This window comes from Streptomyces sp. NPDC006012, assembly GCF_042871185.1.
Classification (GTDB): domain Bacteria; phylum Actinomycetota; class Actinomycetes; order Streptomycetales; family Streptomycetaceae; genus Streptomyces.
Window position 1 is genome coordinate 21,028 of record NZ_JBIAIE010000009.1, and the last position, 57,051, is coordinate 78,078.

Below are 57,051 nucleotides of genomic sequence, written 5' to 3' on the forward strand. Positions count from 1 at the left end.
TTCCCGCCCGCCGGGTTGGCGTCCCGCACTTGCCCACGGGCAGCAGCTCCGACAGGGGCGCGGGGAACTGCGCGACCAGCCACACTCAAGCCGCACTCGCGCATGGCGATTTCCCGCCCGCCGGGTTGGCGTCCCGCACTTGCCCACGGGCAGCAGCTCCGACAGGGGCGCGGGGAACTGCGCGACCAGCCACACTCAAGCCGCATTCGCCCACGGCGATCACCCACCCGCCGGGATGGCACCTCGCACCCGCCCACGGCGACACCCCACCCGCCAGGATGGCGCCCGATCGGGATGGCACCCCACCGGAATGACACCAACGCCGGACGCGAAAATCCCCCTACTTCCGATAAATCGCCTCGATCTCATCGGAAAAGTCCTTCGCCACAACATTCCGCTTCAGCTTCAACGACGGAGTCAGATGCCCCGACTCCTCACTGAACTGCGCATCCAGCACCCGAAACTTCCGTACGGATTCCGCCTTCGACACCGCCGCGTTCCCGTCGTCCACCGCTTCCTGGATCGCCGCGAGCAGATCCGGGTCCTCGCGCAGCGACGCCACCGTGGACCCCGCCGCCTTGCCGTGGTCGCCGGCCCAGCGGCCCAGGAACTCCTCGTCGAGGGTGATCAGAGCGCCGACGAACGGCCGCCCGTCGCCCACCACCATGCACTCCGCGACCAGCGCATGCGCCCGGATACGGTCCTCGATCACGGCCGGGGCGACGTTCTTGCCGCCCGCGGTGACGATGATCTCCTTCTTGCGGCCGGTGATCCGGAGGTACCCGTCCTCGTCGAGGGTGCCGATGTCACCGGTGTGGAACCAGCCGTCGGCCAGCGCCTCCGCGGTCGCCGCCTCGTTGTTCCAGTACTCCTTGAAGAGGTGGTCGCCGTGCAGCAGCACCTCGCCGTCGTCCGCGATGCGGATCACGGAACCCGGCAGCGGCTGGCCGACCGTGCCGATCTTCTGCCGGTCCCAGGGATTGAACGCGGTCGCCGCGCACGACTCGGTCAGGCCGTAGCCCTCCAGCACCGTGAAGCCGATGCCGCGGAAGAAGTGGCCGAGGCGCTCGCCCAGCGGGGCGCCGCCGGAGATCGCGTACTCGCCGCGCCCGCCGAGCACCGCGCGCAGCTTGCCGTAGACCAGCTTGTCGAAGGTCCGGTGCTTGATCCGCAGCCCGAGGGACGGGCCGGACGGGGTGTCCAGCGCCTTGCTGTGGGCGATGGCGGTGTCCGCGGCCTTGTCGAAGATCTTCCGCTTGCCGTCCGCCTGCGCCTTGGCCCGCGCCGAGTTGTAGACCTTCTCGAAGACCCGCGGCACGCCCAGGATCAGCGTCGGGCGGAACGCGGCCAGTTCGTCGGTGAGGTTCTTGGTGTCGGGGACGTTGCCCAGCTTGATCGGCGCCATCATCGACGCGATCTGCACCAGCCGGCCGAAGACGTGCGCGATCGGCAGGAACAGCAGGACCGAGCACTCACCGGTGCGGAACAGCGGACGCAGCCGTTCGACGACGTTGCCGCACTCGGCGAAGAACGCCCGGTGGGTGAGCACACAGCCCTTGGGGCGGCCGGTGGTGCCGGAGGTGTAGACGATGGTCGCCACGTCGTCGGCCTTGGCGAGCGAGCTGCGCTCCTCCACCGTCGCGTCCGCCAGGTCCCGGCCGAGCCGGGCCAGCTCCGCCACGCCCCCGGCGTCGATCTGCCAGACGTGCCCGAGGCCGGGCAGCCGGTCGCGCACCGACTCGACGGCTGCGGCGTGGCCCTCCTGCTCCACGATGCAGGCGGTGGCGCCCGAGTCGGAGAGGATCCACTGCACCTGCTCGGGCGAGCTGGTCTCGTACACCGGCACGGTGACCGCGCCCGCGCTCCAGATGGCGAAGTCGAGGAGCGTCCACTCGTAGCGGGTGCGGGACATCAGGGCGACCCGGTCGCCGGGCTGGACGCCGGACGCGATGAGCCCCTTGGCGGCGGCGCGCACCTCGGCGAGGAACGCCTCGGCCGTCACGTCCTGCCAGGTGCCGTCCACCTTGCGGGCGATGACGGCGACCTCGGGATGTTGCGCGGCGTTTCTGCGGACGATGTCGGTCAGATTCCCGTCCGTGGGAACCTCGTACAGAGCCGGAAGGCTGAACTCGCGCAAGACTGCTGCTCCTCATAGGGCGCCGACGCCACGACGTGGGGGCGATGCGACGGTGCGGTCCAAGGCTCGGGCAGATGCTCCGGTGCCCGCCAGGAGCCCGTCGGCCCGTTGGTCGAGATCCAGAGCACGGCTGGGCTGCCCGGACGTTACCCGCCGGTATGGCTTCTTCGACAGGGGCCCGGCGAGATGTCTGCTGCGTCACACAGATCGGTGTTCCTTCGCGCACAGTAGTCCACCTGCTTACTGACTGCCCAGTAACCTCTGGCTCGGCCGTCACTGTTCACGTATGCCGCACAGGCATACCCTTGATCGCCATGGCACCCACACCCGCCGGCAACCGAAGAACCCGTGTGCACGTGGTCAGCGACGTGCACGGCAACGCCCGTGACCTGGCCCGGGCCGGCGAGGGCGCCGACGCCCTGATCTGCCTCGGCGACCTCGTCCTCTTCCTCGACTACGCCGACCACTCACGCGGGATCTTCCCCGACCTGTTCGGTGCGGACAACGCCGACCGCATCGTCGAACTGCGCACCGCCCGCCGCTTCGAGGAGGCGCGCGCCTTCGGGGCCCGGCTGTGGGCGGGCGTCGGCAGCGACCGGGGCGCCGCCATCGAGAAGGCGGTGCGCCGGCAGTACGCCGAGCTGTTCGCCGCCTTTCCCGCGCCGACGTACGCGACCTACGGCAATGTCGACATGCCGCCTCTGTGGCCGGAGTACGCCCGGCCCGGCACCACGGTCCTGGACGGCGAGCGGGTGGAGATCGGCGGCCGGGTCTTCGGCTTCGTCGGCGGCGGGCTGCGCACCCCGATGCGGACGCCGTACGAGATCGACGACGAGGAGTACGCGGCCAAGATCGAGGCGGTGGGCGAGGTCGACGTGCTGTGCACCCACATCCCGCCCGAGGTGCCGGAACTCGTCTACGACACGGTGGCCCGCAGGTTCGAGCGGGGCAGCCGGGCCCTGCTGGACGCGATCCGCCGCACCCGGCCCCGCTACAGCCTCTTCGGCCACGTCCACCAGCCGCTGGTCCGGCGGATGCGGATCGGCCCCACCGAATGCGTGAACGTCGGGCACTTCGCGGGCACCGGCAGGCCCTGGGCGCTCGAATGGTGAGGCACGCCCGGCCGGCGCGCAAGGCAGAGAGCGCCGTGGCCGCGCGCACGGTGCGGGCCGTTCGGACGGGGTGAGGCCGGTGCCCGGGCGCGCGGTAGCCTTCACGCTGCACACACGTGCGCACGACGACCTCTCTGTAACCGGTCTGCACCGGCCCCGCATCCGGAGGAGCCACGGCGATGGCGGAACACACCAGCTCAAGCATCACGATTGAGGCGGCACCCGCCGACGTCATGGGGGTGATCGCCGACTTCGCCCGCTATCCGGAGTGGACCGGTGAGGTCAAGGAGGCGGAGGTCCTCGGGACCGACGGCCGGGGCCGCGCCGAGCAGGTCCGCCTGGTCATGGACGCCGGGGCGATCAAGGACGACCAGACCCTCGCCTACACCTGGACCGGCGACCGGGAGGTCTCCTGGACCCTGGTGAAGTCCCAGATGCTCCGCGCCCTCGACGGCTCCTACCTGCTCGAACCGGCGGGCGCGGACGCCACCCAGGTCACCTACCGGCTGACCGTGGACGTCAAGATCCCCATGCTCGGCATGATCAAGCGCAAGGCGGAGAAGGTCATCATCGACCGTGCCCTCGCGGGACTGAAGAAGCGGGTCGAGTCGGGGGAGCAGTAGTCCGAAGCAGTCCGGGGACCAGAGGCCGGGGGAGCCGGGGGAAGCAGGGGCCGGGAGGAGCCGGCGGGAGACGCCGGCGACGGCGCAGCAGGCAGCGCCCGCAGCGCGCGCCGGACCCGCCCGCACGAGTAGCGTTCACTCTTATGCGCACCATCCTGATCACAGGTCCGGGCGGCTCGGGCCGTACGACCGTAGCCGCCGCCACCGCCCTGCGCGCCGCGGGCGACGGCACCCGGACCCTCGTCCTGAGCGCCGACCACGCGGACGCGCTCGGCGCCGCCCTGGGCACGCCGACGGGCCCCGAGCCGATCCGGACCGCGCACGGCCTCACCGCCTGGCGTCCCGACGCGGCAGCCGGGTTCCGCGACGACCTCACCGCCTTCCAGAGCCGCGCCACCGGAGTCCTCGACCTCCTCGGCGCCGCCCGCCTCGACCCGGAGGAGGTCACCCCCCTCCCCGGCACCGAGGAACTGTCCTTCCTGCGCGCCCTGCGCGACGCCGCCCTCTCCGACCGCTACGACCTGCTCGTCGTCGACCTCCCGCCCACCCCGCAGGCCCTCGCCCTGCTCGCGCTGCCCGAGGAACTGCGCCGCTATCTGCGCCGCCTGCTCCCGCCCGAGCGCCAGGCCGCCCGGGCCCTGCGCCCCGTGCTCGGCCGCCTCGCCGGCGTCCCGATGCCCGCCGAGTGGCTCTACGACACGGCAGCCCGCTGGGACGTCGAGCTGGCCGCCGTGGAAGCCGTCGTACGGGACCCGGCCACGACCGTACGGCTGGTCGCCGAACCGGGACCGGCCGGCACCGCCGCCGTGCCCGCCGCCGTCCTCGGCCTCGCCCTGCGCGGGCTGCGCACCGAGGCGGTGATCGCCAACCGGGTGCTGCCCGAGACCGGTCCGGAGACCTGGCCGGCCGGGCTGCTCGCCCAGCAGCGCAAGGCCCTCGCCGACTGGCGGGAGTCGTACGACGTCCGCCCGGTCGCCCACCTCGGCCGGGATCCGCACGGCACCGACGACCTCGCCGCGCTCGACGTGCCGGCCGGCGGCACGGCACCCGCTGCCGTCGAGTGGACCGTGGACGACCGGATCGCCGAGGACGGCGTGCTCGTCTGGCACATTCCGCTGCCCGGCGCGATACGCGAGGAACTCGACCTGGTCCGGCGCGGCGACGAACTCGTCGTCACCGCGGGCCCGTTCCGGCGGATCGTCGCCCTGCCGTCCGCCCTGCGCCGCTGCACCGTCGCCGGGGCCGCGCTGCGCGACGGCGAGCTGTGCATCCGGTTCGCCCCCGACCCGGACCTGTGGCCGCGCCGGAACTGACGCCGAGCGGTCGAGCGGCGGGATGGCCGAGCGCCGGGGCGGCGACGGTGCAGCGGGCGGGAACGGCCGGTCTTCGGGGCCGTCACCAGGGACCGGTGCGCTCACCGGTCGGGGCAGTGAACCACGCACGCCCATTCGGGTAACGTCGTAAAGACGAACCGCAGTCAGGAGTCCGCCATGAGCGATGAGCGCCCCACACCGGACGCCTCGGAGCCGCAGCAGGCCGACGAGGTACGGGCGACCGACGCCGACGCCTGGGCCACGGCCTGCGCCGAGGACCTCGCGGCGGAGAAGGCCCGCCGCCGCGCCCAGTACGGCCCGCCGCCGGGCTCGGCCGCCGAGGAACTGCGCAAATTCGTCGACACCGTCGCCGACCGGCTGTCCGGGTTCCAGCCGCCGCTCCTCGGAGCGGTCGCCGGTCCCGCCGCCCAGCAGGTGGTGCGGCAGGTGGTGCAGCAGGCCAAGGCGGCGGTCGAACCCGTCATAGAACGCAACCCGGCCGTCTTCGACCACCTGGCCGCGGCCGGCAGCGAACTGCTCGCCGCCTACCGCTCGGCCGCGCAGGCCCAGGAACGCCGCTGGACGTCCGCGCCGGAGGACCAGAAGGACGACCTGAGGGACGACCTGACGGGCGACGGGAAGGACGACCGCGGCGACGACCGGAAGGGCCGCGGCGACCGGGGCGAGGGCACCGGTCCCGGCGAACGCATCGACTTGGACTGACGGCCCCCTCGGGTACGGTTGGCCGTAGCGGGGCTCGACCGAACTGAGGGATACATGGGACTCACCATCGGCGTCGACATCGGTGGTACGAAGATCGCGGCCGGCGTGGTCGACGAGGAAGGCAACATCCTCTCGACCCACAAGGTGCCGACTCCGGACACGGCCGAGGGCATCGTGGACGCCATCGCCTCGGCGGTGGAAGGCGCCCGGGCGGGGCACGAGATCGTCGGCGTGGGCATCGGCGCGGCCGGATACGTGAACCGGCAGCGTTCCACGGTCTATTTCGCGCCCAACATCCAGTGGCGCCAGGAGCCGCTGAAGGAGAAGGTCGAGGCCCGCGTGGGCCTGCCGGTGGTCGTGGAGAACGACGCCAACGCGGCGGCGTGGGGCGAGTACAAGTTCGGTGCGGGCAAGGGCCATCGCAACGTCATCTGCATCACCCTCGGCACGGGCCTTGGCGGCGGCATCATCATCGGCAACAAGCTGCGCCGCGGACACTTCGGCGTGGCCGCCGAGTTCGGCCACATCCGGATGGTCCCGGACGGCCTGCTGTGCGGCTGCGGCTCGCAGGGCTGCTGGGAGCAGTACGCGTCGGGCAGCGCCCTGGTGAGGTATGCCAAGCAGCGCGCCAACGCCACCCCGGAGAACGCGGAGATCCTGCTCGGCCTCGGCGACGGCACCCCGGACGGCATCGAGGGCAAGCACATCTCCATGGCCGCCCGTAAGGGCGACCCGGTAGCCGTCGACTCCTACCGGGAACTGGCCCGCTGGGCCGGCGCCGGCCTCGCCGACCTGGCCTCCCTCTTCGACCCGTCCGCGTTCATCGTCGGCGGCGGCCTCTCCGACGAGGGCGAACTGGTCCTGGAACCGATCCGCAAGTCCTACAAGCGCTGGCTGGTCGGCGGCAACTGGCGGCCGGTCGCCGAGGTCATCGCCGCCCAACTCGGCAACGAAGCGGGCCTGGTCGGCGCGGCGGACCTGGCCCGGGAGCCCGACCCGATCATGTGACGCCCCCGGCCCGCCCCCCCCGGAGCGCGGACCGGCGCGCGAGACGCCAGAACGGCCGGCAGCCGCGCCGCCGGCTCCGCGTCCCGGGGCCCCGGGCGGCCGGATCCCGCCCCCGGCGTAGATTGATCGCATGCCAACACCCCCGCCGCTTCCCAACTCCCGGACCGAAGCCGACGGTTCCGCGATCGTCCGTGTCCTGAGCTACAACATCCGCTCGATGCGCGACGACACCGCCGCCCTCGCCCGGGTGATCAGCGCCTGCGCGCCCGACCTGGTCCTCCTCCAGGAGGCCCCCCGGTTCTTCCGCTGGCGCAAGAAGCTGGCCCGGCTGGCGGCCGCTTCGGGGCAGGTGGTCCTCTCCGGCGGCGGGACGGCGGCGGGACCGGCGATCCTGTGCTCGCTGCGCGCGACCGTCGAACGGACCGAGGACGTGCTGCTCCCGCTCACCCCGGGACTGCACCGGCGGGGCTTCGCCACCGCCGTCGTACGGTTCGGCGGCGCCCGGCTCGGCGTACTGAGCTGCCATCTGAGCCTGCAGAGCGACGAGCGGTACGAGCAGGGCGGGATGCTGCTGGACCGGCTGGCCGGGATGGGCGTCGAGCACGCGGTGGCCGGCGGCGACCTCAACGAGCGGCCCGACGGCCGCACCTTCCGGCGGCTGGCCGCGGGGCTCCGGGACTGCCGGGCGGCGGCGCCGTGGGGCGGCGAGCACACCTCGACGCCCGGCGATCCACGACAGCGCATCGACGCGATCTTCGTGACCAAGGGGGTCGAGGTGCTGGGGTGCGGTGTGCCGCTCGGGCTGCCGGGGGTGACCGACGCGGACCTCAGGGCAGCGACGGATCACCTGCCGGTGCTGGCCTCGTTGAGGATTCCCACGGCCTAGTCCGGCGGAGCCGTCCGGACCTGTGGCCCGCCGCGGAACCGCGGCGGGCCACAGGTGGCCGGGGTCAGCGGCGGGTCACACCACCGCGCCCCGTTCCGGATCGTCGTTCTCGTCGTCGTCCGTGCGCATCCGCGCCGCCAGCGTGATGAAGCCGCCGAGGAAGCCGCCGATGCCGAGCGTCGCGAGCCACCACGTCATGTCCCAGCCCAGCAGCACCGCCACCAGGAGCAGGATCGGGCCGCCGACCACTCCGAGCCAGGCGAACCTGGCGGTCGTGTCGCCGACCGGCAGCGGCGGTGGTTCGGGCGGTACGAAGTGACCCTCGTCGTCCTCGTCGAAGTCGCTGTCGGACGGCTCGGGCGGACTGTAGTCGCGCGGGCCGCCCACGCCGGGTGCGAAGGAGACCGAGCCCCCCAGGGGCTTGGCGGGCCCCTTCGTACCGCCGTCGCCGGTGGCCTGCTCGCCGTCGCCGGCCGCCTCGGCTGTCGCGTCGTCGGTGTCGCTGTCGTTCGTCTCCGGTTCGAGCAGCGCCAGGTCCTCGACCGATTTGAACGGTTTGGCACCCGGCGGATCCGGTGGTTCGTCGCCGTACCCGGCGACGATCGCCGCCCAGGCGGCGGCCTCGTCGAAGGGCACGCCCTTCTCGTCCGGCTCGCGGTCCTCGCGGTCGGAGTCGTGCTCAGCCAACTGCGGCCGTCCCTTCCTTGCCGACACTGGGTGCGAGCCGGCCGATGAAGGCGAGGCTCTCCTCGAAGATCCGGTCCGCGTCGTGGTCCAACGTCGCGACGTGGTAGCTCTGTTCCAGCACGACCTCCGTGACATCCGTGGACGACACCCGGCTCAGCACCCGGGCCGGGTCGGCCGCCGGCACCACATGGTCCCGTGCGCTGCGCAGGAGCAGCAGCGGCTGGGTGACCTGCGGCAGCTCGCCGTCGACCAGGCGCAGGAAGTTCCGCAGGGAGTGCGCCGCGTGCAGCGGCACCCGGTCGTAGCCCAGCTCCGTCGCGCCGGGCTTGGCGATGTCGTCGGTGATTCCCTTGACCGAGGGCACCAGGTGCCGGGCCACTGGAAGGGCGTGCGCGGCGAGGCCGGGCATCCTGTTCACCGGGTTGACGGCCACGACGCCGGCCACCGCCTCTCCGTGCCGGGCCGCCAGCCGCAGGGCCAGCGCGCCGCCCATCGACAGTCCCGCCACGCACACCAGGCGACAGCGCTCGCGCAGCAGCCGCAGCTCGCGGTCCACTTCCGCGTACCAGTCCTGCCAGGCGGTGAGCTGCATGTCCTGCCAGCGTGTGCCGTGTCCGGGCAACAGCGGCAGCGCCACGGACAGACCGTGCGCCGCGTGGTGCTCCGCCCAGGGGCGCAGCGACTGGGGAGAGCCGGTGAAGCCGTGACAGAGGAGGACACCCACCTCCCCGCCGTCGTGGCGGAACGGCTCGGCTCCGGGCAGAACCGGCACCTGAGGTCTCCTGTTCATGAGAGGGACGTGAATCACTGCGGGTTCACCTTCACCGTACGCGACGGCACTGACACCGACCAGGGTCGTCGGGTCCATCGGCGGTCCTGCGGGTTAAGGTCTCATCGACGGAAACGGGAGGCACACGGTTGTTGTACGGGACGATGAAGGTCGCCATCGGGGGGCCGCTGAAGGTCGCCTTCAGACCCTGGGTGGACGGCATGGAGCACATTCCGGCCACCGGCCCGGCCATTCTGGCGAGCAATCACCTGTCCTTCTCGGACTCGTTCTTCTTGCCCGCCGTGCTCGACCGCAAGGTCACCTTCATCGCCAAGGCCGAGTACTTCACCACGCCCGGGGTCAAGGGCCGGTTGACGGCCGCGTTCTTCAAGGGCGTGGGGCAGCTGCCCGTGGACCGCTCCGGTGCGCGCGGCGCCGGTGAGGCGGCGATCCAGAGCGGTATCGACGTGCTGGCGCGCGGCGAGTTGTTCGGGATCTACCCGGAGGGCACGCGCTCGCCCGACGGCCGGCTCTACCGGGGCAAGCCCGGCGGCCTCGCCCGGGTGGCGCTCGGCTCCGGTGCGCCGGTGATCCCGGTCGCGATGATCGACACCGAGAAGATCCAGCCGCCCGGGAAGGTCGTCCCGAAGCTGATGCGGCCGGGCATCCGTATCGGCCCTCCCCTGGACTTCAGCCGCTACCAGGGTCTGGAGCACGACCGCTTCGTCCTGCGCGCGATCACCGACGAGGTCATGTACGAGATCATGAGGCTGTCCGGTCAGGAGTACGTCGACATCTACGCGACCGCGGCCAAACGGCAGATCGCGGAGGCCGCCAAGTCGGCCAAGAAGGACCAGCGGGACCAGCGGGACCAGTAGTGCCTGCGGGGCCAGTGGGACCGGCAGGGTCGACGGACCAGTAGGACCAGTAGGACCAGCGGGGCCGGCGGCACCGGGGAGGGCCAGGGGGCCGGCGGGACCGACGGACGGCAGGACCGGCCGTACCGGCGCGGGAGACGGCGGGCGGCCGGCCGGGGCCCGGGGACGCCGGGCCAGGGGGTGGGGGAGATGCCCAGACGCGAACGAGTCATGAGGATGTCGGTCGAGCAGCCGCTCTGGCGTGCGCTCGCCGCCTACCGCGTGCTGACGATGCTGTACGCCATCGGCCTGTACGCCAGCGCCTACGACCGGTTCGCCCGGCCCTGGGTCGCCCTGTCCTACTACGGCGTCCTGGCCGTGTGGACCCTGGCCACCCTGCCCAGGGTGGCCAACGCGGCGAGCTGCACCAGGCGGTTCCTCGCCGCCGACCTGACCGTCGCGCTCGCCGGCATCCTCCTCACGCCGGTCGCCGACGCCCACCAGCGGGTCACCGACGGCGGGCCGACGCTGCCGTCGATATGGACCGCGGGCTCCGTGCTGGCCTTCGCCGTCAAGGGCGGCTGGCGGTGGGCGGCGTTCGCCTCGACCACCGTCGCCGTCGCCAACCTGGTCGAGCGCGGCGGCCCGGCCCGCGACACCGTGCACAACGTGATCCTCGTCTGGGTCGCCTCCATCGCCATCGGGTACGTCGTCGAGGTCGCCCGCGCCTCCGAACGCACCCTGGCCCGCGCCCTGGAGATCGAGGCGGCGACCAGGGAACGGGAACGGCTGGCCCGGGACATCCACGACGGCGTGCTCCAGGTGCTGGCGATGGTGCAGCGGCGCGGCGCGGTCATCGGCGGGGAGGCGGCCGAACTGGGCCGGCTGGCGGGCGAGCAGGAGGTGGCGCTGCGCACGCTGGTCTCCGGCGGGCTGGTACCCGTCTCCCGCGCGTCGGAGGACGCGGCCGAAGGAGCGGTCGTACGGGTCGTGGAGGAGCCGGACGACGCCACCGGCCCCCTCGACCTGCGCGCGCTGCTCGCCCCGTACGCCGGCGCCCGGATCAGCCTGGCCGAGCCCGGCGCCCCGGTGCCGATGGCGCCGGGCGCCGCGCGTGAGCTGGCCGCGGCGGTCGGCGCCGCCCTGGACAACGTCCGCAGGCACGCGGGGGACGACGCCCGCGCCTGGATCCTCGTCGAGGACGAGCCCGGCGAGATCGTCGTGACGGTGCGGGACGATGGACCCGGCATCCCGGCGGGGCGGCTCGCGCAGGCGGCGGGCGAGGGGCGGCTCGGGGTGGCCCTGTCGATCCGGGGGCGGCTGCGCGACCTGGGCGGCAGCGCCGAGCTGATCTCGGTGCCGGGGCAGGGCACCGAGGTCGAACTGAAGGTACCGAAGGACGCCTGACGGGCGTGGGGGAGGCGGGGAGACGATGAGCGAGCAGCAGGACCCGATCAAGGTCATGGTGGTCGACGACCACCCGATGTGGCGCGACGCGGTCGCCCGGGACCTGGGCGAGGCCGGCTTCCAGGTGGTGGCCACCGCCGGGGACGGCGAGCAGGCGGTGCGCCGGGCCCGGGCGGCCGGGCCCGACGTCCTGGTGCTGGACCTCAACCTGCCCGCCAAACCGGGCGTCCAGGTCTGCAAGGAACTGGTCGGCGCCGATCCGCGGCTGCGCGTGCTGGTGCTGTCGGCGAGCGGCGAGCACGCGGACGTGCTGGAGGCCGTGAAGTCCGGTGCGACCGGCTATCTGCTGAAGTCGGCGTCCACGGAGGAACTGTTGGACGCGGTGCGTCGCACCGCGGCCGGCGACCCGGTGTTCACGCCGGGCCTCGCCGGACTGGTCCTCGGCGAGTACCGGCGGCTGGCCGCGGAGCCGGGCCCGGCCCCGGACACCGACCAGCCGAAGGCGCCGCGGCTGACCGACCGGGAGACGGAGGTGCTGCGCCTGGTCGCCAAGGGGCTGAGCTACAAGCAGATCGCCGAACGCCTCGTCATCTCCCACCGCACGGTCCAGAACCACGTACAGAACACCCTCGGCAAGCTCCAGTTGCACAACCGGGTGGAGCTGGTGCGGTACGCCATAGAGCGGGGGCTCGACGAGGAGTGAACGCCGCGCCTGGATATCCACTCTTTCGAGTGGATCCGTGAGGTCCGGAATGATCAACTGGCGCGCAATTCAACGGAATTGACCATCCCACCCATCCCGTAGTGACCTGGATCACTATTAGCGTTTCCTTCACCAGGCAACCGCGGCGAAGGGACATTTCCATGCGGGTCGGAGTACTCACCGGAGGCGGCGACTGCCCCGGGCTCAACGCCGTCATCCGCGGCATCGTCCGCAAGGGCGTGCAGGAGTACGGCTATGACTTCGTCGGCTTCCGGGACGGCTGGCGGGGACCCCTCGAAGGCGACACGGTCCGCCTCGACATCCCCGCGGTGCGCGGCATCCTGCCCCGCGGCGGCACCATCCTCGGCTCCTCGCGGACCAATCCGCTCAAGATCGAGGACGGCATCCGCCGGATCAAGGAGAACCTCGCCAAGCAGGAGGTCGAGGCCCTGATCGCGATCGGCGGCGAGGACACCCTGGGCGTGGCCGCGCGGCTGTCCGACGACTACGGCCTGCCGTGCGTCGGCGTCCCGAAGACCATCGACAACGACCTGTCCGCCACCGACTACACCTTCGGCTTCGACACCGCCGTCGGCATCGCCACCGAGGCCATCGACCGGCTGCACACCACCGCCGAGTCCCACATGCGCGTCCTGGTCGTCGAGGTGATGGGCCGCCACGCCGGCTGGATCGCCCTGCACTCGGGCCTCGCCGGCGGCGCCAACGCCATCCTCATCCCCGAGCAGCGCTTCGACGTCGACCAGGTGTGCACCTGGGTGACCTCCCGGTTCAAGGCGTCGTACGCCCCGATCGTGGTCGTCGCCGAGGGCGCCATGCCCAAGGACGGCGACATGGTGCTCAAGGACGGGTCGCTGGACTCCTTCGGGCACGTGCGGCTGTCCGGCGTCGGCGAATGGCTGGCCAAGGAGATCGAGCGGCGGACCGGCAAGGAGGCCCGCACCACGGTGCTCGGACACGTGCAGCGCGGCGGCACCCCGAGCGCCTTCGACCGCTGGCTCGCCACCCGGTTCGGGCTGCACGCCATCGACGCCGTCCACGATGGCGACTTCGGCAAGATGGTCGCCCTGCGCGGCACCGACATCGTCCGCGTCCCGATCGCCGAGGCCACGTCCAAGCTGAAGACGGTCGACCCGAAGCTGTACCAGGAGGTCGGCGTCTTCTTCGGCTGACCCCGCGTCAGCTCCCGCACCACCGGCCCGCGGCACGCCGTGACAAGAACGCCGCCGCGCCCCGCGCGGCGGCGTTCGCCGTGTCCCGGACGGCACAGCCGGGCACCGCAGGGGCGCGGGGAACCGCGCGCAGGGCCCTCGGCGACCCGAGCCGAAGGGCCCCGGCACAGTCCGCCGCGTCCGAGGGCTACCGGGCGGACCGCCGCACGGGGAGCGCGGCCGTGCCGCGCAGCGCGGCCACCAGCTCGCGCACGATCTCCGCCCCGTTCAGCGTCAGGACCGACTCCGGGTGGAACTGCACGCCCGCGAACCCCGGCCCCCGTACGGCGTGCACCTCGCCGTTCGCGGCCCGGCTCACCTCGATGCCGTGCGCGCCCAGCTCCCGGTAGGCGTCCTCGTCGCAGCGCGCCACGAAGCTGTTGTAGAAGCCGACGGTCTCCCGGCGCCCGAACAGGTCGACGGCGGTCTGCGCCCCCTGGTGCGGCACCTCCTTGCGGACGATCTCCAGACCCAGTTCGGCCGCGATCAGCTCGTGTCCGAGGCAGACCCCGAGCACCCCGTCCCGGTGGGCGCGGATCACGTCGGCGGTCAGCATCCGCAGGAACCGCATCTTGGGATCGGCCAGGTCCGAGGGATCCCCCGGGCCCGGACCCAGCACCACCGGCCCCGCGTGGCCGAGCACCGCCGCCCGCAGGCCCGGCTCGTCGTAGCGCCGTACGGTCACCGACAGCCCGCCGGAGCGCAGCACGTGCGCCAGCATCGCCGTGAAGGTGTCCTCGCCGTCCACGACCAGGGCGTGACCGCTCAGGTCCGCCGTGTGCTCCTGCATCCGCAGCCAGAACGGCGCGAGCGAGGCCCGCCGCCCGTCCAGCGCCGCCCGCACCCGGGGGTCGTCCGCGAGCCGGAGCCGCGCCCCCTCGGCCCGCGGCGGGCCCGGGCGGACGCCCAGGGCCGCCAGCACGCCGGCTGCCTTGGCGTGCGTCTCCGCCACCTCGCCGGCCGGGTCCGAGCCCCGCACCAGCGTCGCGCCCACCGGGACCCGCAGCCGGCCGGCCGCGTCGATGTCGGCGGTGCGGATCAGGATGGGCGAGTCCAGGGTCTGCGCGCCTCCGGAGTCCCGGCCGAGCAGGGCGAGGGCGGCACCGTAGTACCCGCGCCCGCCGACCTCGTGCCGTTCGATCACCCGGCAGGCGTTCTGCACTGGCGACCCGGTGACGGTGGCGGCGAACATGGTCTCCCGCAGCACCTCCCGCACGTCCAGCGAGGACTTCCCGCGCAGTTCGTACTCGGTGTGCGCGAGGTGCGCCATCTCCTTCAGCCGCGGGCCGACGACCACCCCGCCCATGTCGCCGACGGTGCACATCATCTTCAGTTCCTCGTCGACGACCATCGACAGCTCCTCGATCTCCTTGCCGTCGGCGAGGAAGTCCAGCAGGTGCTCGGGGGTCGGGCCGCTCTCCGGGTAGCGGTACGTCCCGCTGATCGGGTTCATCACGACGGTGCCCCCGGACATCCGCACGTGTACCTCGGGGCTGGCCCCGACCAGCGTCCGCCCGCACCCCGCCGGGGAGGTCCCCGCGGGCCCTTCCGGATCCCCCGTGTGCACGACGAAGGTCCAGTACGCGCCCCGTTCGCCCACCAGGAGCCGCCGGAACAGGGCGAGGGCGTCGGCCCGCGAGTAATCGCGGATCTGCCCCTCGTACGTCCGCCGGATCACGAAGTTGGCGCCCTCGCCCGCCCCGATCTCCTCGCGCAGCACCCGCCCGACGATCCCGGCGTACTCCTCGTCCCCGACGTCGAAGCCCCCGTCGTCGACGCACACGGCGTGCGCGGGCAGCTGCTCCAGCGCCTCGGCGAGCGGGATCTCGCGGGTCTCCTCGGGGGTCAGCACCAGCAGCGGCGTGCCGTCGTCGCGGACGTCGAAGCCGCGTTCCCGGATCTGCCGGAAGGGCACCAGGGCCAGCCCCTCGTCGGGCAGGTCGGCGAGCCGGTCGCAGGTGCGCACCGGCCCGGTGAACAGCTCCACGGTGTCCTCGTCGCGGCCCGGCGTGCGGCGGCGCAGCAGGGCGAAGGGGCGGGGGTCGTGCAGCAGGTCGAGCAGGTCCATGGTCCGTCGTCCTTCTCGGTGGTCCCATAGGCCCGGCAGGTCCGCTCACGCGGAGCCGGCGGGTCGGTCGGTGGAGAGGGACGGCCCCGCAAACGCAGAAGGCCGCCCCTCGGGCGGCCTTCGCGAAGTCGTGCGTACGCGCGTCAGTGGGCCGCCTGGGAAGCGGTCCACCAGCAGTTACGGTTCGAATGCGCGAACATGCCCAAAACCCTACCGCACGAGCGGGCCGTCCCACTCTCCAGTCAGGGCGTCTCACCTGTCGGTCCGGGGGCCGGTGCGGTGATCCGACCCCGTAATGTTTACGGGGTGACCGTGAACGCTAAGACCAGCGCGAGCGCTGGCAACACCTGGCACGACCTGCCCGCGGCGCAGCAGCCCGAGTACCCCGACCCAGAGGCTCTGCGCGCGGCGATCGCGGACCTTGAGTCGTATCCGCCGCTCGTGTTCGCGGGCGAGTGCGACCAGCTGCGCGCCCGGATGGCGTCCGTCGCCAAGGGTGAGGCGTTCCTGCTCCAGGGCGGCGACTGCGCCGAGGCCTTCGACGCGGTGTCCGCGGACCACATCCGCAACAAGCTGAAGACGCTGCTCCAGATGGGTGCGGTGCTGACGTACGCGGCGTCGGTGCCGGTGGTGAAGGTGGGCCGGATCGCCGGCCAGTACTCCAAGCCGCGTTCGAAGCCCGTGGAGACCCGTGACGGGGTGACGCTGCCGGTGTACCGGGGCGACTCGGTCAACGGTTTCGACTTCACCGAGGCCAGCCGGATCCCGGATCCGGAGCGGCTGAAGCGGATGTACCACGCCTCCGCCTCGACGCTGAACCTGGTGCGCGCCTTCACCACCGGCGGCTACGCGGATCTGCGGCAGGTGCACGCCTGGAACCAGGACTTCGTGAAGTCGTCCCCGTCGGGCCAGCGCTACGAACAACTGGCCCGGGAGATCGACAACGCGCTGAACTTCATGCAGGCCTGCGGCGCGGACCCGGAGGAGTTCAAGACGGTCGAGTTCTTCTCCTCGCACGAGGCGCTGCTCCTCGACTACGAGTCCGCGCTGACGCGGGTCGACTCCCGTACCGGGAAGCTGTACGACGTGTCGGCGCACATGGTGTGGATCGGCGAGCGCACCCGGCAGCTGGATCATGCGCACATCGAGTTCGCGTCGAAGATCAACAACCCGCTGGGGATCAAGCTGGGTCCGAGCACGACGGCCGAGGAGGCGTTGCGCTACGTCGACCGCCTCGACCCGGAGCGTGACCCGGGCCGGCTGACCTTCATCGTCCGGATGGGCGCCGACAAGATCCGGGACCGGCTTCCCGAGCTGGTCGAGAAGGTGACGGCGTCGGGCGCGGTGGTGGCCTGGGTGACCGATCCGATGCACGGCAACACCTTCGAGGCCGCCTCGGGGCACAAGACCCGCCGGTTCGACGACGTCCTGGACGAGGTCAAGGGCTTCTTCGAGGTCCACAAGGCGCTCGGCACCCACCCGGGCGGTATCCACGTCGAGCTGACCGGGGACGACGTCACCGAGTGCGTGGGCGGCGGCGACGAGATCTTCGTCGACGATCTGCACCAGCGCTACGAGACGGCCTGCGACCCCCGGCTCAACCGCAGCCAGTCGCTCGACCTGGCCTTCCTCGTCGCCGAGATGTACCGGGACCAGTGACGCGGGCCGACCGGTGACACAGGTCACCGGCCACCGGCCACCGACGGGGCGCGGATCACACCTGATCCGCGCCCCGCTGCTCTTGCCCCACTCCTCGCGGCAGGTAAGGTTAGGTTTGCCTCACCGGGATTCGGGATGGCGTCAGCGACCGACCCCGGTGGGAGGTGGACCCCGTGTACGTCTGCAGTTGCTTCGGCATCACCGAGCAGCAGGTGAAGCAGCACACGCAGGACGGCGCCTGCACCCCCCGCGAGATCGCCGGTGCCTGCAAGGCGGGCACGGACTGCGGGTCGTGCGTGCGCCGGATCCAGGCGCTCCTCGGGCGCGACGCGGGCCCGCGCCGCCGGCCGGCCGAGCCGGTCCGCCCGGTGCCGGCCGCCGTCGAAGCGGTCGGGGACCTGGACGAGGCCGCCTGACTCCGCAACGTTCGGCTTGCTGTTCCTGGCTTCCGGTCGGGTGCCGCTCAGCCCTTCGGCTGCCCGATGACCCGCGAGATGTAGAGCGCCTCGCCCAGCTTGTCCACCAGTTCCAGCTGGGTGTCCAGATAGTCGATGTGGTGCTCCTCGTCCGCCAGGATCGCCTCGAAGATGTTCGCCGAGGTGATGTCCCCCTTGTCGCGCATCATCCTGATCCCGTGCCTGAGCCGGTCGATCGCCTCCACCTCGATCTGCCGGTCCGCCTCGAACATCTCCTTGACGGTCTGCCCCACCCGCACATGGAACAGCCGCTGGTAGTTCGGCAGCCCCTCCAGCAGCAGGATCCGGTCGGTCAGCACCTCGGCGTGCCGCATCTCGTCGAACGACTCGCTCCGGGTGTACTTCGCGAGCTTGTACCAGCCGAAGTTCTCCTGCATCTTCGCGTGCAGGAAGTACTGGTTGATCGCGGTGAGCTCGCCGGTGAGCTGCTCGTTGAGGATCTCGATGACCTCGGGGTCGCCCTGCATCGCCAAGGCTCCTTCCACAAGGGGGACGGGGGAGGGTGCGGCCGCATGGTGGTACCGGTGCAGAAGATCGTTCGGTAAGTGCGCTCCTTGTAAGTAAGTGCATGTCCGAGGCGGGTTGTCCTGTTATGTGCTCCTGGTCGGGTGCATCGCCCCGGGTCTGTCAGGATGGGGTCATGGGGCATCCGGTGGAGCGCTGGTCTGGAGAGTCGGGAGAGGACGTACGGTCCGGGCTTCCTCCGGGGCAGCGGCCGCAGCGCGGCTGGCCGGTCACGCACTACGGCCCGGTGCCCAAGTTCCGTCCCGAGCGCTGGGAGTTCAGGGTCTTCGGCGCCACCGCCGACGGGGCGAAGCACTGCTGGAACCACGACGGGTTCACGGCCCTGCCGTACGCCACGATCGTGGCCGACCTGCACTGCGTGACCAAGTTCAGCATGCTCGGGGCCGAGTGGGGCGGTGTCCCGGCGAGCGTGATCCTGGAGAGCGCCCCGCCCGCCCCGGACGTCACCCATGTGATGGTCTGGGCGGAGTACGGCTTCAGCGCCAACCTCCGCCTCTTCGACTTCGCCGCCGAGCGCACCGTCTTCGCGACGCACAAGGACGGCGAACTGCTCACCGCCGAGCACGGCTTCCCGGTCCGGCTCGTGGTGCCCCACCTGTACGCCTGGAAGGGGCCCAAATGGGTCCGCGGCGTCGAGTACATGACCGCCGACCGCCGTGGCTTCTGGGAGGAGCGCGGGTACCACAACATCGGCGACCCCTGGCGGGAGCAGCGCTACTCCTACCAGGAGGAGCCCGGGGACGGTCCTGAGTCCTGACCGGCCTCAGTGGTGGTACTGGTGCACCACCGCGTGGCCCTTGCCCCGTCCGATCGTCCACTTGTTGACCGGTGTGGTGATGACGAAGGCGGCCGCGAGCGATATCGCCAGCGTGGACCAGAACAGCGGGTCGCCGAGGTGTGCGTCCATCGCGTCCGGCCACAGCGCGATCACGCCGTTGTCGATCAGCTCCATCACGGCGATCGACAGGGTGTCCGCGGCCAGCGCCACGCGCACGGCGGTACGGAAGCCGACGCCGGCCTTCAGCACCCCGCGCAGCGTGAGCGAATAGCCGAAGAAGAACGCCAGCACGATCGCCAGGACCATGGTCGGCAGGTTGCCCCAGCCGAGCGCGGTGCCGACGACCATGCCGAGCACTTCGCCGATGGCGCAGCCCGTGAGGCAGTGCAGGGTGGCCTGGACGGCCATCGGCCAATCGGCCGCCGGTGCGTGGGTGTGCTGGTGTGCGTGCGTCTGGTGGTCCATGGGTGCCCCCGGAGTCGAGTGACGGTTCCTCGTGCGAGGAGTAGGAACCGTATACCCCTTGGGGGTATTCCCGGAATGGCGGCGGACCTTCAGCCGGCGGCGGTCCGCAGCTTCTTCAGCCGTGCCACGTCCGCCGCGTGTCCCTCCTTGCCGCCGGGCGTCTCGATGATCAGCGGTACGCCCGCGGTCGCCGGGTGCGTCATCAGCGCCCGGAACGGATCCGCGCCGATGTGCCCGGCGCCGATGTTCTCGTGCCGGTCCTTGTGGGCCCCCGCCGCCTCCTTGGAGTCATTGGCGTGGATCAGTTTCAGCCGCCCCTCGCCCACCGTGTCCACCAGCAGGTCCAGCGTCCGGTGCATGCCGCTCGGCCCGGTCAGGTCGTGCCCGGCGGCGAAGATGTGACAGGTGTCCAGGCACACGCCCAGCTTCGGGTGGGCGTCCAGCGCCGCGAAGTACGGCCCGAAGTCCCAGGTCCGGGAGCACAGCGACGCCCCCTGCCCGGCGGTCGACTCCAAGAGCAGGAACGGGTCGTCGTCCCGGGTCAGCTCGTCCAGCAGCGGCAGCAGGTGCTCGCGCACCTGCTTCAACGCCACCTCCCGCGCCCGTCCGCCGGTCGCGCTGCCCGTGTGCACGACCACGCCCAGCGCGCCGATCTCCCGCCCCCGCCGCAGCGAGTGCCGCAGCGAGGCCACCGACCTCTCCACGGTCGCCGAGGTGTGCGAGCCGAAGTTGATCAGGTACGGGGCATGCACGTACACCGGGATGGATTCCTGCCCGCACGCCGCGCGGAACGCCTCGTCCTGCCGGGGATTCCCGGTGGGGGTGGCCCAGCCGCGCGGGTTGGCCACGAAGACCTGCACGGTCTCCGCCTTCAGCTCCCGGGCGTACGACAGCCCCACGGAGTGCAGCCCACCGGCCACGGGGACGTGACCACCCACGGGATTGCGGGAACGGCCGTGCGCAGGGGCGGAACGGGACTGCTGACGCTTCACCCGTTCAGCCTGTCACGCCGGCCCGCTCCCAGGGAAAACGGGCCCAGCCGTCCGCGTTCCGCGCCTCGTCACCGGCCGGCCGCCATGACCGTCGTCGGCATCATCGGATCGTTATCGTGATCGTCGATCCCTTGGGTGCCGTCCTGCCCGCGTTCACCGACTGCTTCTCCACGGTGCTCCCGAACAGGCCCAGCAGCCCGCGGTCCTCCGAGACCTGGAACCCGGAGGCTTCCAGCTGCTTCTTCGCGTCGCCGACGCTGGTCCCGACCACGTCCGGGACCTCGATCATCTCCGGGCCCTTGGACAGCGTCAGCCGCACCGTGTCGCCCTCGGCGGCCTCGCTGTCGCCTTCCGGGGTCTGCTCGGCCACCGAGCCCGCGTCGTGCTCGGAGTTGACCTGCTCGGCGGAGACCTCCACCTTGAGCCCGGCTTCCTCCAGGTGCTCCCGCGCGCGGTCCAGGTCGTCACCGGTGACGTCGGGCACGTCGATCGGGCTGCCCTTGCTGACGGTGAGCGTGATCGCCGACCCCGCGCGCCGCACGGTGCCGGGCACCGGGTCGGTGCCGATCACCGAGTCCTTGGGCACGCTGTCGCTGAACGCGCGCGTGACCATGCCGGGCTCCAGGCCGCCCTGCCTCAGCAGCGCCTTGGCGTCGGCCAGGCCGTGGTCCGCGAGATCGGGCACCTTCACCGTCTCCGGGCCGTCGGAGACGGTCAGCGTCACCGAGTCGTTGTTGCGGATGCGGGCACCGGCCCCGGGCTCGGTGCTGATGACCGTGCCGCGCCGCACCGTGTCGCTGTAGGCGTGCTCGACCTGCCGGACGTCCAGCCCGGTCTCCCTGAGCCGCTCCCGCGCCTGTGCCTCGGTCTTCGCCAGCAGCGGCGGCACCCGCGTGAACTGCCCGGAGTTGATGTACCAGACGCCGATCCCGCCGCCGAGGACCACCAGTACGGCGACGACCAGCGAGAGAAGACCCCGCCCCGGCGGCACCGACCACCGCCGGGGCGGCAGCCCCGAAGTCTCGAACCGGGCCGTCCGGTTGCCGGCCGCGGCACCGGGGACGTCGTCGTCGTTCACGGGCAGCAGCCGCGGGATCGCCAGCGAACGCGGGATCACGCTCGTACGGTCCTCGGCGATGTCGTGCTCCGCGGCGAACGCCTGCGGCGGCACCGCGTCCAGCTGCTCGGCGGTCAGCTCCGCGCGGGCCCGCCGCACCTGGGCGAGCAGCGCCACGGCGTCGTTCGGCCGGCCCCCCGGAGCACGGGCGGTGGCCGAGGTGACCAGCTCGTCCAGCTCGTACGCCAGCCCGGCCACGGTGGCGGACGGCGGCGGCACGTCCTCGTGGAGGTGCTTGTAGAGCACCGTGACGGGAGAGTCCCCGTCGTGCGGCTTCGCACCGGTGAGCATTTCGTGCAGGACGACACCGCACGCGTACACGTCGACGCGTGGATCGGTGGTCCCGTTCTCGATCTGCTCGGGCGCGAGGTAGGCGACGGTTCCCAGCACGGCTCCCGTCGTACTGGTCACGGTGTCCACCGAGCGCACCAGCCCGAAGTCGGCGACCTTGACCCGCCCGTCGTCCCCGATGAGCACGTTCTCGGGCTTCATGTCCCGGTGCACGAACCCGGCCCGGTGCGCGGCGCCGAGCGCGGCGAGCACCGGCTCCAGGATGTCCAGCGCGGCCCGCGGCTGCAGCGCACCCCGCTCACGCAGCACGTCGCGCAGCGTGCACCCGGCGACGTACTCCATGGCGAGATAGACGTACGCCCGGTCCATGCCCTGGTCGAAGACCTGTACGACGTTCGGGTGGGCGAGCCGGGCCACCGACTTCGCCTCCCGGATGAACCGTTCGACGAACGATCCGTCGGCAGCGAGGGCCGGATGCATCACCTTGAGCGCGAGGATGCGGTCCAGACGGGTGTCCAGGGCCCGGTAGACCGTGGCCATCCCGCCGACCGCGATCCGTGCGTCGACGCGGTAGCGGCCGTCGAGCACCTGCCCGACCAGGGGGTCCTGAAGGGTCGTGTCCACGCAGGTGAGTCTACGAGCCGGTACCGACACTCCTCGTCGTTACAGAGAGATCGGCCCGCGACTGCGGCCGACCTGTGACCCGTCCCACGACACCCCGTCACCCCCAGCCCGTGACCTGGGGTGACGGCCTCACCGCCCCACCCGCACCGACCCTGCTGAAAACCGCGCTGAAGCCCCCGCACCGGCCGCTCCCGTGTCTCCCCTCCCACCCGCAGCCGCCGACGGCGCCGGACTTCCGGGGGAAACGTCCACCGCTCGGCCGACAGCAAACGGGTGGTGCATGGGTGGGAGAGCATCCCGGCACGACAACCCCGCTCAGAACGCGGGCCGCTCCGGATCGAGCGATGCCAGGCCCGCCGCGGGGGACGACGCCTCGGCGAAGTGCCGACGGGGAATCCGTCCCGCCAGCCGCGCCAGACGCCCCGCGTCCACCGCGTGCCGCATCGCCGCGGCCATCCGTTCCGGTTGCTGCGAACGGGTGACGGCCGAGGCCAGCATGACCCCCGCGCATCCCAGCTCCATGGCCAGCGCCACGTCCGACGCCGTACCGGCTCCCGCGTCCAGGATCACCGGTACGCGCGCGTGCTCCACGATCAGCTGGAAGTTGTGCGGATTGCGGATCCCGAGCCCGGAACCGATCGGCGAGCCGAGCGGCATCACCGCCGCGCACCCCACGTCCTGAAGCTTCCGCGCCAGCACGGGATCGTCGTTCGTGTACGGCAGCACCGTGAAACCGTCGTCGACCAGGGTCTCCGCCGCGTCCAGCAACTCGATCGGATCCGGCAGCAGCGTCCGCTCGTCGGCGATCACCTCAAGCTTGATCAGATCGGACCCGAGCGCCTCCCGGGCCAGCCGTGCGGTCAGCACCGCCTCGCCCGCGGTGAAGCAGCCGGCCGTGTTGGGCAGCACCCGGATGCCGAGCCGTTCCAGCACCGAGAGCACGGACCCGTGCACATCGGGGTCGACCCGGCGCATCGCCACGGTGGTCAGTTCCGTTCCGGAGGCGACCAGCGCCCGCTCCAGCACGTCGAGGCTGGGCGCACCGCCGGTGCCCATGATCAACCGGGACGTGTAGGACGTACCGCCGAGGACGAAGGGATCGTCGGCCATGGTTCAGCCTCCTTGGACGGCGGTGAGGACTTCGACGCGGTCTCCCTCGCGCAGGGCGGTGGCGGGCCACTGCGCGCGCGGGACGACGGTTTCGTTGAGCGCGGCGGCCACTCCGCCGGGCGCCGTGGTGAGGGTCTGCACGAGGGCGTCCAGGGCCGTGCCGGGCGCGATCTCCCGGTGCTCCCCGTTGACGGAGATGATCATGCGGTCTGCTCCGTGAGGGCGGCGGCGCCGAAGCGCGCGGGGGTGAACGGACGGGCCTCCTCCGGGAGCGTCCCGGTGGTCAGGACGTGCGCCATGACATCCCCGGTGACCGGGGTGAGCAGCACGCCGTTGCGGTAGTGCCCGGTGGCCACGTGCAGCCCGTCGAGCGCGGTCGGGCCGAGCAGCGGCGCGTTGTCCGGGGAGCCGGGGCGCAGCCCGGCCCGGGTCTCGGTCAGCGGCAGCTCGGTGATCCCGGGCACCAGTTCGTGCGCGTCCCGCAGCAGCTCGTACACGCCGCCCGCGGTCACCGTGGTGTCCCAGCCCAGCTCCTCGTCGGTCGCTCCGACGACCAGCTCACCGTTCTCCCGCGGCACCAGGTAGACGTGGCTGCCGCGCACCACGGCCCGCACGGTCCGGCTCAGGAACGGCGCGTACCGCTTCGGCACGGTCAGCCGCAGCACCTGACCCTTCACCGGCCGCACCGGCGGCAGCACGGCCTCCGGCAGGCCCGCCAGCCGGCCGCTCAGGCTGCCGGCCGCGAGCACCACCTGGCCGGCGCCCAGCTCGGTGCCGTCCCCGGTGGTCACCCCGACGGCCCGGTCCCGCCGCACGGCGCAGCGCTCGGCCCAGGCGCGGTGGAACACCACTCCCGCCCGCTCGCAGGCCGCCAGCAGCGCCGCCGCGAGCCGCCGCGGGTCGATCTGGTGGTCGCCGTCCACCCGCAGCCCGCCCCGCACTCCGGGCGCGAGCATCGGCTCCAGACGGCGGCAGTCCCGGCCGGACAGCCACTCGGACTCCAGACCGGAGCGCTGTTGCAGCGCGTGCAGGTCGCGCAGGTGCGCGCGGTCGTCGGCGTCCAGCGCGACGGCGAGCGTGCCGCACCGGCGGTAGCCGAGGTCGCGGCCGGTCAGCTCGGTCAGCTCGGCCGCGAAGTCCGGATAGCGCCGCGCCGAGGCCAGGTTCAGGCCGAGCAGTGTCTGCTCGCCGTGGTGCAGTTCGGTGACCGCGGCCAGCATGCCGGCCGCGACCTGCGCGGCCCCGCCACCCGGCTCGGGGTCCACGACGGCCGTGGCGAATCCGCGCTGCGCGGCCCGCCAGGCCGTGACCAGGCCGATGATTCCGCCCCCGATGACGAGGACGTCTGGCGTACGTGACGACATGGGCGTCCAGCCCCTCCCTTCGCCGGCATGACCCGGATCAGGTTCGTACGGTCGGAGGCCGCCAGCCTCCCTCTCAGCCCGGTGCGTCCAGGCTCCCGCGAGTGCTTGTACGGTCGCCACCCTAGCCCGCCGCCGCCCGCCCCGGAAAGAAAGCCTCGGCCCGCGCCCTGCTCGCGGGCCCGGCCGGGCGGCGGGACGCGCACGGTGGGACGGCCGGCGCGGGCCCCCGGCGGACACGGGACGATCTCGTGTGCAGCAGGTCACTCAGCACGCCCCCTGACTGACAAATCGCCAGTTGACTATGGTGATCAGCGTGACCCAGCACACGCAGCACGTGAGCCAGCAGACGCAGCGACGGAGCACGTCACAGGGGCGGCGCGTGGTCGTCGCCGGCGCGGGCATGGCCGGGGTGCAGACCGCGGTCGCCCTGCGGGAACAGGGATTCGAGGGCACGGTGACCGTCGTCGGCGCGGAGCCCCACGCGCCGTACGACCGGCCACCGCTGTCCAAGGCCGTGCTGCTCGGCAAGGCCGAGGGCTCCGCCTTCGACGTCGATTTCGGTGCGCTCGGCATCGACCTCGAACTGGGCCGGGAGGCGCTCGGCGTGCGCCCCGGCGACCACGAGCTGGACACCGTGGCCGGTCCGGTGCCGTACGACGTCCTGGTCCTCGCCACCGGCGCCGAACCGATCCGGCTGCCCGGCGCGGAGGGCGTCCCCGGCGTGCACCTGCTGCGCACCCTCGACGACGCCCAGGCGCTGCGCCCGGTGCTCGCCCGGCAGCACGACATCGTGGTGGTCGGCGCGGGCTGGATCGGCGCCGAGTTCGCCACGGCGGCGCGCGAGGCGGGCTGCGCCGTCACGGTCGTCGAGGCCGCCGACCGCCCGCTCGCGGGCGCGCTCCCGGCCGAGGTCACGGCGCCGATGGCCGCCTGGTACGCGGACAGCGGCACCGAACTGCGCACCCACGCGCGCGTGGCGCGCGTCGAGCCCGGCGCGGTGGTGCTCGACGACGGCTCGCGGCTGCCCGCGGGCGCCGTCGTCGTCGGCATCGGCGCCCGCCCCGCCACCGCCTGGCTGGCCGGTTCCGGCATCGAGCTGGGCGCCCACCGCGAGGTCGTGGCCGACGACCATCTGCGCGCCTCCTCGCCGGACGTGTACGCGGTCGGCGACTGCGCGTCCTTCCCCTCCGCCCGGTACGGCGAGCGCCTGCTCGTCCACCACTGGGACAACGCCCTCCAGGGGCCGCGCACGGTCGCCGCGAACATCATCGGCGACACTCCGGCGGTCTACGATCCGGTGCCGTACTTCTGGTCCGAGCAGTTCGGCCGTTTCGTGCAGTACGTCGGCCACTACCCGGCGGCCGACACGCTGCAGTGGCGAGGCGACCCCGCCGGGCCCGCATGGAGCGTCTGCTGGCTGGGCGCGGGCCGGCTGGTCGCCCTGCTGGCCGTGGGCCGGCCGCGTGACCTGGCGCAGGGACGGCGGCTGATCGAGGCGGGCACGCCGATGGATCCGAAGCTGCTCGCCGACCCGGCGCGGCCGCTCAAGGAAGCTACCCTGTGACGCGCGAAACCCCCAGGTCGGACCGGCCTGGCTTCCGACTGTCGGTCCGGGATGGCACGCTGTTTCCGTGACCGAGATTGACGCAAAGATCGATGCTCTCGTCCCTGCATGGCTCACCCTCCCCGACATCGCCGAGCAGTTCGGCGTCGAGGTGACACGGGTGCGGCAGCTGGTCAAGGAGGGCCAGCTCATCGCCGTACGCCGTGGTGAGAACCGTGCGCTGCACGTCCCTGCCGCCTTCATCGACGGGGACAAGGTCGTCAAGGGCCTGTCCGGGACCCTGACGCTCCTGCGGGACGACGGCTTCACGGTCGAAGAGATGCTGGAGTGGCTTTTCACCCCGGACCCGAGCCTGCCCGGCACGCCCGCGCAGGCCCTCAGCGAGAACCGCGGTACGGAGGTGAAGCGCCGAGCCCAGGCGCTCGCCTTCTGATCCGAACGCCCTCCGACGTACGGGCCGCGGCCCCCGGACGGGCCGCGGCCGGGGCGCACCACGGCCCGAGGCCCGTCCGGCGCCCGGTCGCCGGACCGGGCGCCGCGCATCGCGCCAGGTCTCCGCACCCGGTGCCGCGCATCGCGCCCGCCCCGGCCGCCGGGCCGCCCTGCCCGGTCGGCCCGCCTGGACGGCCAGAACGGACGGTCCGCCCGGACGGTCCGAACGGGACGGCCAGGTCGGGACGGCCCGCCCGGACGGTCCGGCCCGTACGTCGCCGACACCGCACCACCGCCACCACCGCACCACCGCACCACCTCACCGACCTCGAACCCATCCCGGGGGACACGCATGCCGGACAGCGACACCACGGCCGACGACACCGCCATCACGGCCGACACCGAGACCGGCGCCGACGCCCGGACCACCGCCGGCACCGGCACCGCCGCCCGCGCGGCCCGTGACCGGCTCGCCGATGCCCGGCTCTATCTGTGCACGGACGCCCGCAGGCGCCAGGGCGACCTCGCCGAGTTCCTGGACGCGGTCCTGGCCGGCGGGGTCGACGTCGTGCAGCTGCGCGACAAGGGCATGGAGGCGGCCGAGGAGCTGGCGCACCTGGAAGTGTTCGCCGACGCCTGCGTGCGGCACGGCAAGCTGCTCGCGGTCAACGACCGCGCGGACGTCGCCCACGCCGCCGGCGCCGCCGTGCTCCACCTCGGGCAGGGCGACCTCCCCGTGCCCGCGGCCCGCGCCGTCCTCGGCGGCGACGTGCTCATAGGCCGCTCCACCCACGCCCCGGCGGAGGCCGCGGCGGCGGCCGTCCAGGACGGCGTGGACTACTTCTGCACCGGCCCGTGCTGGCCCACCCCCACCAAGCCCGGCCGCCCCGCGCCCGGCCTGGACCTGGTCCGGTACACGGCCGCGCTGGGCACCGCCCGGCCCTGGTTCGCCATCGGCGGCATCGACCTGGGCAACCTCGACGAGGTGCTGGACGCCGGGGCCCGCCGGGTGGTCGTCGTCCGCGCGATCACCGAGGCCGCCGACCCGGGAGCGGCGGCGGCCGAATTCATCGGGCGGCTGCGGCGGGCCGGCTAGCAATCACCTGGCCAGGCCCTGTCCAAGGGATGGACAAAGGTTCGGCAATTCGGGCAAATTTCCAGTGCGTGGTTGGGGGACCGGCCCGGCCTGGCTAACCTGCCGGTATGGCCCTTGGAACCGCATCCACCAGGACCGACCGCGCGCGCACTGTGCGTGACATCCTGAGCACCGGCAAGACGACGTACTCGTTCGAGTTCTACGCGCCGAAGACGCCCAAGGGTGAGCGGAGTCTGTGGAACGCGCTGCGCAGGGTCGAGGCGGTGGCCCCCGACTTCGTGTCCGTCACCTACGGCGCCGGCGGCACCACCCGGGCGACCACGGTCAAGGAGACCCAGCAGATCGTCGTCGACACCACGCTGACGCCGGTCGCGCACCTCACCGCCGTCAACCACTCCGTCGCCGAACTCCGCAACATCATCGGCCAGTACGCGGACGCCGGGATCCGCAACATGCTCGCGGTCCGCGGCGACCCGCCCGGCGACCCGATGGGCGAGTGGGTGCCGCACCCGAAGGGCCTGACCTACGCGGCCGAACTGGTCCGCCTCATCAAGGAGTCCGGCGACTTCTGCGTGGGCGTCGCCGCCTTCCCGGAGATGCATCCGCGCTCCACCGACTGGGACACCGATGTCGCGCGTTTCGTGGACAAATGCCGCGCGGGCGCCGACTACGCCATCACGCAGATGTTCTTCGAGCCGGAGTCGTATCTGCGGCTGCGCGACCGGGTCGCGGCGGCCGGTTGCGAAACCCCGGTCATCCCCGAGATCCTGCCGGTCACGAGCCTGCGGATGCTGGAGCGGCTGCCCCAGCTGAGCAACGCCCGGTTCCCGGACGCTCTGAAAGAACGGATCCGCGCGGCCGCGGACGATCCGGCGGCGGTACGCTCCATTGGCATCGAGTTCGCCACGGAGTTCTGCGCTCGGCTGCTGGCCGAGGGGGTGCCCGGACTGCACTTCATCACGCTCAACAACTCCACGGCGCCACTGGAGATCTACGAGAACCTGGGTCTGCACCATTCATCGCAGACCTAGACCGGCATCACCGAGATACGACACACTGCGTAGCGGTCACTGGGAGAGGGGCGTACATGGGCTGGGCGGTCCTCTACGTCGCGTTCGGCATCGTCGCGCTGTGGTTGCTCGGCGAGGTGCTGTTGCAGTACAAGGCGCGGTTGCGCTGGCGGCTGCTCGCGTTCGTCGGTTTCCTCGGTGTCGTCCTCGGTGTGCTGATGCCCTCCGTCGTCGTCATCGCGCTGGGCGCGGTGGCCTTCGCGGCCGGCCAGACGTACGTCACGCTGTCGTTCCGCCGCGGCTTCGTCGATGGCTGGGCGGTCCGCCGGGGACCGGACGGCGGCAAGCGCCGGGGCGGCGATCCCGACCACGGCGATCCCGACCACGAGGACGACGAGGACCACGATCCGCAGGCCCCGGGCCGGCAGGCGGCAGGGGCCGGCCAGGACGCGGACGCCGGTTACCGGCAGGACGGCGAGTACGGCCAGGACGGCGGTTACGGCCAGGACGGTTACGGCCAGGACGGTTACGGCCAGGACGGAGTCCCGCACGGTGGCCGCGAGGGCGACTACGACCGTGACGACGTGTTCGCCGCGGCCCGCCCCGGCCAGCCGGCCGCCGCCCACGCCACCACCGTCTACGAACCGCAGCCCATGCCCGAGGACACCGGCTCCTACGGCATATACGGCGACTCCGCCCACGCGGCCGCCGCCCAGCACCAGGACCCGGGCTACGCGGCCCACGCCCAGGGCGCCGACCAGGGCTATCCGTACGACTACTCCGGCTACGGCCAGCAACAGCAGTACGGCTACGACACGGGTGACCAGCAGCAGTACGCCAACTACTCCGACCCGTACGTCGGTGCCCAGAACTACGGCGGTGCCTCGTACGACGACGGCTACGGCGGTCAGCAGTACGGCCAACAGCCCTACGGCCAGGACCAGTACGGCACCGGCGGCTACGGCGAGACCCCGGCCGGCGGCGTCTGGGTCCCGCAGCAGCGCACCGACGAGACCTACGGCGGCGAACTCCCGCAGGAGCAGACCTACCCCTACCAGGGCGACGGTCAGCACCAGGGCCACGGCCAGCACCCGGGGCACGGCCAACAGCAGGGCAACGGGTACGACGAGCACTACCGCTTCTGACCGGCCGCCGCCCGGGCGGCGCAACTCACCGCGAGCCGCGGAAGTCCGGCCCCTCCACGATCAGCCCGGCGACCAGCGCGCCCGACATGCCGGCGTGCGGCAGACCACCGCCGGGGTGCGACCAGCCGCCGACCCCGAACAGGCCCGTTATCGCCGTGGCGTTGGACGGATGCAGCGTCCCCTCGGCCGCGGCCAGTGACGGCGGCGGGACGGCCCCGCCCTCCGCCCCCGTCTCCCGCGCGGTGTCCAGCGGCGTGCGCACCTCCCGCCACAGCACCCGCTCGCGCAGCCCCGGCACCGCCCGTTCGGCGGCGGCGACCATACGGTCCGCGAAGGCGTCGGCGGCGCCGGGCGCGGCCCAGTCGTAGCCCGCCGCGGACGGCACGGTCGCCGTCACCACCATGGACTCGTGCTCCGCGTCCGGACGCAGGGCGGGGTCGTCCGGGCGGTCGACGCGGACCGTGGGACGCTCGGGCGTGCCCTCCGTCGTGAACAGGTCCAACTCATCCGCAGCGGCCGGGGAATGCACCACCGTGCGGTGCGCCGCCCCCGGCTCGCGCCGGCCGCGCAGCGCGAGGCACACCACGACCCGGCCCGGGAACAGCCCCTCGGCGGTCGGCGGGACGGCATCCGGTCCGTACAGCTCCTGGCCGGGCAGCAGACCGCGCAGCCGCCAGGGGCCCGTGCCGAGGACCGCGTCCGCCTCGGCCACCGTCCGTCCTCCGGAGCCGGCGGCCCCGTCGGCGCCCGGGGCCAGCTCGACGCCCGCCGCGCGGCCGTCCTTCTCCAGGATCCCGGTGACCTCGGCGCCGAAGACGAACTCGACCCGGCGCCGCACGCACCGCTCGTACACCGCCCGCGCCAACTCCCTTATGCCGCCGCCCTGGACATACCAGACGCCGAAGGCGTGCTCCATGTACGGCAGCACGGCCGCGCTCGCCGGAGCGGTGCCGGGATCCAGGCCGTATCCGAGCGCGTAGCCCGCCAGCAGGGCGGCGAGCCGGGGATCACGCAGCTCCCAGGCCCCGATCTCGTCGAGCGTCCCGGCCCGCCGGGTGCGCAGCAGCCGCTTGTGCGGGACCGCCGGATAGGGCTCGCGGTCCGCCAGCACCGACCAGTTGGGCCACAGCGGCTCCTCCAGGAGGGGGCGGCGCGTGCGGTCCCAGGTCTCGCGGGCGCGCACCAGGAAGTCGCCCCAGCGCTGTCCCGTGCCGGCTCCCAGGGCCTCGTCCAGGGCCGCGACGACACCCGCGCGCGAGGCGTTCGGCAGCGACACCTCGGTGCCGTCCGCGAACACGTGCCGTGACGACGGGTCGACCTGAGTGAGCCGGACGCAGTCCTCCAGCGGCTCCTTGCCGGTCTTCAGGAACAGGTCGCGGTAGACCGCGGGCAGCGGCAGCACGCCCGGGCCCGTGTCGAAACCGAAGCCGTCCCGCTCGAAGCGGCGCACCGCTCCGCCGTACGTCTCCGTGCGCTCGTACACCACCACCCGGTGGCCTGCGACGGCCAGCCGGGCAGCGGCCGCCATCGCGCCCATCCCGGCGCCGATCACCGCAATCCGTGCCATGCCCGCGACTGTATCGACTGCCACTGACAGTCCGGACCGCAGGCGCCCGGTCGGCAGACGCGCGAGCGGGGCGGCGGGTCAGTCACAGCACCAGGCGGCTGAGTGGCCGGTCGTCAGGTGGCCGGGGCACGGTTCGTCAGGCGGCCGGGTGGCGGTCAGTCCGGCGGACGCGCGAGCCGGGCGGCCAGCCGTCGTTCCTCCCGCCGCTGCGCCCTGCGGCGCAGGAACCGCCGGATCCGGGAGACCAGCAGGCACAGCACGGCCACGCCCGCCGCCAGCAGCACCGCCGCGACGATCGCCGCCGCCTCCGGATGGAACATGGCGAAGGAGACGACCGCGCCCACACCGAGGTCCTCGGCCGTGCTCAGGATCAGATTGCTGACGGGTTCCGGCGAGGCGTTGACCGCCATCCGGGTCCCGGCCTTGACCGTGTGGCTGGCCAGCGCCGTCGAACCGCCGAGCAGACCCGCCGCCACATCCGTGAGCGAACCGCTCTGCCCGGCGAACAGCACCCCGACCCAGGCGCCCGCGAGCGGCCGGACCACGGTGTGCACGGAGTCCCACACCGAGTCGATGTACGGGATCTTGTCGGCGGCGGCCTCGCACAGGAACAGCGCGCCCGCCACGATGAGGACCTCGGGGCGCTGCAGCGTCTGCGGAACGCCGTCGCTCACCCCGGTCACGCCGAACAGGCCGAGCAGCAGCACCACGGCGTAGGCATTGATGCCGCTGGCCCAGCCGCTGGTGAACACCAGGGGGAGTACGGACACGGAGGCGATCGTAACCAGCCCGCCGTGCCATGTCCTGCGTACCGGTGCGGACGGCTGAGTACGGGTACCCAGGCGGCGAGATGAGTAGGTGCGCGGATGGGCCCCGACCTGCGGGAACGAGACAGTGGAAGCACGGCAGGGGGAGACGGCCCGGAACCGCCGGCACGGGGCGGCGGAACGGTGACTTCCCCCGGCCGCTCCTTCCGCCGGCTCGTCGGCGGAAGCGAGGCACGGGGGAACCCGGGGAAGACCACAACGGGTGGGTTTCCCACGGGGGACGTACGGGGGAGCAGGAAGAAGCGCCGGTCCGAGCCGGCCCGCGGGGGACGGGCCAGGGCGGACCGGCGTTTTCCTGTCAGCCCCTGCCGCTCACCCGTCCCTGCAGCAGCCGGGACAGGGCGGCGTGGACGTCGTCCAGGGAGCGCTTGGGCTGGAACGACTTCCAGTCCAGCGCCGCCACCAGCACCATGCCGACGAGCGCCGCCGCCGTCAGCGGGATGTCGATCTCCTCGCTGAACTCGCCGGCCGCCACCCCCGCGCGCAGCACCCCTTCCACCACCGCGACGACCTCCTGCCGCACCACGAGCAGGGTGGACTGCCAGACGCGGTTGGTGCGCCACAGCTCGGCCACGTACAGCTGGGTGAAGGCCGGGTAGCGCTCGATGAAGACGAGACCCGCGCGGATCATCGCGTCCAGGGCGTCCGCCTTGCCGCCGCCCTCGCGCGCGGTCCGTTCGGCGGCGTTCCGCAGGGAGGCGGTGAGCAGGCCCACGCCGTGCCGCAGCAACTCCTCGAAGAGGACCGACTTGCTCGCGAAGTTGTAGTAGACCGTGCCCTTCGCGACCCCGGCCCGCTCGGCGATCTCGTCCACCGTGGTCGCGGAGAAGCCCTGCTCGGCGATGAGCGTGACGGCTGCTTCGTAGAGCCTCAGCCGGGTGGCCTCGCGGCGCGTACCGCCGCCGTGCGCGGTGCTGCTGCTTTCCATGGTCCCGATTCTCACAGCAACGGGAGCGCCCCCGTCCCGCCCCTTGCAAGCGCACCGTCCCTGCCCCGCTCACCCCTCGACCCGAACTGTCGATCGAATCAAAAGTCCAGGTCAGAACGGATTGTCAGTGGCATACCGCACGATGGGCACATACGGCACCCCGGATCGGGGCGTGCCGTCACACAGACGACAGGAGGTTCGTCATGGCCAGCTCGTCCGCAGCAGCCGCTCACCGGCGCCGCGCATCCGGCCCTGCCCCCTCACTGACCGGCCCGGCGAGCGATGTGCACCCCGTGCTCCGCCGGGCCACGGCCCCGCCCGCCGCCCTCGACCTGCTAGCCAAGGCCCGTGCCGGACTCGACGAGGCCGCCGTCCTCACCACACCCAACGAGCGCTATGCCACCGCTCACCTCGCCGCCCTGCGCACCGCCGCCGCCGTCCTCGCCGCGCGGGCCCGCCCGGAGCCTGCGACAAGGCGCCGCGCCCGCATCCGCAGCGCCTGGGAGGTGCTCCCCGAGATAGCGCCCGAACTCACCGAATGGAGCGCCCTGTTCGCCTCCGGCGCCGCCCGCCGGGCCCGGGCCGAGGCAGGCATCCGGGACGCCGCGAGCCGCCGGGACGCCGACGACCTGATCAGGGACGCGGCGATGTTCGTCCGCATCGTCGAACGGATGCTGGTGCTCCAGCCCGTCCTGCCACAGCCCCGGCAGGACACCGGAGAACCGGCCGGCCGCGCCACCGGGAGGGAGCTGCCGGACACGGGCTGACAGCGGGCGGCTCCAGACCACGGTCCGGCCTACGGGACCCGGGCTCCCGGCCCGCAGGGGACCCGGACGGCCGGGCAACCCCGTGGTGACCAGGTACGGCGGCCGAGGCAATAGGGTGGAGAACGCCTGAAGCCCTCCCTCCTCCTGCGTCCCGGGCGGGGGAGGAGGGACACCGTTCGCGCCGCCGGGCAAACAGGCGGTGCCACGCCGAGGAGTCGACTGCCGTGCCGGACCCGATGCGACCGCCTGTCTCCCACCAGTGTCCGCAACCGGCATCGCTGCGCTCGGACCCTTCGCGGCCCCGCGCCTCGCTCCGTACCGCGGTGGTCTGGGAGGTCCTGCGCGACGCCCTCGACGGACGGACCAAGGCCACCGGACGGGAGTCGCTGGACGTCCTCGACACCGGAGGCGGCAGCGGCAACTTCGCCGTGCCCGTCGCCCGCCTCGGGCACCGTGTCACCGTCGTCGACCCCAGCCCGAACGCGCTGTTCGCGCTGGAGCGCCGGGCCGCCGAGGCCGGTGTCGCCGACCGGGTGCGGGGCGTCCAGGGCGATGTCCACGGCCTCTTCGACGTGGTCGAGCGCGGCGGTTTTGACGCGGTGCTGTGCCACGGCGTCCTGGAGTACGTCGACGAGCCGGCCGAGGGCGTCCGCAACGTGGTGGCGGCGCTGCGCACCGGAGGCGTCCTGAGCCTGCTCGCGGCCGGACTCGGCGGTGCCGTGTTCGCCCGTGCCCTGGCCGGCCACTTCACCGAGGCCAGGCAGGCCCTCGACGACCCCCAAGGCCGCTGGGGCGCCGGCGACCCGGTGCCCCGGCGCTTCACCGCGCAACAGCTCACCGCGCTGGTCGAGGGCGCGGGGCTCGCGGTCGGCGCCGTGCACGGTGTCCGGGTCTTCGCCGACCTGGTCCCCGGGGTTCTCGTCGACACCGAGCCCGGAGCCCTCGACGCCCTGCTGAAGCTGGAGGCGGCGGCGGCCGAGTTGCCGGCGTTCCACTCCGTGGCCACGCAGCTCCACGTGCTCGGCGAGGCGCCCGGCACCGGCGCCGCCTGAGTTGCCTTCAGGCACACCGCTGATCTGGGCCGCGACAGCAGATGGAGTACGCCACAGGCCCTCCGATCGAGGGGTTTGCGCCGTATGATCGAGGGAGACCGGACCGGCATGACGGCTCGGCTGCTGGGGAATGGAAGCTTCAGCGAGCCGGGACGGCCTTGGCGGGATCCGGTTGGCCAATTGGCCTAGAGGGGCGGGTTTCACGGGGGCGATTCCCTGCCTATCCTGAAGGGACCCCCCGGGTCGCCCCGGCGACTGCACGATGAGGAGGACTCCGTGCCGCTCTCGGAGCACGAGCAGCGCATGCTCGAGCAAATGGAGCGAGCGCTGTACGCCGAAGATCCCAAGTTCGCGACAGCGCTTGAGGGAAACGGGCTGCGCACGTACACCCGGCGACGGGTCTACCAGGCGGTCGCGGGATTCCTCGTAGGAATCGCGCTCCTCATGGCCGGTATGGTCGCACAGCAGATCTGGGTCAGCGTGGTGGGCTTTCTCGTCATGCTGGGGTGCGCGGTACTTGCCGTGACGGGCTGGCGCAAGGCCCCCAAGCCGGGTGAGCGGCCCGCGAGCGGTGCACCGCAGGCACCACGCCGCCAGGCACGCGCGAAGCGCTCCATGATGGACCGTATCGAGGAGCGCTGGCAGCGCCGCCGGGACGAGCAGGGCGGCCGCTAGAGACGCGAGGACGACGTTCGGACGCGCACGAGGGGTGATCACCCGCGAGGGGTGGTCGCCCCTCATGCACGTCGTCATGGGCCTGGGCCTGGCCCGTCCGGACCGCGAGCCCCCAGCACCTCAGCACCTGAGCCCCAGAGACGCTGAGTCCTTGAGGTCCTGAGCCCCTGAGTCTCACGGGTCCTGAGCTGCTGTCCCTGACCCTGCCCCTCGAACCGTCGCCGTCGCTCCCGCCTCTCGGTGACCTGGCCGGGGCCATATCGACCAGGGCACCGGGGAGCGGAGCGAAGGGCACAGGACCACAGGACACCTCCCGGTGCCGTCCCGGCGTTGTCCCTGCCTCAGCTTTCCTGGCCGGACGGCTTGCGCAGGGTGGGGCGTGCCGTCGTGATCCGTGCCTTGAGCGCCGTCGACCACGCCGACGCCGCCCACAGGGCGCGCACGGCCGAGCGCGGGGCGAACAACGCCCGCAGCCGCATACCACGGGTGGCCGTGCCGCCCAGTGCCCCGGCCACCCGGCGCACGTCCTGCGCGAGACCGGCCGTCGGCTGGGGCCGGGGCGCGTAGAGGGCCTGCTCCACGGCGTCCGCGACCCGGTGCACCGCGCTCCCATCCGCCCCGTCGAGACGCCCGAGCCGGACGATCCGGGCGGCCGCCCCGCGCGGGGTCTGCGACTCGTCCGGCGGGATCCCGAAGTCCCACGCGGTGTCCGTCAGCTCCTGCCACGCCGCCAGCGTGTGGGCCGCCGCGCCCTCCTCGGTGCGGGCATGCCCGCCCAGCCGCACGGCGCGCAGCCGTTTTCGCCACAGCAGCGGCGACAGCGGGATCAACAGGACGAGGAGTCCGCCGAGGGCCCACAGGGCCGACTGCCACCACTTCGGGCCGTCGTCCCCGCTGGACACCACGGCAGCCGCGGACGGGCTGTCGCACGCCTCCAGCTTCCGCATCTGCGCCGTGCAGCTCTCGCTCGCGGAGGCATCGGCGGACGGCTCCGTGGACGACTGCTGCGAAGGACGCGCCACGTCCGGCAGGGTCGTGCCCGGCGTGTCCGACAGCGTGTACGCGGGCGCCGTACCCCGCGTCGGGGTCGGCTCGAAGCGGGTCCAGCCCACGCCCTCGAAGTACAGCTCGGGCCAGGCGTGCGCGTCCTTCAGGCCGACCGACACCGTGCCGTCCGACTGCGGGGTACCGGGCGCGAAGCCGACCGCGACCCGGGCCGGGATGCCCAGGGTGCGGGCCATCGCGGCCATCGTGAAGGAGAAGTGGATGCAGAAGCCCTGCTTCTTCTCCAGAAACGTGGCGATCGCGTTCGGGCCCTGGCCCACCTGCACCTGGGTGTCGTACTGGAAGCCCCCGGTCACGGCGAAGTAGTCCTGGAGCCTGACGGCCTGCTCGTACTGGCTGGTCGCGCCCTCGGTGATCTGCTCGGCCGTCTTCGCCACCACGGACGGCAGCGACTTCGGCACGTGGGTGTACTCGCGCTTCAACGCCTCCGGTGCCTTTGGCGCGGCGGCCAGCTGGTCCGCCGTCGGCTGCACGTCCAGGCTGGTCACTTCGTACACCGTGCCACGGGTGTTCTGGCCGTGGTCGCCGACCAGGGTCATGCCCACCGGCTCGTAGCGCCACTTGCCGGGGACCTGCACGCTGCTCGGCGGGTACGGCATCGGCAGCCAGTCCTGTGCGTACCAGTCGGCGGCCGCGATCCGGGTCCTCACCTCCGAGCGCCGGACGCCCGGGCTCAGGCCGGCCGGCGTGGGGAACCGGTTCGGCACGCCGACGATGTGCCGCTGGGACGGCTTCCACGTGGTGCCGTCGAAGTCGTCCAGGGAGACGATCCGCAGATACAGGTCGGAGACGTCGGTCGAGTCGGTCTTCAGGGACAGGACCTGGCGGTCCTCGTCGACGTTCAGGCTGTCGCGCAGCGACACCAGGGGGTTGACCGCGGAGATGGTGCCGCCGTTGCCGTTGCCCGCCCCCATGCCGGATCTGGTGCTGTCCAGGAGGCCGCCCTGCATGGCCGGCAGGGCCAGGGGCACCGCCAGGGCGACGCCCAGCGCGACCACGCCGATGCGTCGGCCCGTGCGGACGGGGGCCACCGCGCCGCCCGACGGGCCGCCGGGGGAGCGGCCGGCGCCGCTGAAGACGCGGCCCCACTGGGAGAGCCGCTCCCGGCCCTCGGCGAGCAGCAGCATCAGATAGCCCGCGGCGGCGATCAGGAACCACAGCCAGTCCGTGCCGCCGTCGGACAGGCCCGCGGCGACGGAGTAGAGGGCCAGCAGGGGCAGCCCGGCGGGCGCCGCGCTGCGGAAGGTCACCGCGAGCATGTCCACGATCAGACCGATCACCAGGACACCGCCGATGAGCATCAGCCGGATGCCTTCGGACACGGGAGCCGGGATCGCGAACCTGCTGACGTCGTCCGAGCCCTGCTGGAGCAGGTCGGCGAAGTAGCGGAAGGTGTCCGGTCCGGGGATCAGACCGAGGAGCGCATGCCCCTGCGCGCAGACCAGGGTCAGCAACATGAGGCTCACCAGGGCCTGGGCCGCCACCGTCAGCGGCCGGGCCAGTGGCACCCGCCGGGTCACCGCGCCCACGCCCGTCTGCACCGCCACCAGGAAACCCGCCTGAAAGAGCCAGGTCATCGGGGTGACCAGCGGCAACAGGGCACACGCGGCCATCATCGTGGCCGCGGCGGCACACAGCGCGAGCCGTGCCCGTGAGCTCATGCCGCAACCGCCTGTCCGCCGCCCACGCCACCGCACCATGGGGCCGGCACCGCACCGCCGCCCGGCCGCACCCCGGCACCGTTCGTGACGCCCTGGCTCATGACGCCACCGTTCATGACGTCACTCTTCATGACGTCACCGTTCATGACCGTGCCTCCCCGCCGCTCAGCGCGGCCGCGCCCATGCGTTCCCGGTCCATCTGGCGCCACAGTTCGCCGAGCGCGGCGCCGCGCGGCACGCTCGCGGCCGTCCAGCCCGCCTCCCGCAGCAGCCGCAGCCGCTCCGCGGGCCCGTTCCCCGGGCCGGGCACGTCCGTCGGTTCCCGGATCCAGGTGTCCGGGTCCAGCAGGAAGACGACGGCGCCGCCGCCGCGCCGGCGCATCTTGGCGACCACGCCCGCCTGCTCCTCGTCCAGGTCGCCGATGAAGGCCACCAGCAGACCCTCGTTGCCGCCGCGCAGCACGTCGTACGCCCGGGACAGGCCCGTGCCGTCCGAGTGGTCGATCACGGCGAGGGTGTCCATCATCAGCCCGGCCGCGTCCGCCGTCTCCTGGCTGGAGCCGGCGAACCCGTCGGCGCCCTCCCCGGGCACCGAGTTGCCGGTGTCCGTCAACAGACGTACCGAGAAGCCCCGTTCGAGCATGTGCACCAGCACGGAGGCGGCGCCCGAGACCGCCCACTCGAAGGCCGAGTCCGGGCCCGCCCCCGCGAAGCCGATGCCCCGGGTGTCCAGCAGCACCGTGCACCGGGCGCGCTGCGGCTGCTCCTCGCGGCGCACCATCAGTTCGCCGTAGCGCGCGGTGGACCGCCAGTGCACCCGGCGCAGATCGTCGCCGTACCGGTAGCCGCGCGGGATCACGTCGTCCTCGCCGGCCAGGGCCAGCGAGCGCTGCCGTCCGTCGCCGTACCCCTTGGCCTCCCCGCCGAACCGCACCGGTGGCAGCGCCTCCACGCGCGGGATCACCGTCAGGGTGTCGTACGTCGAGAAGGAGCGGGTCAGCTCGCACATCCCGAACGGGTCGGTCAGGCGCAGTTGCAGCGGCCCGAGCGGGTAGCGGCCCCGCAGGTCCGAGCGGACCCGGTAGGAGACCTCCCGGCGGCCGCCCGGCTCCACCCGGTCGAGCACGAACCGGGGCCGCGGCCCGAGCACGTACGGCACCCGGTCCTGGAGCATCAGCAGGCCCGTGGGCAGCCGGGAGACGTTGTCCATCCGCAGATGGACCCGGGCCTCGCCGGCCGCGGGCACGCGGGAGGGGGAGAGCCGGCGGCTGCCCGCCACCCGGTAGCGGGTGCGGTAGAGCACCGTCGCGCAGACCAGGGGCAGCGCGGCCAGCAGCAGCCCGACCCGGAGCAGATCGCTCTGCCCCAGGACGTACGCGCAGATGGCGGCGGCGATGCCGGCCGCCAGGAACGAACGGCCGCGTGTGGTCAGCCCGCCCAGCGCGGTACGGACACCGCCCTTGTCGTCGCCCTCGGGCTCCGGCTGTCCGGTCCCCGTCCCCCCGCCGCCCATCACAGCCTCCGTGGCGGCTGCTTGCCGAACGCGGTCGCACCCAGTCCGCCGAAGCCGCTCTGCTGCGAGGCCGCGGGCACCGGTGTGCGCTGCAGGATCTCCTGGACCACCTGCTCCGACGTACGCCGGTTGAGCTGGGCCTGCGCGGTGGGCAGCAGCCGGTGCGCGAGCACCGCCACCGCCAGGGCCTGGATGTCGTCCGGCAGCGCGTACTCCCGGCCGGCCAGGGCTGCCGCGGCCTTCGCCGCGCGCAGTAGGTGCAGCGTCGCCCGCGGGGAGGCGCCGAGGCGCAGATCGGGGTGGGCGCGGGTGGCGGCGACCAGGTCCACCGCGTAGCGCCGGACGGTGTCCGCGACGTGCACGTCGCGGACCGCCTCGATCAGTTTCATGATCTCGTGTGCGTGGGCCACCGGCTGGAGGTCGTCCAGGGGCGAGGCGCCACCATGCACGTCCAGCATCCGCAACTCGGCCTCGACGCTGGGGTAGCCGACGGAGACACGGGCCATGAAGCGGTCGCGCTGGGCCTCCGGCAGCGGGTACGTGCCCTCCATCTCGACCGGGTTCTGCGTGGCCACCACCATGAAGGGGCCGGGCAGTTCATGGGTCTGCCCGTCGATGGTGACCTGACGCTCCTCCATGGACTCCAGCAGCGCGGACTGGGTCTTGGGCGAGGCGCGGTTGATCTCGTCGCCGATCACGATCTGGGCGAAGATGGCGCCCGGCTTGAACTCGAAGTCCCTGCGCTGCTGGTCCCAGATGGACACGCCGGTGATGTCCGACGGCAGCAGGTCGGGAGTGAACTGGATGCGGCGCACCGAGCAGTCGATGGACCGCGCCAGAGCCTTGGCCAGCATCGTCTTCCCCACGCCGGGGACATCCTCGATCAGGAGGTGCCCCTCGGCGAGCAGCACCGTCAGGGAAAGTCGTACGACCTCGGGCTTGCCCTCGATCACTCCTTCCACCGAACTGCGGACACGCTCCACAGTGGCGGTCAGGTCATCCCCCACCCGCGCATCCGCTCGGGCGGGGGCGCCTCCAAGGCTCGCTCGATCGTCATAGGTCGTCACCCGGCCCTCCTCGGCCCGTTCTCACTCCGGGCCGCCGCTTCTGCGCCGCGGACCGGCCCACCCCGAATCACGGACACCACACGGGAAAAGTTCCGCGTGACGCCACACCCGCATTCTTGCCGCCGTTACCGATTCGTGTCACTTGCCTGTGGACAACTGTCGGCGCCGGATCGCTCCCACGGCTCCCCGGCCGGCCGCCGCGGCGCCGGACACCCGGCGCCTGCCGGGGCGGCCGCTGGACCGTTCAGGCCGCGTCGATCTCCCGCAACAGGCCCGTCCTGACATCGAACACGAAGCCACGCACATCCTCGGTGCTCAGCAGGAACGGCGAGGTGCGCACCCGCTGCATGGACTGCCGCACATCCTGGTCCACGTCCCGGAAGGACTCCACCGCCCACGACGGGCGCTGGCCCACCTCCATCTCCAGATCGTGCCGGAACTCCTCGGTCAAGGACTCCATGCCGCACCCCGTGTGATGGATGAGGACGATGCTGCGGGTACCGAGGGCCCGCTGGCTGATCGTCAGGGAACGGATCACGTCGTCGGTGACGACCCCGCCCGCGTTGCGGATGGTGTGGCAGTCGCCGAGTTCCAGGCCGAGCGCGGCATGCAGGTCGAGCCGGGCGTCCATGCAGGCCACGACCGCGACGCGCAGCACGGGACGGGCGTCCATCCCGGGGTCGTCGAACGCGGCGGCATAGCGGTGGTTGGCCTCCACGAGACGGTCCGTGACGGCGCCGACGCCCGTTATGGCGCCCTCGGACCCGGCGGGAACTGCTGCAGAAGTCGTCATACCCATGACGTTACTGGTCACCTGCCTCGCGGTCCTGCTGGGAGGCCGGACAAAAGAAGTCATCGTCGTGGGGTGTGAGCTAACCCACACGGAGGATGAAGCTGGGCTGTACGGGTGATTCTTTCCGGATTGCGACGCCGGCCGGAGGGCAGTGCGCGACGCGCAAGCCGGTTGATTGACCGCGCCACACGGTGGACTAAAGTGACGCGAAGCGGGAGGCGAATCACTCTCCGCTGGACTGAACTCACCGGAGACCCCGGCACCCGCAACCCCACGTGCGCGGCGTGTACGTACGGCTCGGCCTCCACCCCCTCCCGCCGACTGACGCCGCCGGCGCCGGCACTTCCCTTGACCGGGGGCATCCCCGGCGTCAGCCGGGAGAGGGCGGGGACCCGGCGGTGCGTACGGCCCGCGCCGGATCTGAGAGGCCCCAGAGATGAAAGGGCGCGAAGCGCTTCCGAACCAGGGCGGTGGCGGGCCACAGGCGGGCGAGAACCGACACGTCCCGGTGATGCTCCAGCGCTGCCTGGACCTGCTGGCCCCCGCACTTGAGCGGCCCGGATCCGTGGTCGTGGACTGCACCCTGGGCCTCGGCGGGCACAGTGAGGCGCTGCTCACCCGGTTCCCCGACGCCAGGCTCGTCGCCCTGGACCGCGACCAGGAGGCCCTGAGCCTGTCCGCGCGGCGGCTCGCGCCCTTCGGCGACCGGGCCACCCTCGTGCACGCCGTCTACGACGAACTGCCGGACGTCCTGGACCGGCTCGGCATCGCGCACGTGCAGGGCGTCCTCTTCGACCTGGGTGTCTCCTCCATGCAACTCGACGAGGCCGACCGGGGCTTCGCCTACGCCCAGGACGCCCCCCTCGACATGCGCATGGACCAGTCGACGGGGATCGGCGCCGCCGAGGTCCTCAACACCTATCCGGCGGGCGACCTCGTCCGTATCCTGCGCGCCTACGGCGAGGAGAAGCAGGCCAGACGGATCGTCGCCGCGATCGTCCGCGAGCGCGACAAGGAGCCCTTCACCACCAGCGCGCGCCTGGTGGAGCTGATCCGGGACGCGCTGCCGCAGGCCGCCAAGCGCACCGGCGGCAACCCGGCCAAACGCACCTTCCAGGCGCTGCGCATCGAGGTCAACGGCGAACTGGACGTCCTGGAGCGGGCGATCCCCGCCGCGGTCAAGGCGCTCGCCGTGGGCGGCCGGATCGCCGTCCTGTCGTACCACTCGCTGGAGGACCGTCTGGTCAAGCAGGTCCTGGCCGCCGGTGCCGCCAGCACCGCGCCGCCCGGACTGCCGGTGGTGCCCGAGCGCTACCAGCCCCGGCTCAAGCTGCTCACGCGCGGTGCCGAACTTCCGAGCGAGGAGGAGGTCGCCGACAACCGCCGGGCTGCCCCGGCGCGGCTGCGCGGCGCCGAACGCATCAGGGAGGACACCGAGTGAGCGAGCCGGGTCCCCGGACCCACCGGAGGACGAGTGGCCCCTCGGCATGCCCGAGGACGTATGGTCTCCGGGCCTGCCGGCGGCCGTGCGGTCCCCGGACCCGCCGCGGCACGTGCGGGGCTCCGGCCCGCCGCAGGACGTATGGGACCCCGACCCGCCGGAGGACGAGTTGAGACTCACCGGAGGACACGTGGCCAGGAATCCCGAGCTGCGGGGCCGGGCCGCCCGGCTCGCCCGGCTTCTGCCGGCCGGCCGTGCCCGGGCGGCCCGCACCCCGTTCGTCCTCCTCGTCGTCCTGCTCCTCGGCGGCGGCCTCATCGGCCTGCTGGTGCTGAACTCGGCGCTCAGCGAAGGCTCGTTCAGACTCGACGACCTGCAGAAGCGCACGAAGAACCTCACCGACGAGGAGCAGGCGCTGCGGCGCGACATCGACGCCTACGCCGCCCCCGACGCCCTGCAGCGCCGCGCCCGCGAACTCGGCATGGTGCCCGGCGGCGAGCCGGCCTTCCTCGACCCCGACGGCTCCGTCAAGGGTGTCCCGAGCCCCGCCGCCCGGCAGTCCGCGGTCCGCTCGCCGGCGCCCGCGCCCCCGGAGGCGCTGGCCACCGCGAGCCCGTCCGCCCCGGTCGCCGGATCGTCCGCCGCGGCGAGCGGTCCGCCCGCGCCGCCGGCCGGCCCGCCCGCCCCGGCACCCGCCGCCCCCGCCTCGGTGCCGTCCCCCTCCGCCCCCCGGTCCACCCCGACCCCGACCCCCGGCAGGTGACGGAAGTGTCCGACAGGCAGCCGCCACGGCGCCGCGTGCCCGGCCCCGCGAGGCCCGTCCCGCCCCGGAACCGCGCACACCGCGGCGACCCCCACCGGTCCGGTTCCGCCGGCCGGCGCCGGCCCGGCCCGGGCTCGGGCGCCCGCCCGGTCCGGCGCCCGAGCCCGCCCCGGTCCGCCCCGCCGTCCCTCCGGCTCGGCAGCCCCCGCCCCCGCCTGCGCCTGGTCGGGCTCGCCCTGACGCTCGTACTGCTCGCCTTCGTCGTCCGGCTGCTCCAGGTCCAGGCCGTCGACGCCAGCGCGTACGCCGCCAAGGCCGAGCAGAACCGCTACGTGGTGCACACCCTGACCGCCGAGCGCGGTGAGATCACCGACCGCAACGGCACGGCTCTCGCCGTCAGCGAGGACGCCGAGGACATCACGGCCGACCCGACGATGTTCACCCGCAAACAGCTGGGCATCGACGACGGCCCCGAACAGGCCGCCGCGCTGATCGCGCCGATCCTCGGCCAGGACCAGGCCGACCTGGTCCGCAAGCTGCGCCCGGCGAACAGGGAACTGCGCTACGTCAAGCTCGCCGGCCGGCAGACACCGCAGGTCTGGAAGCAGATCAAGGACCTCAAGAGCGCCCTGACCGGCAAGGCCCAGACGGACAAGGCCACCGTCAACGTGCTCGCGGGCGTCTTCTCCGACCCCAGCAGCCAGCGCGTGTACCCGAACGGCGGGCTCGCCGCCGGGATACTGGGCTGGGTCAACGCCGAGGGCAAGGGCGGCGGCGGCATCGAGCAACAACTGGAGAAGGAACTGGCCGGCCAGGACGGCAGCCTCCGCTACGCCCAGGCCGGCGGCCGTCAGGTGCCCACCGCGGGCTCCACCGAGACCCCCGCGGTCCCCGGCTCCGACGTCGAGCTGACCATCGACCGCGACATCCAGTGGGCCGCGCAGAACGCCATCACCGAACAGGTCAAGAAGTCCAAGGCCGACCGCGGCTACGTGATCGTCCAGGACACCCGCACCGGTGAGATCCTCGCCATGGCCAACTCGCCCGGCTTCGACCCCAACGACCTGTCGAAGGCCGACCCGTCGGCGATGGGCAACCCGGCCGTCCAGGACGCCTACGAGCCCGGCTCCACCGCCAAGGTCATGTCGATGGCCGCCGTACTGGAGGAGGACGCCGCCACCCCGCTCACGCACGTCGAGGTCCCCAACCGGCTGCACCGCGGCGACCGGCTGTTCCAGGACGACATCGACCACGAGACCTGGTACCTCACGCTCAACGGCGTGCTGGCCAAGTCCAGCAACATCGGCACCATCCTCGCCACCGGCCAGCTCGGCAAGACCCAGCCGGCGGCGAACCGGGTCCTCTACTCCTATCTGCGCAAGTTCGGCATCGGCGGCTCCACCGGGCTCGGCTTCCCCGGCGAGACCAGGGGCATCCTGGCCGCGCCGGGCACCTGGTCGACATCGCAGCAGTACACGATCCCGTTCGGCCAGGGCTTCTCCATCAACGCCCTGCAGGCCGCCTCCGTCTACTCGACGATCGCCAACGGCGGCGTACGTGTCGAGCCGACCCTGGTGCGCGGCCACAAGGGCGCCGACGGGCGGTTCACCCCGGCCCCGGCGCCCGAGAAGACCCGGGTGGTCAGCGAGAAGACGGCCAGGACCCTGGCCCAGATGCTGGAGTCCGTCGTGGACGACGAGCAGGGCACCGGCGCCAAGGCCCGCATCCCGGGGTACCGGGCGGCGGGCAAGACCGGCACCGCCAACCGCGTGGATCCGGCCACCGGCAAGTACCGCGGCTACACGTCGTCGTTCGCCGGGTTCGCACCCGCGGACCACCCACGGATCACCGTCTACTGCGCGATCCAGAACGCCACCTCCGGCAGCTACTTCGGCGGTGAGATCTGCGGCCCCATCTACAAGCAGGTCATGGAGTTCGCCCTGAAAACCCTGCAGGTCCCGCCGACCGGCGCCAAGGCCGCCAACCTGCCCGTCACCTACAAACCCTGATCAGCACTGCCGGGAACGACCACCAGGAACCAGCTCGTGACAACGATCACTCCCGAACCCGGGAACCACACACCGCCCGCGTCCTCGCTTCGCTCCGAGGCGGCCGAGCCCGGTACGCTCACCGCCGTGCCACACGCTGATCAGTCCCAAACCACCCAGAAGGGCGCTTCCACGATGTGTCCGGGGCCGCCCCGACCGGTCCGGGTCTCCGCCACACCCCTCGCGGAGCTCGCCGGTCAGCTGGGTGCCGCCGTACCGGACAGCACCGCAGGCGTCACGGGCATCACCCATGACTCGCGCGCCGTCCGCCCCGGCGACCTGTACGCCGCCCTGCCGGGTGCCCGCCTGCACGGCGCCGACTTCGTCGCCCAGGCCGCCGGGCTCGGCGCGGTCGCCGTGCTGACCGACCGGGCGGGCGCCGAGCGCGCCGCCGCGACCGGCCTGCCGGTCCTGGTGGCCGACGACCCGCGCGCCCGGATGGGCGCGCTCGCGGCCACGATCTACGGTGATCCCGGCCGCGACCTGCTCCAGATCGGCATCACCGGCACCTCGGGCAAGACCACCACCGCCTACCTCGTCGAGGGCGGCCTGCGGACGGCCGGAACCACCGGGCTGATCGGCACGGTCGAGATGCGCGTCGGCGACGAGCGCATCAAGTCCGAGCGCACCACCCCCGAGGCCACCGACCTCCAGGCACTCTTCGCCGTCATGCGGGAACGCGGCGTCGAGGCGGTCGCCATGGAGGTCTCCAGTCACGCCCTCGTCCTCGGCCGGGTCGACGGCTGCGTCTTCGACGTGGCGGTCTTCACCAACCTCAGCCCGGAGCACATGGAATTCCACTCCGACATGGAGGACTACTTCCAGGCCAAGGCGCAGCTGTTCACCCCCGCGCGCAGCAGGCTCGGTGTGATCAACACCGACGACCCGTACGGCCGGCGGCTCGCCGCGCAGGCGTCCGTCCCGGTCGTCACCTACTCCGCCGAGGGCCACCCCGACGCGGACTGGCGTGCCGAGGACGTCCGGATCGGCCCGCTGGACTCGACGTTCACCGTGGCCGGCCCCCGCGGGGAGCGGATCGCGGCCAGGTCGCCGCTGGCCGGGGCCTTCAACGTGGCCAACACCCTCGCCGCCGTCGTCGCCCTCGCCGCCGCGGGCCTGGACCCGCAGACCACGGCCGACGGCATCGCCGCCGTGCCGGGGGTGCCGGGCCGGCTGGAGCGGGTGGACGCCGGGCAGCCCTATCTCGCGGTCGTCGACTACGCCCACAAGACCGACGCCGTCGAATCGGTCCTCAAGGCGCTGCGGAAGGTCACCAAGGGGCGGCTGCACATCGTCCTCGGCTGCGGCGGCGACCGCGACACGACCAAACGCGCCCCGATGGGTGCCGCCGCCGCCCGGTTCGCCGACACGGCCGTACTGACCTCCGACAACCCCCGCTCCGAGGACCCCCTCGCGATCCTCGCCGCCATGCTCGAAGGCGCCGCCTCGGTGCCCGCGCACGAGCGCGGCGAGGTGCTCCTCTTCGAGGACCGGGCCGCCGCCATCGCCGCCGCGGTCGGCCGTGCGCAGCCCGGGGACACGGTGCTGGTCGCGGGCAAGGGCCACGAGCAGGGCCAGGACATCGCCGGGGTGGTCCGTCCCTTCGACGACCGCCAGGTGCTTCGCGAAGCTATCCAGCAGACCCAGGGATGAACTTGTGATCGCCCTCTCTCTCGCCGAGATCGCAGAAATCGTCGGCGGGCAGACACACGACATACCGGATCCGTCCGTCCAGGTCACCGGGCCGGTCGTCCGTGACTCCCGCGAGGCGGTGCCGGGCAGCCTGTTCGCCGCCTTCGCCGGTGGAAACGTGGACGGCCACGACTTCGCGCGCGCGGTCGTCGAGGCGGGCGCGGTCGCCGTACTGGCGTCGCGCCCAGTCGGCGTGCCCGCGATCGTCGTCGCGGACGTCCAGGGCGCCCTCGGCGCCCTCGCGCGGCACGTCGTCGCCCGGCTCGGCGCCACCCTCGTGGCCCTCACCGGCTCCGTGGGCAAGACCAGCACCAAGGACCTGATCGCCCAGGTGCTCCGGTGCAAGGCGCCGACCGTGTTCACGCCCGGCTCGCTGAACAACGAGATCGGGCTGCCGCTGACCGCGCTGTCCGCCACCGGGGAGACGAAGTTCCTCGTGCTGGAGATGGGCGCCCGCGGGATCGGCCACATCCGCTACCTCACCGGCCTCACCCCGCCCAGGATCGGCCTCGTCCTCAACGTCGGCAGCGCGCACATCGGCGAGTTCGGCGGCCGGGAACAGATCGCACAGGCGAAGGGCGAACTCGTGGAGGCGCTGCCCGCGGCGGCCGACGGCGGCGTGGCGGTCCTCAACGCCGACGATCCGCTCGTACGGGCCATGGCCTCCCGTACGAAGGCGAAGGTGGTCCTTTTCGGAGAGTCCGGCGAAGCGGACGTACGCGCCGAGAACGTGCGACTCACGGACAGCGGTCAGCCCTCCTTCCGGCTTCACACACCCTCCGGTGCAAGCGATGTGACCATGCGCCTGTACGGTGAGCACCACGTGTCGAACGCGCTTGCCGCGGCCGCCGTCGCCCATGAGCTGGACATGTCCCCGAGTGAGATCGCGACAGCGCTCTCCGAGGCGGGCACCCTCTCCCGCTGGCGGATGGAGGTCACCGAGCGCCCGGACGGCGTGACCATCGTCAACGACGCCTACAACGCCAACCCCGAGTCCATGCGGGCCGCCCTGCGCGCGCTGGCAGCCATGGGCGAAGCCTCACGGGCAAAGGGGGGACGCACGTGGGCGGTGCTCGGCAAGATGGCCGAGCTCGGGGACGAGGCACTCGCCGAGCACGACGCGGTCGGACGGCTCGCCGTCCGGCTCAACGTCAGCAAGCTCGTCGCGGTCGGGGGCAGGGAAGCGTCCTGGCTGCAACTGGGCGCATATAACGAGGGTTCGTGGGGTGAGGAGTCGGTGCACGTGTCCGACGCACAGGCGGCGGTCGACCTGTTGCGCAGCGAGTTGCGCCCGGGGGACATGGTTCTCGTGAAGGCGTCCCGTTCGGTGGGGCTGGAGAGCGTTGCGCAGGCGCTCCTCCAGACCGGCGCCGAGGGGGTCGATGCCCGATGATGAAGCAGATCCTGTTCTCGGGCGTCATCGGTCTCTTCCTGACGCTGATCGGCACCCCGCTGCTGATCAAGCTCCTCGCCCGCAAGGGCTACGGGCAGTACATCCGCGACGACGGCCCGCGCGAGCACGCCAGCAAGCGCGGTACGCCGACGATGGGCGGTATCGCCTTCATCCTGGCGACGGTCGTGGCCTACTTCCTGTCCAAGGTGATCACCGGCTACGCCCCGACCTACTCGGGTGTGCTGGTGCTCGGCCTCATGTGCGGCATGGGCCTGGTCGGCTTCCTCGACGACTACATCAAGATCGTCAAGCGGCGTTCGCTGGGTCTGCGGGCCAAGGCGAAGATGGCCGGCCAGTTGATCGTCGGCATCGCCTTCGCGGTGCTCTCGCTCCAGTTCGCCGACGCCCGCGGCAACACCCCGGCGTCCACGAAGCTGTCGTTCATCACGGACTTCGGCTGGTCCATCGGCCCGGTGCTGTTCGTGGTCTGGGCGCTGTTCATGATCCTCGCGATGTCGAACGGCGTGAACCTGACCGACGGTCTGGACGGTCTGGCCACCGGAGCCTCCGTGCTCGTCTTCGGCGCGTACACGTTCATCGGGGTCTGGCAGTTCCAGGAGTCCTGCGCCAACGCGGCGACCCTGACCAACCCCAACGCCTGCTACGAGGTGCGGGATCCGCTCGACCTCGCGGTGATCGCCTCCGCGCTGATGGGTTCCTGCCTCGGCTTCCTGTGGTGGAACACCTCGCCGGCCAAGATCTTCATGGGTGACACCGGCTCGCTGGCGCTCGGCGGCGTCGTCACCGGCCTGGCCATCCTGTCCCGTACGGAGCTGCTGGTGGCCGTCATGGGCGGTCTGTTCGTCCTGATCACCATGTCGGTCGTCATCCAGGTCGGCTCCTTCCGGCTCACCGGCAAGCGCGTCTTCAGGATGGCGCCGCTGCAGCACCACTTCGAACTCAAGGGCTGGTCCGAAGTCCTCGTGGTGGTCAGATTCTGGATCATTCAAGGCATCTGTGTGATTGTCGGACTAGGTCTCTTCTATGCGGGATGGGCAGCGGACAAGTGACCGACTGGCAGGGTAGGAACGTCACCGTCGCGGGACTCGGCGTCTCCGGTGTCCCGGCGGCCAGAGCACTGCACGGCCTCGGCGCGCGGGTCACCGTGGTCAACGACGGCGCCGACGAGCGGGCCCGCGCCCAGGCCGCCGAGCTGACGGCGCTGGGCATGGCCGTGCGCCTCGGTGACGGCGACACCCTGCCCGACGGCACCGACCTGGTCGTCACCGCGCCCGGCTGGCGGCCGGACAAGCCGCTGTTCGCCGCAGCCGCCCAGGCCGGCGTGCCCGTCTGGGGCGACGTCGAGCTGGCCTGGCGGCTGCGCGGCGAGAACGCCCCGCCCTGGCTGGCCGTCACCGGCACCAACGGCAAGACCACCACCGTCCGGATGCTCGCCGCCATCCTGGAGGCGGCGGGCCTGCGCACCGCCGCCGTCGGCAACATCGGCGTCTCCCTGCTCGACGCGGTCCTCGGCCCCACCGAGTACGACGTCCTCGCGGTGGAGCTGTCCAGCTACCAGCTGCACTGGGCGCCCTCGCTGCGCGCCCACTCCGCCGCCGTCCTGAACCTGGCACCCGACCACCTCGACTGGCACGGCTCCATGGAGGCGTACGCCGCCGACAAGGGCCGCGTCTACGCGGGGAACCGGGTCGCCTGCGTCTACAACACGGCCGACAAGGGGACCGAGGACCTGGTGCGCGCGGCGGACGTCGAGGAGGGCTGCCGGGCCATCGGCTTCACCCTCGGCGCCCCCGCCCCCTCCCAACTCGGCGTCGTGGACGGCATCCTGGTCGACCGCGCCTTCGTGCCGGACCGGCACAAGCAGGCCCAGGAACTGGCGGAGGTCTCCGACATCGACCCGCCCGCCCCGCACAACATCGCCAACGCCCTGGCCGCCGCGGCCCTCGCCCGCGCCTACGGCGTACCGGCCACGGCGGTACGGGACGGCCTGCGGGCCTTCACCCCGGACGCCCACCGCATCGCGCACGTCGCCGACGTGGACGGCGTCGCCTACGTCGACGACTCCAAGGCCACCAACACGCACGCGGCTCAGGCTTCGTTGGCCGCCTACCCGTCCATCGTGTGGATCGCCGGCGGCCTGGCGAAGGGCGCGGCCTTCGACGAACTCGTCGCCGAGGCGGCACCGCGGCTGCGCGGCGCCGTACTGATCGGCGCGGACCGCGCCCTGATCCGGGAAGCCCTCGTGCGACACGCCCCCGAGGTACCGGTGGTCGACCTCGACCGGACCGACACTGGGGCGATGCTCCAGGCGGTCCAGGAGGCGAAGCGGCTGGCGCGGCCCGGCGATACAGTGCTCCTCGCCCCGGCCTGTGCCTCCATGGACATGTTCACCAATTACAACAAGCGCGGTGACGCGTTCGCGGAGGCGGTCCGCGGGCTCGGCGCGGGCGCCTGACGGCGGGTCTCGGCCACGGCGGGTGCTTCGGGACCCATGGAGGGACGCGTGACTCGGATGTGGCTGCCAGTGCCCGAACGGACCGGGGCGATCCCCGGCGGGAGGCTCTCCCGCGGCCGGGCAGGAGCCGGTGATGTCCAGTAGCCGTACGGGCCGCCCTCCCCTGCAACGGTCCGTGCGGCGGCCCGCGCCCTCCGTGCCGTACCGCGACGATCCGCTGCGCCGCCTGCGCAGGCGCCTGAAGAAGGCCTGGGACCGGCCGCTCACCGCGTACTACCTGATCCTCGGCGGCAGCCTGCTGATCACCGTGCTCGGCCTGGTGATGGTCTACTCGGCGTCCCAGATCAAGGCGCTGCAGCTGGCGCTGCCGGGGTCGTACTTCTTCCGCAAGCAGTTCCTGGCCGCCTTCATCGGCGGCGGACTGATGTTCGCCGCCGCCCGCATGCCGGTGAAGCTGCACCGGGCGCTGGCCTACCCGATCCTCGCGGGCGCCGTCTTCTTCATGGCCCTGGTGCAGGTGCCGGGGATAGGGATGGCGGTGAACGGCAACCAGAACTGGATCTCCCTCGGCGGCTCGTTCCAGATCCAGCCGAGCGAGTTCGGCAAGCTCGCGCTGGTGCTGTGGGGCGCCGACCTGATCGCGCGCAAGCAGGACAGGAAGCTGCTGGCGCAGTGGAAGCACATGCTGGTGCCGCTCGTCCCGGTCGCCTTCCTGCTGCTCGGACTGATCATGCTCGGCGGCGACATGGGAACGGCGATCATCCTGACGGCGATCCTGTTCGGACTGCTGTGGCTCGCGGGGGCGCCGACCAGGCTGTTCGTCGGTGTGCTGTCGATCGCCGCCACGCTCGGCGTGATCCTCATCAAGACCAGCGACAACCGGATGAACCGGCTCGCCTGCATCGGCGCCACCGAACCCGTGTCGGGCACCGTCGACTGCTACCAGGCCGTGCACGGCATCTATGCCCTCGCCTCCGGCGGACTCTTCGGCTCCGGCCTCGGCGCCAGTGTGGAAAAATGGGGCCAACTCCCCGAAGCCCACACCGACTTCATCTTCGCCGTCACCGGTGAGGAACTGGGCCTCGCGGGGACGCTGTCGGTGCTGGCCCTCTTCGCGGCTCTAGGCTATGCGGGTATCCGCGTGGCCGGACGCACGGAGGACCCCTTCGTGAGGTATGCCGCGGGAGGCGTGACCACCTGGATCACCGCCCAGGCAGTGATCAACATCGGTGCGGTGCTCGGCCTGCTGCCGATCGCCGGCGTCCCGCTCCCGCTGTTCTCCTACGGAGGGTCCGCCCTGCTGCCGACCATGTTCGCCATCGGGCTGCTGATCGCCTTCGCGCGCGACGACCCCGCTGCGCGGGCAGCGCTTGCGGCGCGGCAACCTCGCTTTGGTAGAAAGCGGGCGGGGGGCTCCGGTCTCGGCCGGCAGCCTCGGAGATGGAACACGATGCGACGGCGTGCCCCTGCGGCGCGTCCGTCCGGAGAGCGGTGAATTTCGGTGCATGTCGTACTCGCCGGCGGGGGTACCGCGGGCCACATCGAGCCCGCGCTCGCCCTCGCGGACGCCTTGCGCAGGCAGGACCCGACCGTGGGGATCACGGCCCTGGGCACGGAGCGCGGCCTGGAGACCACGCTCGTTCCCGAGCGCGGCTACGAGCTGGCGCTGATCCCGGCGGTGCCGCTGCCGCGCAAGCCCACCCCCGAGCTGATCACCGTCCCGGGCAGGCTGCGCGGCACCATCAAGGCGGCCGAGCAGATCCTGGAGCGCACCAAGGCGGACGCCGTCGTCGGCTTCGGCGGCTATGTCGCGCTGCCCGGCTACCTGGCGGCCAAGCGGCTCGGCGTGCCGATCGTGATCCACGAGGCCAACGCCCGCCCCGGCCTGGCCAACAAGATCGGCTCCCGGTACGCGGCCCAGGTCGCCGTCTCCACCCCGGACAGCAAGCTGCGCGGGGCCCGCTACATCGGCATTCCGCTGCGCCGCTCCATCGCCACGCTGGACCGGGCCGCCGCACGCCCGGAGGCCCGGGCCCGGTTCGGCCTCGACCCCAATCTGCCCACGCTGCTCGTCTCCGGCGGCTCGCAGGGCGCCCGCCGCCTCAACGAGGTGGTCCAGCAGGTCGCCCCCTGGCTCCAGCAGGCCGGCGTCCAGATCCTGCACGCGGTCGGCCCGAAGAACGAACTGCCGCACGTCCAGCACATGCCGGGAATGCCCCCCTACATTCCGGTAAGTTACCTGGACCGGATGGACCTCGCGTACGCGGCGGCCGACATCATGCTCTGCCGCGCGGGCGCGATGACCGTCGCGGAACTCTCCGCCGTCGGGCTCCCCGCCGCCTACGTCCCGCTGCCGATCGGCAACGGCGAACAGCGCCTGAACGCCCAGCCGGTGGTGAAGGCCGGCGGCGGGCTCCTCGTCGACGACGCGGAACTCACACCCGAGTGGGTGCAGCAGAACGTGCTGCCCGTGCTCGCCGATCCGCACCGGCTGTACGAGATGTCCCGTGCCGCGAGCGAGTTCGGCCGCCGGGACGCCGACGACCTGCTCGTCGGCATGGTGTACGAGGCCATCGCCGCGCACCGGCACTAGCATCCTGCGTGAGCCGGAGGGACGCCGGTGCCGGGAGCGCGAACGCGCGCAGGATCGAGCACGATCGCACCCCCGGCACCCGCTCAGGCGCCCCGGAGGCGAACCGAGCCAGGAAAGGGAACGTGCGTGGCCGGACCGAGCACCGCCGAGCGCGGTGAACGCAAGCAGGAGTCGTCCGGCCCGCCGCCCGCCCGCCTCTTGAGGAAACGCCGCCTTCGTACGATCGTCATCCTGGCCGTGGTCGTCCTCCTCCTCGGGGCCGGTTGCGTCTGGCTGTTGTACGGATCGTCGTGGCTGCGCACGGACCGGGTCTCCGTCTCCGGGACGCGGGTGCTGACGCCGGCGCAGGTGCGCTCGGCCGCAGCCGTTCCGGTCGGGGCGCCGATGGTGTCGGTCGACATCGACGAGATCGAGTCCCGACTCCGCCGGAAACTGCCGCGAATTGACACGGTCGACGTCTCCCGCTCATGGCCGGACACCATCACGTTGAAGGTGACCGAACGCACTCCGGTTCTGGTCATGAAGAAGGGTGCGGAGTTCATCGAAGTGGATGCGGAAGGTGTCCGTTTCGCCACGGTTTCCCGGGCGCCGAAAGGTGTTCCCGCACTGGAATTGTCACTGTCCCGATCGGGTTCGGCCGCCGCGAGTCTGCGGCGTTTCGGCGCCGACGCCGTCGTACGTGCCGCGGTGCGGGTCGCCGCCGACATTCCGGCCGCCGTCGCGCACACCACCCGGACCGTCAAGGTCGGTTCCTACGACGACATCTCCCTGGAGTTGGCCGGCGGGCGCACGGTCGTGTGGGGAAGCGCCGAGAACGGCCCCGCGAAGTCCCGCGCGCTCACTGCCCTCATGAAAGCCGCACCCGATGCGCGGCACTTCGACGTCACGGTCCCCACCGCACCCGCGTCAGCAGCAAGTTGACGTACATCAGCGCAGGCCAGCACCCTGGGTGGGCACTGCTACGGCTGATCACATAGGGTGAAAAGAAAAACGGGAGGTTCGGCGTGTTCGTTGAACGTGCGCCACTTGTCGACTTAGTGTCCTGTTCGGAGAGTCCAAGGAACAGACACACTGGTAACCCTAAACTTCAGGGTTAGGGTTCGGGTCGGCGTTCGGACCGTCCCATTCGGCATCAGTCGTCGGCTCGCGGCAGGATCGCGAGGCGGCGACACGTAATCGAGGCGAGAGGCCTTCGACGTGGCAGCACCGCAGAACTACCTCGCAGTCATCAAAGTCATCGGTGTCGGCGGCGGTGGTGTCAATGCCATCAACCGGATGATCGAAGTCGGTCTCAAGGGCGTCGAGTTCATCGCCATCAACACCGACGCGCAGGCGCTGTTGATGAGCGACGCCGACGTCAAGCTCGACGTCGGCCGCGAACTCACCCGCGGACTCGGCGCCGGTGCCAACCCGGCCGTCGGCCGCAAGGCCGCCGAGGATCACCGCGAGGAGATCGAGGAGGTCCTCAAGGGGGCCGACATGGTCTTCGTGACGGCCGGTGAAGGCGGCGGCACCGGCACCGGCGGGGCGCCCGTCGTGGCCAACATCGCACGCTCCCTGGGCGCCCTCACCATCGGTGTGGTCACCCGCCCGTTCACCTTCGAGGGCCGGCGCCGCGCGAACCAGGCCGAGGACGGCATCGCCGAACTCCGCGAAGAGGTCGACACCCTCATCGTCATTCCGAACGACCGGCTGCTGTCCATCTCGGACCGCCAGGTCTCGGTGCTCGACGCCTTCAAGTCCGCCGACCAGGTCCTGCTCTCCGGTGTCCAGGGCATCACCGACCTGATCACCACGCCCGGCCTGATCAACCTCGACTTCGCCGACGTGAAGTCGGTCATGTCCGAGGCCGGCAGCGCCCTCATGGGCATCGGCTCGGCCCGCGGCGACGACCGCGCGGTGGCCGCGGCCGAGATGGCGATCTCCTCGCCGCTGCTGGAAGCCTCCATCGACGGCGCCCGGGGCGTGCTGCTCTCCATCTCCGGCGGCTCCGACCTCGGGCTGTTCGAGATCAACGAGGCCGCCCAGCTGGTCAGCGAGGCGGCCCACCCCGAGGCCAACATCATCTTCGGCGCGGTCATCGACGACGCCCTCGGCGACGAGGTGCGGGTCACCGTGATCGCGGCCGGCTTCGACGGCGGCCAGCCGCCGACCCGCCGGGAGAACACTCTCGGCTCGGCCTCCTCGGGCCGCCGCGAGGAACCCGCTCCGGCGCGGCAGCCCGAGAGCCGCCCGTCCTTCGGCTCGCTGGGCAGCGTGACCCCGAAGGAGGACGCGGAGCCCGCGCCCGTCCCGGCCAGCGAGCCGCCGGTCGCCCCGCCGGTGCCGCCGGCGCCGCGCAGCTACGCGGACAGCGCGGCCGAGGAACTGGACGTCCCGGACTTCCTGAAGTGATAGGACAGCGCGACACCGAGAACGGCGCGCACTTCGCTTTCACCGACAGGTGGGGCGGGGTGAGCGCCGTTCCGTACGAGGAGCTGAACCTCGGCGGCGCGGTCGGCGACGACCCGGCCGCCGTCCGCACGAACCGCGAACTGGCCGCCAAGTCGCTCGGCATCGA

At 72.3% G+C, this 57,051-nt stretch carries 52 protein-coding genes and 1 riboswitch (1 of these 53 only partly in view); of the genes, 33 read left to right on the plus strand and 19 right to left on the minus strand.

Annotated features, from left to right (window positions below):
- Positions 1–340: 340 nt before the first annotated feature.
- Positions 341–2,137, minus strand: coding sequence for an AMP-dependent synthetase/ligase (locus tag ACFYPJ_RS18190; protein WP_389017655.1), 1,797 nt, complete (start codon positions 2,135–2,137; stop codon positions 341–343).
- 314 nt (positions 2,138–2,451) lie between these two features.
- Between ACFYPJ_RS18190 and ACFYPJ_RS18195 the strand changes: the two genes are divergently transcribed.
- The 6 genes from ACFYPJ_RS18195 (at position 2,452) to ACFYPJ_RS18220 (ending at position 7,802) form a co-directional block, all read left to right on the plus strand.
- Positions 2,452–3,249, plus strand: a complete 798-nt coding sequence (locus ACFYPJ_RS18195; protein ID WP_389017658.1) for a metallophosphoesterase — start codon at positions 2,452–2,454, stop codon at positions 3,247–3,249.
- A gap of 179 nt (positions 3,250–3,428) precedes the next feature.
- Entirely contained in the window at positions 3,429–3,872 is a 444-nt protein-coding gene (locus tag ACFYPJ_RS18200) for an SRPBCC family protein (protein ID WP_389017661.1), read from the plus strand.
- A gap of 143 nt (positions 3,873–4,015) precedes the next feature.
- Positions 4,016–5,185: an ArsA family ATPase gene (locus tag ACFYPJ_RS18205; protein ID WP_389017664.1), complete on the plus strand. Its 1,170-nt coding sequence runs from the start codon at positions 4,016–4,018 to the stop codon at positions 5,183–5,185.
- 177 nt (positions 5,186–5,362) lie between these two features.
- A complete protein-coding gene (locus ACFYPJ_RS18210) occupies positions 5,363–5,908 on the plus strand; it encodes a DUF5304 domain-containing protein (protein WP_389017667.1) in 546 nt (181 codons plus the stop codon).
- 54 nt (positions 5,909–5,962) lie between these two features.
- On the plus strand, positions 5,963–6,916 hold the full coding sequence (locus tag ACFYPJ_RS18215; RefSeq protein ID WP_389017671.1) for an ROK family glucokinase: 954 nt from the start codon (positions 5,963–5,965) through the stop codon (positions 6,914–6,916).
- A 130-nt stretch (positions 6,917–7,046) separates the two neighbouring features.
- Positions 7,047–7,802: an endonuclease/exonuclease/phosphatase family protein gene (locus ACFYPJ_RS18220; RefSeq protein ID WP_389017674.1), complete on the plus strand. Its 756-nt coding sequence runs from the start codon at positions 7,047–7,049 to the stop codon at positions 7,800–7,802.
- 75 nt (positions 7,803–7,877) lie between these two features.
- Here the strand turns inward: ACFYPJ_RS18220 and ACFYPJ_RS18225 are convergent, their stop codons facing one another.
- Positions 7,878–8,489, minus strand: coding sequence for a hypothetical protein (locus tag ACFYPJ_RS18225; RefSeq protein WP_389017677.1), 612 nt, complete (start codon positions 8,487–8,489; stop codon positions 7,878–7,880).
- Positions 8,482–9,261, minus strand: a complete 780-nt coding sequence (locus ACFYPJ_RS18230) for an alpha/beta hydrolase (RefSeq protein WP_389018162.1) — start codon at positions 9,259–9,261, stop codon at positions 8,482–8,484. Before ACFYPJ_RS18230 ends, ACFYPJ_RS18225 begins: the two co-directional genes overlap by 8 nt.
- 161 nt (positions 9,262–9,422) lie before the next feature.
- Here ACFYPJ_RS18230 and ACFYPJ_RS18235 point away from each other — a divergent pair, with 161 nt between their 5' ends.
- The 4 genes from ACFYPJ_RS18235 (at position 9,423) to ACFYPJ_RS18250 (ending at position 13,415) form a co-directional block, all read left to right on the plus strand.
- Positions 9,423–10,136: a lysophospholipid acyltransferase family protein gene (locus ACFYPJ_RS18235; protein ID WP_389017679.1), complete on the plus strand. Its 714-nt coding sequence runs from the start codon at positions 9,423–9,425 to the stop codon at positions 10,134–10,136.
- Between the two features lie 189 nt (positions 10,137–10,325).
- Positions 10,326–11,522: a MacS family sensor histidine kinase gene (gene macS / locus ACFYPJ_RS18240; protein ID WP_389017682.1), complete on the plus strand. Its 1,197-nt coding sequence runs from the start codon at positions 10,326–10,328 to the stop codon at positions 11,520–11,522.
- A 25-nt stretch (positions 11,523–11,547) separates the two neighbouring features.
- Entirely contained in the window at positions 11,548–12,225 is a 678-nt protein-coding gene (locus ACFYPJ_RS18245; protein WP_389017685.1) for a response regulator, read from the plus strand.
- A gap of 161 nt (positions 12,226–12,386) precedes the next feature.
- Positions 12,387–13,415, plus strand: a complete 1,029-nt coding sequence (locus ACFYPJ_RS18250) for a 6-phosphofructokinase (RefSeq protein WP_389017688.1) — start codon at positions 12,387–12,389, stop codon at positions 13,413–13,415.
- A gap of 187 nt (positions 13,416–13,602) precedes the next feature.
- On the opposite strand, the gene ACFYPJ_RS18255 is transcribed toward ACFYPJ_RS18250, so the two are convergent.
- Both ACFYPJ_RS18255 and ACFYPJ_RS18260 read right to left on the minus strand, forming a co-directional pair.
- Positions 13,603–15,522, minus strand: a complete 1,920-nt coding sequence (locus tag ACFYPJ_RS18255; protein ID WP_389017690.1) for an anthranilate synthase family protein — start codon at positions 15,520–15,522, stop codon at positions 13,603–13,605.
- Positions 15,523–15,665: 143 nt separating this feature from the next.
- The gene (locus tag ACFYPJ_RS18260) at positions 15,666–15,722 is read right to left on the minus strand and encodes a trp operon leader peptide (RefSeq protein WP_389018163.1); all 57 of its coding nucleotides are present in this window, start codon (positions 15,720–15,722) and stop codon (positions 15,666–15,668) included.
- Positions 15,723–15,828: 106 nt separating this feature from the next.
- On the opposite strand from ACFYPJ_RS18260, the gene ACFYPJ_RS18265 reads away from it, so the two are divergent.
- Together ACFYPJ_RS18265 and ACFYPJ_RS18270 are read left to right on the plus strand one after the other, a co-directional pair.
- A complete protein-coding gene (locus ACFYPJ_RS18265) occupies positions 15,829–17,181 on the plus strand; it encodes a class II 3-deoxy-7-phosphoheptulonate synthase (RefSeq protein WP_389017694.1) in 1,353 nt (450 codons plus the stop codon).
- A 173-nt stretch (positions 17,182–17,354) separates the two neighbouring features.
- Positions 17,355–17,597 carry a bacterioferritin-associated ferredoxin gene (locus ACFYPJ_RS18270; protein WP_389017697.1) on the plus strand — a complete coding sequence of 81 codons (243 nt, stop codon included), beginning with the start codon at positions 17,355–17,357 and terminating at the stop codon, positions 17,595–17,597.
- A gap of 47 nt (positions 17,598–17,644) precedes the next feature.
- Here the strand turns inward: ACFYPJ_RS18270 and bfr are convergent, their stop codons facing one another.
- Positions 17,645–18,124, minus strand: coding sequence for a bacterioferritin (gene bfr / locus ACFYPJ_RS18275; protein WP_389017701.1), 480 nt, complete (start codon positions 18,122–18,124; stop codon positions 17,645–17,647).
- 173 nt (positions 18,125–18,297) lie between these two features.
- Here bfr and ACFYPJ_RS18280 point away from each other — a divergent pair, with 173 nt between their 5' ends.
- Positions 18,298–18,939: a sulfite oxidase-like oxidoreductase gene (locus tag ACFYPJ_RS18280; RefSeq protein WP_389017704.1), complete on the plus strand. Its 642-nt coding sequence runs from the start codon at positions 18,298–18,300 to the stop codon at positions 18,937–18,939.
- A gap of 6 nt (positions 18,940–18,945) precedes the next feature.
- On the opposite strand, the gene ACFYPJ_RS18285 is transcribed toward ACFYPJ_RS18280, so the two are convergent.
- From ACFYPJ_RS18285 to thiO, 6 genes are all read right to left on the minus strand, one after another.
- The gene (locus ACFYPJ_RS18285; protein WP_389017707.1) at positions 18,946–19,425 is read right to left on the minus strand and encodes a DUF4396 domain-containing protein; all 480 of its coding nucleotides are present in this window, start codon (positions 19,423–19,425) and stop codon (positions 18,946–18,948) included.
- An 89-nt stretch (positions 19,426–19,514) separates the two neighbouring features.
- On the minus strand, positions 19,515–20,417 hold the full coding sequence (locus tag ACFYPJ_RS18290; RefSeq protein ID WP_389017709.1) for a deoxyribonuclease IV: 903 nt from the start codon (positions 20,415–20,417) through the stop codon (positions 19,515–19,517).
- A gap of 100 nt (positions 20,418–20,517) precedes the next feature.
- A complete protein-coding gene (gene pknB, locus ACFYPJ_RS18295; protein ID WP_389017712.1) occupies positions 20,518–22,449 on the minus strand; it encodes a Stk1 family PASTA domain-containing Ser/Thr kinase in 1,932 nt (643 codons plus the stop codon).
- A 315-nt stretch (positions 22,450–22,764) separates the two neighbouring features.
- Positions 22,765–23,559 (minus strand): thiazole synthase, encoded by a 795-nt coding sequence (locus ACFYPJ_RS18300; protein WP_389017715.1) that lies wholly within the window; start codon positions 23,557–23,559, stop codon positions 22,765–22,767.
- Between the two features lie 3 nt (positions 23,560–23,562).
- Positions 23,563–23,763, minus strand: coding sequence for a sulfur carrier protein ThiS (gene thiS, locus ACFYPJ_RS18305; protein ID WP_389017717.1), 201 nt, complete (start codon positions 23,761–23,763; stop codon positions 23,563–23,565).
- On the minus strand, positions 23,760–24,923 hold the full coding sequence (gene thiO, locus ACFYPJ_RS18310; protein WP_389017720.1) for a glycine oxidase ThiO: 1,164 nt from the start codon (positions 24,921–24,923) through the stop codon (positions 23,760–23,762). Before thiO ends, thiS begins: the two co-directional genes overlap by 4 nt.
- Positions 24,921–25,032: riboswitch (TPP riboswitch) on the minus strand. Its footprint overlaps the gene before it by 3 nt.
- Positions 25,033–25,257: 225 nt before the next feature.
- Between thiO and ACFYPJ_RS18315 the strand changes: the two genes are divergently transcribed.
- From ACFYPJ_RS18315 to ACFYPJ_RS18335, 5 genes are all read left to right on the plus strand, one after another.
- Positions 25,258–26,487: an NAD(P)/FAD-dependent oxidoreductase gene (locus tag ACFYPJ_RS18315; protein ID WP_389018166.1), complete on the plus strand. Its 1,230-nt coding sequence runs from the start codon at positions 25,258–25,260 to the stop codon at positions 26,485–26,487.
- Positions 26,488–26,554: 67 nt separating this feature from the next.
- The gene (locus ACFYPJ_RS18320; protein WP_389017723.1) at positions 26,555–26,920 is read left to right on the plus strand and encodes an Rv2175c family DNA-binding protein; all 366 of its coding nucleotides are present in this window, start codon (positions 26,555–26,557) and stop codon (positions 26,918–26,920) included.
- Between the two features lie 351 nt (positions 26,921–27,271).
- Positions 27,272–28,015 carry a thiamine phosphate synthase gene (gene thiE / locus ACFYPJ_RS18325; RefSeq protein ID WP_389017726.1) on the plus strand — a complete coding sequence of 248 codons (744 nt, stop codon included), beginning with the start codon at positions 27,272–27,274 and terminating at the stop codon, positions 28,013–28,015.
- A 107-nt stretch (positions 28,016–28,122) separates the two neighbouring features.
- Positions 28,123–29,046 (plus strand): methylenetetrahydrofolate reductase [NAD(P)H], encoded by a 924-nt coding sequence (gene metF, locus ACFYPJ_RS18330; RefSeq protein WP_389017729.1) that lies wholly within the window; start codon positions 28,123–28,125, stop codon positions 29,044–29,046.
- 56 nt (positions 29,047–29,102) lie between these two features.
- Complete coding sequence (locus ACFYPJ_RS18335; protein WP_389017732.1) at positions 29,103–30,170, plus strand: hypothetical protein; 1,068 nt, start codon at positions 29,103–29,105, stop codon at positions 30,168–30,170.
- A 25-nt stretch (positions 30,171–30,195) separates the two neighbouring features.
- Here the strand turns inward: ACFYPJ_RS18335 and ACFYPJ_RS18340 are convergent, their stop codons facing one another.
- From ACFYPJ_RS18340 to ACFYPJ_RS18350, 3 genes are all read right to left on the minus strand, one after another.
- A complete protein-coding gene (locus ACFYPJ_RS18340) occupies positions 30,196–31,737 on the minus strand; it encodes a phytoene desaturase family protein (protein ID WP_389017735.1) in 1,542 nt (513 codons plus the stop codon).
- Between the two features lie 155 nt (positions 31,738–31,892).
- On the minus strand, positions 31,893–32,507 hold the full coding sequence (locus ACFYPJ_RS18345; protein WP_389017738.1) for a DUF4126 domain-containing protein: 615 nt from the start codon (positions 32,505–32,507) through the stop codon (positions 31,893–31,895).
- A gap of 355 nt (positions 32,508–32,862) precedes the next feature.
- Complete coding sequence (locus tag ACFYPJ_RS18350; protein ID WP_389017740.1) at positions 32,863–33,492, minus strand: TetR/AcrR family transcriptional regulator; 630 nt, start codon at positions 33,490–33,492, stop codon at positions 32,863–32,865.
- 203 nt (positions 33,493–33,695) lie between these two features.
- Here ACFYPJ_RS18350 and ACFYPJ_RS18355 point away from each other — a divergent pair, with 203 nt between their 5' ends.
- The 3 genes from ACFYPJ_RS18355 to ACFYPJ_RS18365 all read left to right on the plus strand — a co-directional run bounded on the left by ACFYPJ_RS18355 (position 33,696) and on the right by ACFYPJ_RS18365 (position 35,986).
- Positions 33,696–34,259: an SAV_6107 family HEPN domain-containing protein gene (locus ACFYPJ_RS18355; RefSeq protein ID WP_389017742.1), complete on the plus strand. Its 564-nt coding sequence runs from the start codon at positions 33,696–33,698 to the stop codon at positions 34,257–34,259.
- A gap of 224 nt (positions 34,260–34,483) precedes the next feature.
- Positions 34,484–35,311, plus strand: a complete 828-nt coding sequence (locus ACFYPJ_RS18360) for a methyltransferase (protein WP_389017745.1) — start codon at positions 34,484–34,486, stop codon at positions 35,309–35,311.
- 276 nt (positions 35,312–35,587) lie between these two features.
- Entirely contained in the window at positions 35,588–35,986 is a 399-nt protein-coding gene (locus ACFYPJ_RS18365; protein WP_389017747.1) for a DUF3040 domain-containing protein, read from the plus strand.
- Positions 35,987–36,327: 341 nt separating this feature from the next.
- On the opposite strand, the gene ACFYPJ_RS18370 is transcribed toward ACFYPJ_RS18365, so the two are convergent.
- The 4 genes from ACFYPJ_RS18370 to ACFYPJ_RS18385 all read right to left on the minus strand — a co-directional run bounded on the left by ACFYPJ_RS18370 (position 36,328) and on the right by ACFYPJ_RS18385 (position 42,085).
- Positions 36,328–38,712 (minus strand): DUF3488 and DUF4129 domain-containing transglutaminase family protein, encoded by a 2,385-nt coding sequence (locus ACFYPJ_RS18370; RefSeq protein WP_389017750.1) that lies wholly within the window; start codon positions 38,710–38,712, stop codon positions 36,328–36,330.
- A gap of 142 nt (positions 38,713–38,854) precedes the next feature.
- A complete protein-coding gene (locus tag ACFYPJ_RS18375; protein ID WP_389017753.1) occupies positions 38,855–40,225 on the minus strand; it encodes a DUF58 domain-containing protein in 1,371 nt (456 codons plus the stop codon).
- Complete coding sequence (locus ACFYPJ_RS18380; protein ID WP_389017756.1) at positions 40,225–41,292, minus strand: AAA family ATPase; 1,068 nt, start codon at positions 41,290–41,292, stop codon at positions 40,225–40,227. Before ACFYPJ_RS18380 ends, ACFYPJ_RS18375 begins: the two co-directional genes overlap by 1 nt.
- A 244-nt stretch (positions 41,293–41,536) precedes the next feature.
- A complete protein-coding gene (locus tag ACFYPJ_RS18385) occupies positions 41,537–42,085 on the minus strand; it encodes a beta-class carbonic anhydrase (RefSeq protein ID WP_389017759.1) in 549 nt (182 codons plus the stop codon).
- 436 nt (positions 42,086–42,521) lie between these two features.
- On the opposite strand from ACFYPJ_RS18385, the gene rsmH reads away from it, so the two are divergent.
- The 12 genes from rsmH to pgeF form a co-directional block, all read left to right on the plus strand.
- Positions 42,522–43,526: a 16S rRNA (cytosine(1402)-N(4))-methyltransferase RsmH gene (gene rsmH / locus ACFYPJ_RS18390; protein ID WP_389017762.1), complete on the plus strand. Its 1,005-nt coding sequence runs from the start codon at positions 42,522–42,524 to the stop codon at positions 43,524–43,526.
- 190 nt (positions 43,527–43,716) lie between these two features.
- Positions 43,717–44,289 carry a septum formation initiator family protein gene (locus tag ACFYPJ_RS18395; protein WP_389017765.1) on the plus strand — a complete coding sequence of 191 codons (573 nt, stop codon included), beginning with the start codon at positions 43,717–43,719 and terminating at the stop codon, positions 44,287–44,289.
- A 5-nt stretch (positions 44,290–44,294) separates the two neighbouring features.
- Complete coding sequence (locus ACFYPJ_RS18400) at positions 44,295–46,298, plus strand: peptidoglycan D,D-transpeptidase FtsI family protein (protein WP_389017768.1); 2,004 nt, start codon at positions 44,295–44,297, stop codon at positions 46,296–46,298.
- A 174-nt stretch (positions 46,299–46,472) separates the two neighbouring features.
- The gene (locus tag ACFYPJ_RS18405; RefSeq protein WP_389018169.1) at positions 46,473–47,990 is read left to right on the plus strand and encodes a UDP-N-acetylmuramoyl-L-alanyl-D-glutamate--2,6-diaminopimelate ligase; all 1,518 of its coding nucleotides are present in this window, start codon (positions 46,473–46,475) and stop codon (positions 47,988–47,990) included.
- Positions 47,991–47,994: 4 nt separating this feature from the next.
- On the plus strand, positions 47,995–49,422 hold the full coding sequence (gene murF, locus ACFYPJ_RS18410; RefSeq protein WP_389017771.1) for a UDP-N-acetylmuramoyl-tripeptide--D-alanyl-D-alanine ligase: 1,428 nt from the start codon (positions 47,995–47,997) through the stop codon (positions 49,420–49,422).
- Positions 49,422–50,492, plus strand: a complete 1,071-nt coding sequence (mraY, locus tag ACFYPJ_RS18415) for a phospho-N-acetylmuramoyl-pentapeptide-transferase (RefSeq protein WP_389018172.1) — start codon at positions 49,422–49,424, stop codon at positions 50,490–50,492. Before murF ends, mraY begins: the two co-directional genes overlap by 1 nt.
- Complete coding sequence (gene murD / locus ACFYPJ_RS18420; RefSeq protein WP_389017774.1) at positions 50,489–51,898, plus strand: UDP-N-acetylmuramoyl-L-alanine--D-glutamate ligase; 1,410 nt, start codon at positions 50,489–50,491, stop codon at positions 51,896–51,898. Before mraY ends, murD begins: the two co-directional genes overlap by 4 nt.
- A 133-nt stretch (positions 51,899–52,031) precedes the next feature.
- Positions 52,032–53,393: a putative lipid II flippase FtsW gene (ftsW, locus tag ACFYPJ_RS18425; RefSeq protein WP_389017777.1), complete on the plus strand. Its 1,362-nt coding sequence runs from the start codon at positions 52,032–52,034 to the stop codon at positions 53,391–53,393.
- 6 nt (positions 53,394–53,399) lie between these two features.
- Positions 53,400–54,491, plus strand: a complete 1,092-nt coding sequence (murG, locus tag ACFYPJ_RS18430) for an undecaprenyldiphospho-muramoylpentapeptide beta-N-acetylglucosaminyltransferase (RefSeq protein WP_389017780.1) — start codon at positions 53,400–53,402, stop codon at positions 54,489–54,491.
- 126 nt (positions 54,492–54,617) lie between these two features.
- Positions 54,618–55,412 (plus strand): cell division protein FtsQ/DivIB, encoded by a 795-nt coding sequence (locus ACFYPJ_RS18435; RefSeq protein ID WP_389017783.1) that lies wholly within the window; start codon positions 54,618–54,620, stop codon positions 55,410–55,412.
- Between the two features lie 276 nt (positions 55,413–55,688).
- The gene (gene ftsZ / locus ACFYPJ_RS18440; protein ID WP_389017786.1) at positions 55,689–56,885 is read left to right on the plus strand and encodes a cell division protein FtsZ; all 1,197 of its coding nucleotides are present in this window, start codon (positions 55,689–55,691) and stop codon (positions 56,883–56,885) included.
- Positions 56,882–57,051: the 5' end (the start) of a peptidoglycan editing factor PgeF gene (gene pgeF, locus ACFYPJ_RS18445; protein WP_389017789.1), read on the plus strand. Its footprint extends 559 nt past the window's final position; only the first 170 of its 729 coding nucleotides appear in the window; it begins with the start codon at positions 56,882–56,884; the stop codon falls past the right edge of the window. The genes ftsZ and pgeF overlap by 4 nt, the downstream gene beginning before the upstream one ends.

What these genes read in the sequence shown, in the direction of transcription:
- ACFYPJ_RS18195 (WP_389017658.1), top strand. Translation starts at nt 2,452, where the DNA reads ATGGCACCCACACCCGCCGGCAACCGAAGAACCCGTGTGCACGTGGTC.
- ACFYPJ_RS18200 (WP_389017661.1), top strand. Translation starts at nt 3,429, where the DNA reads ATGGCGGAACACACCAGCTCAAGCATCACGATTGAGGCGGCACCCGCC.
- ACFYPJ_RS18205 (WP_389017664.1), top strand. Translation starts at nt 4,016, where the DNA reads ATGCGCACCATCCTGATCACAGGTCCGGGCGGCTCGGGCCGTACGACC.
- ACFYPJ_RS18210 (WP_389017667.1), top strand. Translation starts at nt 5,363, where the DNA reads ATGAGCGATGAGCGCCCCACACCGGACGCCTCGGAGCCGCAGCAGGCC.
- ACFYPJ_RS18215 (WP_389017671.1), top strand. Translation starts at nt 5,963, where the DNA reads ATGGGACTCACCATCGGCGTCGACATCGGTGGTACGAAGATCGCGGCC.
- ACFYPJ_RS18220 (WP_389017674.1), top strand. Translation starts at nt 7,047, where the DNA reads ATGCCAACACCCCCGCCGCTTCCCAACTCCCGGACCGAAGCCGACGGT.
- ACFYPJ_RS18235 (WP_389017679.1), top strand. Translation starts at nt 9,423, where the DNA reads ATGAAGGTCGCCATCGGGGGGCCGCTGAAGGTCGCCTTCAGACCCTGG.
- macS (WP_389017682.1), top strand. Translation starts at nt 10,326, where the DNA reads ATGCCCAGACGCGAACGAGTCATGAGGATGTCGGTCGAGCAGCCGCTC.
- ACFYPJ_RS18245 (WP_389017685.1), top strand. Translation starts at nt 11,548, where the DNA reads ATGAGCGAGCAGCAGGACCCGATCAAGGTCATGGTGGTCGACGACCAC.
- ACFYPJ_RS18250 (WP_389017688.1), top strand. Translation starts at nt 12,387, where the DNA reads ATGCGGGTCGGAGTACTCACCGGAGGCGGCGACTGCCCCGGGCTCAAC.
- ACFYPJ_RS18255 (WP_389017690.1), bottom strand. Translation starts at nt 15,522, where the DNA reads ATGGACCTGCTCGACCTGCTGCACGACCCCCGCCCCTTCGCCCTGCTG.
- bfr (WP_389017701.1), bottom strand. Translation starts at nt 18,124, where the DNA reads ATGCAGGGCGACCCCGAGGTCATCGAGATCCTCAACGAGCAGCTCACC.
- ACFYPJ_RS18280 (WP_389017704.1), top strand. Translation starts at nt 18,298, where the DNA reads ATGGGGCATCCGGTGGAGCGCTGGTCTGGAGAGTCGGGAGAGGACGTA.
- ACFYPJ_RS18285 (WP_389017707.1), bottom strand. Translation starts at nt 19,425, where the DNA reads ATGGACCACCAGACGCACGCACACCAGCACACCCACGCACCGGCGGCC.
- ACFYPJ_RS18300 (WP_389017715.1), bottom strand. Translation starts at nt 23,559, where the DNA reads ATGGCCGACGATCCCTTCGTCCTCGGCGGTACGTCCTACACGTCCCGG.
- thiS (WP_389017717.1), bottom strand. Translation starts at nt 23,763, where the DNA reads ATGATCATCTCCGTCAACGGGGAGCACCGGGAGATCGCGCCCGGCACG.
- thiO (WP_389017720.1), bottom strand. Translation starts at nt 24,923, where the DNA reads ATGTCGTCACGTACGCCAGACGTCCTCGTCATCGGGGGCGGAATCATC.
- thiE (WP_389017726.1), top strand. Translation starts at nt 27,272, where the DNA reads ATGCCGGACAGCGACACCACGGCCGACGACACCGCCATCACGGCCGAC.
- metF (WP_389017729.1), top strand. Translation starts at nt 28,123, where the DNA reads ATGGCCCTTGGAACCGCATCCACCAGGACCGACCGCGCGCGCACTGTG.
- ACFYPJ_RS18335 (WP_389017732.1), top strand. Translation starts at nt 29,103, where the DNA reads ATGGGCTGGGCGGTCCTCTACGTCGCGTTCGGCATCGTCGCGCTGTGG.
- ACFYPJ_RS18340 (WP_389017735.1), bottom strand. Translation starts at nt 31,737, where the DNA reads ATGGCACGGATTGCGGTGATCGGCGCCGGGATGGGCGCGATGGCGGCC.
- ACFYPJ_RS18350 (WP_389017740.1), bottom strand. Translation starts at nt 33,492, where the DNA reads ATGGAAAGCAGCAGCACCGCGCACGGCGGCGGTACGCGCCGCGAGGCC.
- ACFYPJ_RS18355 (WP_389017742.1), top strand. Translation starts at nt 33,696, where the DNA reads ATGGCCAGCTCGTCCGCAGCAGCCGCTCACCGGCGCCGCGCATCCGGC.
- ACFYPJ_RS18370 (WP_389017750.1), bottom strand. Translation starts at nt 38,712, where the DNA reads ATGAGCTCACGGGCACGGCTCGCGCTGTGTGCCGCCGCGGCCACGATG.
- ACFYPJ_RS18375 (WP_389017753.1), bottom strand. Translation starts at nt 40,225, where the DNA reads ATGGGCGGCGGGGGGACGGGGACCGGACAGCCGGAGCCCGAGGGCGAC.
- ACFYPJ_RS18385 (WP_389017759.1), bottom strand. Translation starts at nt 42,085, where the DNA reads ATGACGACTTCTGCAGCAGTTCCCGCCGGGTCCGAGGGCGCCATAACG.
- rsmH (WP_389017762.1), top strand. Translation starts at nt 42,522, where the DNA reads ATGAAAGGGCGCGAAGCGCTTCCGAACCAGGGCGGTGGCGGGCCACAG.
- ACFYPJ_RS18405 (WP_389018169.1), top strand. Translation starts at nt 46,473, where the DNA reads ATGTGTCCGGGGCCGCCCCGACCGGTCCGGGTCTCCGCCACACCCCTC.
- mraY (WP_389018172.1), top strand. Translation starts at nt 49,422, where the DNA reads ATGAAGCAGATCCTGTTCTCGGGCGTCATCGGTCTCTTCCTGACGCTG.
- ftsW (WP_389017777.1), top strand. Translation starts at nt 52,032, where the DNA reads ATGTCCAGTAGCCGTACGGGCCGCCCTCCCCTGCAACGGTCCGTGCGG.